The organism is Gluconobacter sp., from assembly GCF_047722525.1.
Classification (GTDB): Bacteria; Pseudomonadota; Alphaproteobacteria; order Acetobacterales; family Acetobacteraceae; genus Gluconobacter.
Window position 1 is genome coordinate 1 of record NZ_JBDNYY010000001.1, and the last position, 56,320, is coordinate 56,320.

Genomic DNA, 56,320 nt, shown 5'->3' on the forward strand with positions numbered 1-56,320 from the left:
TGCCCGAGGCGATCAGATGCTTTGCGATACTGTATCCGATGCCACGATTGGCCCCTGTGACGAGGGCAATGTCCTGTCTGCTCATAACCGGATCCCCTGGCCGAGTGCGGCGATATGTTCCGGAACCTAATTCCGTATCGTTCAATCCATAATATGCGCACAAGATAGCGTCAATAAATTACGGATTGACCGATACGGAAAATGATTGCGGAATTCCGGCGTCTGCCATTTCCGCAGTCCATCAAAGACTTTTGGGGTGTTTCCCTGTTTCCGAAACCATGGCACTGGCATCCCGCAGCGTCAGGAGAGAGGGGATGGCCACATCCATATTTTTCGAGGTCGTCCCATCACGGGCTTCGCAGGTCATGCCATGCAAGAAGGTCGTGAAAATATCGGGCAGCACCTCTATTGCCGCGCAATCCCGCAAGTTCCCCGCTGGCAATGGCGCGTTTCACGCAGGCCCTGAAGCCGGCCCGCATCCGCTACCACTCTTCGGCGAGTTGTTGCTGGTGCCTGCTACGATCACACATTCGCAGGGATGCGTCCGGGCCGACTGCATGCGCACCGACCGCGCAGCGTCTGTTCGATCGCATCGCGCGTCGTCAGACATCCCTTTCCCAGAGGGGCCATGACCTGCCCATAAGCCGCCAGATGCTGCTGCGCGCCTTCACTGAGCAGGGCTTCCCTGAAGCCGAACGCGGCATGGAAACTCGCAGGCGAAATGTTGCCCACGCAGGACTTGAACTGCACCAGGGAAGTCGGTTCATAGCCCTTCGACCAGAAAAGTGCCGTGACAGCGTTGATCACCTGATCCCTGTCAAACACACGAGGATGCCCTGCCTGCGCCATGTTGTCGCTCCTTCCGAAAGACTTCCATATTAATTGATCCAGAACTTATTGCTAAGATTCTAGGGCTCTCATATATATCGGTCGATCCATATATGAGAGCCGCATGACCCTTAATACGACATCAATCGGGCCGAACGACGGGGACGGTCTGCCTGTCGCCGGCCTGCTCGCACTGGCAATGACCGGCTTCATCTGCATCATGACCGAAACCCTCCCGGCCGGTCTGCTACCCCAGATCGGGACCGACTTGCATATTTCCCCTGGATTGGCAGGACAGATGGTCACGGCTTACGCTCTCGGTTCCCTGAGCGCCGCGATCCCGCTGACACTCGCCACGCAGCGATGGCGGCGGAGGCGGGTTCTCCTGCTGGCGATCATCGGCTTTGTGGTCTTCAATTCCGTCACGGCATTTTCGGCGCATTACAGTCTGACCCTTGTGGCCCGTTATGGTGCTGGTGCGGCGGCCGGGCTCGCCTGGGCCTTGCTGGCGGGTTATGCGCGCAGGATGGTGACGCGTTCCCAGCAGGGACGCGCCTTGGCCATCGCCATGGTCGGCACACCGATCGCGCTCTCGCTGGGCGTCCCGGCAGGAACATGGCTCGGCGCTGTTGTGGGATGGAGACTGGCCTTCGGGATCATGTCGGCTGCCACCCTGCTGCTGATCGTCTGGGTTCTGGCGAAAGTGCCCGATTTCCCGGGTCTGGCGCATCATGAGCGTTTGCCGTTCGGGCATGTCCTGCGAACGCCGGGTGTGCGGTCTGTCCTGGCCGTCGTGATGACATGGATGCTCGCGCACAATGTGCTCTACACCTATATCGTGCCGTTCATCACGCCTGCCGGGCTGGCAGGACAGGCCGATCGCATCCTGCTGCTTTTTGGTCTCGCTGCCCTTGCTGGTATCTGGCTGACCAGCCGTATGGTCGATCACGCCCTGCGTCTGTCCGTTCTGGCCAGTCTCGCAATGTTCGCTGCTGTTGCGGGTGTTTTCGCCGTCGGATCTGCGTCGCCTGTCGTGATCATAATCGGTGTTGCGATATGGGGCCTGACCTTCGGCGGAGCTGCGACGTTACTTCAGACAGCACTCGCCGATGCGGCTGGCGACGGCGTGGATGTCGCCTTGTCGATAAATGTCGTCGCCTGGAATAGTGCCATAGCCGGCGGAGGAGTTCTGGGCGGTATGTTGCTTGAGACTTGGGGGGCTGCGTCATTCCCTTGGGCCGTGCTGGGGCTGGCTGCTACCGGCTTTCTGATCGCATGCCACGCCCGGGCCCATGGATTCCGACCTGGTCACCGGCTTGGAGAGGGGCACGGGAGAACTAAGAATTCGTTGTAGATGAGTTGCAGATTTACTGTGCGATGTCGCTAAAAACAAACGCATTTGCCAGAATATTTACCCTTGTCTCCAGAATATTTGGTGGGACCCTATCTGATGTTGAATTATGTTCACCCATAAATGTCCATTCTCAAGAATATGGGGATAGGCACTTTATATCTGACGCAAAAACACAAACAGCAGGCCCGCTTCTGTCCATAACGGACAAACAGAGAGCTTATTTTTATGTTTTATCCAAGTATAAACGGCTTTCCCCGCGTGTGCGCGTCTTCGTGGACTGGCTGGTGGAAATTATCGGCCACAGGCTTCATCCTGGCAAATGAAGCCTGCCATACCTGATAGCGATGAGTTTCAGGCCGGTGTTTCGAAGCTGCCAGGACTGTTCTCCGTTGCTGTCCATTGTGCAGTGCGCTCACGACTGGCCGCGGCTAGCGCCCTGGTTACGCCCGCCGCATCCAGATCCGCGCAATAGACCGGCGTTCCCGGCTGCTGGCGCCAGGATTCCGCCAGCGAACCGGCATCGACAGGATCAAACCCGATCTCGTCCACCAGTCCCATGACGGTTTTCTTCGCGGATACATCATTCCCCGCGACCGGCAATGCGATCCGGTTCGCCGTCCCCTTGGGGGTCCCATCTTCAAGCAGATGCTTTGCGTAGATATTATTGAAGACCTTGATAACCGGACGATCGATCTCTTCCGAGACCCAGACGCTTTCTACTTTACCCGCTTCGATGGCAGCGATACGGCCGTCCCGCTCGCGGGGGTAATAGTTCCCGGTATCGATCACAACCACATCAGCCGGAACATGTTCGAACAGCTTGTGGCCAAGAGTAGGAATGTTCTTCTCGGGAATGGTGACGACGATGAGGTTCACGTCACTGACCGCTTCCGCGACGGTAACGGGCTTTGCGCCGGTTTCCCGCGCCAGTTCGGTCAGAGTCTGCGGGCCGCGTGAATTGGCGACTTTTACCTCATGACCACAGGCCACAAACCTGCGTACCAACGTGCTACCAATCTGGCCTGCTCCGATAATGCCGATCTTCATGCCGTCGCCTCCTGGTTTTTAATGACTCCTTTTGATATGGGACGCCGTCGGACCGGGACCAGTCCGGCAGGGTTATTTTTGAACGTTACCTCCTCCGAGCCGGGAGGAATTCAGAGGGGCAGGCGGCTTCAGCCACGTTCGAAAAAACGCCGACATTGTGACACGGTATCGACCAATAAAGCACGATCAGCGCTTCTGCCGAACAATGGCTCATACATTGGGGGATTAGAGGCTGTTGTTCCGTGCACCAGGCCTACGCATTTTATTCCAAGTAAGCACCAGGCTCAGGCCTCATAGCCAGAACATGACGGTTGCTGCGAGGCAGATGACCGAGAAGAAGACGGTCGGTGAAGGAGGACAGGTGTCAGTATGGAAGAACTGGGAAGTAGGATTGTCCAGGACGTTATGGGATCTCTCGGGACATAAAACGGTAGTTTTCTCTGCGCGAGGTACCGTTCCTCTTTTTCAGTGTCCTCGGAAGTGGGTCTGTCTCCGCTACTCTCATCCTGGCAGCAGAGACAATATCCATCAGGCCGATCAAGTCAGACGGGAAGCACGTCACGCAAAAGTTACGATTAAGAACACTGAACATAATGGGATGATTTACCATGTTTTCACCGTCGAACTCTTCACACGCTGAGATTCGAGATGCATTTCCCCCGTTGTCCAGTGTGGGAACCAGTTCATTGGATGAAGATGCTGACATGTGTGGTGACACGCTGGACGAGGCAATTCAGGACGGACCAAGAGAGCGTAGCCTACAGTTTAAACTTGAGACGATCCATAAGCTACAACGCCTTTTGAATTCTTCCGACAAAGAGATTGATCGGATCACGCAGACATGGGTTCTGCTTTCAATTGATCCGATGGCGGATGTCGAGGAGCCACCAAATTGGGGCAGATATTCGACTGATAGAGCTTTCTGGGAGGCGGTTCTGCGCGCCTTCGAGACCGACTCAGAAGTGCAAAAGCACGTGCATGTCTGACGTTGGCCGCCATGATGAATGGCGGTTATCAGGCCCCCTGAATTCCTAATCCGGACAGACCGCTGTTGGGGGTAGGTGGTCGGTCTACTATGGAGGTACTTGAGAATGAAAGCAGATATTGGAGATCATATAGAATTCATTTCGAATGAAAATGGAGGAATGAAGGTTTCGAAAAAGCCTCTGGTTTTTGGTCCTTCTATGTGATTCCATTCCTCATGTAGTGAGTAGCAGGATGGCTCATGAAGCAGTCCGGTTTCTTTGATGTTGACGAGCGGCTTGCCTTCCGCATCGTGAGGATGGGGGCAAGGCGTCTTTCATAAGTCCATGTCTTTCCCATCACGGAAAGTTTGCCCGAAATGGTTTTGTTCAGCGTGCCGGTCACAAGCGATGAGCTTTCGGCGGCATGTGACGTGAGAGGAAACAGGGTTGTTGCAATGAGGTATAGCCTCAGCAGGGAATTCTATCTTCCAGGTTCAGAACGACGCAGCATGAGATCTGGCTCCGTTGGGGACGATGGTGCTGAAATATTCCGTATAGGCTTTCGGGCTTTCGGGCTTTGGGGGGCAGAGCAACTGACACCCCAGCGGAATAACAGATGATCGTTATGCCTGCGCCAGATTTCCGCAATGACTATTGCGCCATCCTGGAGTTTCAAGATTTCCAGTGCGCCATCCGGCAACAGGCGCCCCCGGAGATGATCAAAGCGCTGACTCCCCGTGAAGGGATACGAGCAGTTATCGAGGGGAATATCGAACCGGAAATGGGAGGGGGGAGCATCTGGGTTGCTTCGGTTCACGGAGTGATAAAACAGATTTCCGTTCTCGATACGGAGTGAGACGCACAGGTCCATGCTTTCATGAGGGAATAGACCGTTGCTCCAACTAGAAAGCTGCCTTTCGATGATCCAGGTACCGTTGATGGTCGGCTTCGTGGAGAGAGTCATGCAGTTTGGGCCTGTCTTTTGACGGGAGGGAGAGGGCAGGTCTGGCCTTTTTGGAGGGCCTGGGCTGTGATCCCGGCCCATCGATTAAGATCGGGAGTGGTGGCCAGGAGATCATTGCGAATTTCGACGATGATGGCGGCGAGGCCACGTCTGTTTCCGTGGAAAGGGATCGTATGGTTCGAGTGCTGCCACAGGTCATAGGGCTGGTTGCGGCCGACGAGCGCGCCGCTCTGTTTTTCCATGGCTTGTGCTACGGTTTTGCCGTGCAAATGGGAGGCTCGATACAGGATGCCCGCCGGCCCATGGACGAGAAACACCAGCATAGACCGGGGTGAAGGAATGAATACCCACCAGAAAGGTTTCACTCCCGCGCGAGGTACGTTCTTCCAGAAGGGTCCTCAGGCCCTGATGAAAAGGGCGATGCCATCGTGAGAGTCGGTTTTCGCGTTCCTGCAATGTGAGGGAGAGGTTCCCCGGTACGAATGTTGTTTCGCTTCTGGCTGGAATTCTTTCACGACAGGTTTCAGGGCGGTTCAGCTCCGCTACGAGGCGGGAAACGGGAACGCTTACGAGCGGAGAAACAAGCATTCCGGCCACTATGGTCGCCATGTCCATGGCATGGATATCCCAACCGATATGCTCTTTGACCGTCTGGGGAGGCAGTCCGAGGCCTTTATATTCGTCGGGTATAAGGGATGAGGCATGGTCGCAGACGATCACATATAGACTGCGGGACCCGATGTTGTGAAAGGTGATGGCCTCAGAGTAAGCGGGAGATGTATGCTCAGAGCTCACTGTGATGCTCCGGTGTTTCAAGAAGGGGTCTGTCAGGCCGAAGCCAGAAAAAGCCGACCGCTCCGGCGCAGGCTGCCACCGAAGGCAAAAACAGTACATCTTCCCATGAACCGGTTCGTGTCACGATCCACCCCACTGCAAGCGGAATGAGGCTGGCGGACAGGCTGCCCCAGAACGCTGTGCAACCAGTGACAAATCCGGTGTAGGCGCCACTGATATCCTGAACACTGGACCACAGTGAAACCTGCACGAAGCCGATCGCGCCAAGGCAGCCTGTCATGAGACTCAGTGCTAGAATGGTGCCCTGAGCATGGCTTGCGATGGCCAGTAGAACTGCGCTCAGAACAAGCCCGAATATCGGGGGAACTGTTCTGATATGACGCAGGCTGAAACTCCGTGAAGCCAGATGATCGGCTATGATACCTGCAAGCAGTACTGAGACATAAAGGGCCACCCATGGCGCTGACGAGATCCATCCCAGATCCTTGAGGCGGACATGATGAACCTCATGTAGCCAGGTTGGAAACCAGCTTGCGTAAAATCCCTGTACACAGATGGTGCAGAAATAGAGAAACCCGATGAGCCAGAAGCGGGGGGTCCGTAAGAGTCTACTGCGATCGAGATCAGGCGACGGGACTGATAGGGACAAATCGGGTTTCAACGAAATGCTGTCGGGCTGATCCCTGTAGAACGCCAGCCAATACAGGCTTATGGCGATTCCAAATGCGCCAAAAATTGCGAAAGCCAGCTTCCAGGAATAGGTCAGCATCAACCAGGACGTCAGCGGTCCACTGAGAATGGACCCGAGATAGATGAATCCCAGCAGCAGCGCGTTGGCGCGACTTCGGGTGACGGTGGAAAAATGTCTCCTGAGAACAAGCATGCTGCTGGCCCAGTCTGGCGCCTGCGCCGCTCCCATACCAAAGCGTGCCATAAGGAAAGGTGCAAATCCGAGGCAGAGTGGACTGACAAGTGTTGCAAGCGACCACAGAAAAGCAGCTCCGAACAGCACGCGTCGCGGGCCAAGCTTCTCTGCAAGCCAACCGGAAAGCGGTTGCAGGAGCGCATATCCCCATGTTGCGCAGGAGAGAATGAACGAAGCCTCCGATATGCTGAACCCCAGATCCTTGCGGATGACGGGCATGGCTATGGAAATGGCGTGCCTGTCCAGCGACATGAGGAAATTGATCGGTGCCAGCAAAAAAATCAGGACGATCCAGCTTTTCTCCCGCATGACGCTCCCTCAGCCTACCAGAGGCAGGGGAAGGCGCCGGTGATTACCCAGCGGGATGGACTGGCGGATACGTTGTGTCAGTGCGTGATCCAGATATCCCGTTACGGAGGTTTCTCCGTCAGATGCCATAGCTACGATATGGCCCCAAGGGTCACAGATCAGGGAATGACCGAATGTTGTGCGGATCTCTCCTTTGTCGTTGCGATGTGAGCCGTACATGCCGGTTGCCACGATCCAGACCTGATTTTCGATGGCACGGGCCCGAAGCAGAACTTCCCAGTGATCTTTGCCCGTCTGAAGGGTAAAGGCAGCAGGGAGGAAAATGACTTCTGCCCCCTCGTCGCGCAAGGCGCGGAAAAGCTCGGGGAAACGCAGGTCGTAGCAGATCGTGAATCCCGCCTTGATGCCATCTATATCGCAGATGCTCAGGGCTTTCCCATGATTGAAGTCCCGACTTTCATTATACACCGTTCCATCTGGTCCCGTAACGTCGAACAGATGTAATTTACGGTAGCGCGCGATTTCCTGTCCTTCCGGATTGAACACCAGGGTCGTGTTGCATAGACGCTCACCATCAAGTTCAGCAATCGATCCACCGTGGACATAGGCACCATATTCGCGCGCGAGGTTTGCCATGGTCTGGTAGACCTCGCCTCCGGTTGCGCCGCTGTCTGGCGCCGGGAGTATTTCAGCAACCTGGAAACGCGTAGGACGGTCTGCATTACGGCAAGGCCACATTTCCGGCAGACTGATCACACGGGATTTTTGGCGGGAAAATGCGTCAGCAACCAGCCGGCGAACTGTTGCAATATTTTCGTCCTTTTTATTGCCGGCGTTGAACTGGATCAGGGTAACAAGCATGACTGAACATCCTCGGACGTTTTTTAGAAACCTGTTGATATCGAAACGAGAGCGGCGAATCCGGCGCCGACATCGTAGGTAGGTGTAGAAGCTGCAATGGTCTTTCCATTGGCTCCTTTCTGAGCCTTGGCGTTGGCAACAGGAGCGACGACACCCGACAGATATTTGGTGTTGGCAGCGTTGATGATGTTGAGCTGGATCTGGGGTTTCCGGAAGAAGCCGACGTCGCTCATCCGGTACCCTGCGTTGATGTCCAGTGTTTTGCGTTCCGGGATCCCCTGATCGTTCATGAAGGAGGAATACATTGCATCCACCCAGTTGAACTGCAGGCCGCCAAAGAAATGGGAGTCATCATAATTGATGCCGACCGCTGCAGTGGCTTTCGGGCTCATGGGAGCCGTTCGACCCTTCGTGGGAAGGTAGGTCCCGCCAGTATGGAAATTATCGTCGATGGTCGCATGCAGATACGAAATTGACGCATAGGGGGAAATATGATGCCAACGCTTCAGCCCGATCTCGGCTTCCGCGCCGCGTGTCGTCTGTCCACCGACATTCAGATACTGCGTGGTCAGGACACCATTTAGCGGAGCGCTCGCGGAAAGCTGGCGGTTTTTGAAGTTATAATTGAATACCCCAATAGAAGCGTTGAAGAGCCCGGTGTAGCGATACCCCAGTTCCTCGGAGATGGAGTATTCAGGCTTGACCGAAGAACTACCATGAGATGTGATCTTGCCGGTTGAGACACTGATCGAATCATAGAATGGCGTATCGCCGACCGGTGTCCGGAACGCTGTATTGACGTTGAAGAAGACCTGATGCTCGGCATTGAACCTGTAATGAATGCTCATGCGGGGCAGGGGAATGGCATAGCTGGCCCCAGCATAATATCGCGCACCAGGAAGCATGTTGGTTCCACGCAAATCCACCATGGCTTCCTTGAAACCCGCGGAGATTTTCAGCCTGTCATGGAGCAGAGACACTGTGTCCTGAACGTAAAGCGCCGTCGTCTGCTGAATCTCGTGCAAATTGGTGCTATACAGGATTGATCCATTGGCCATCGTGATGGCGTGGCCGCCATAAAGATTGGCGGCCTGTCCATTTGCGCCAACGGCGGCATAGGACGTTATGGCCCTGCGATCGACGTTATTATACCACGCCCCCACTTCAAGAAGGTTGATCCCCTTGCGATAGGCCAGTCCTGTCGTAATGCCGCTGGAGAATGTATAACCGGCAGCCATCGCCGCGACGACACCACGCCCACTGCTCAGGTCTTCCAGCCCGAGATCGCCTGCTGGCTGCGTGCCGGAATAGCTCCCGGTATTGCTGAGCGTCGTACCATTGGGAACGCTGCCGCTCATCCAGAAATAATAAGGTGTGGCTGTCAGGGAGAGGCCGTGGCCGAGATTGAAATGTGATGGCAAAGAAATCATCACGCGCGATCGGCGATTGATCCAGAGTTTATAGTAATTCGCCTGTCCGTTCTTGAAAGATGTGGCCAGATTATAGTGCGTTCCGTATTGCTGCCACTGACTTAATGTCAGGTAGTTCTGCCAGGCGTTCTGCAGGCGATTATAGGTTACAACCGCAGCGAGACGGTTACCGTTCCCCCATTCTTTCACGAACTTGCTGTCTATATGATAGCGCGTGTTGTTGCCCGGACCACGCCAGTTGTCGTTAGTTGTGTAAGAGAAGGACGTGAAATTACGGATGCCGGTATGGCCGATTTCTCCAGAGTCGAGCCGAAGAAATTCCCGGAACGCATTGTTGGTACCAAAACTGGTGCCCAGGTACCCACTGCGATGAAGGGATGGATCACGCAGTGAGGAACTGACGAGGGCGCCTACGGCATTCAGTACGGGGGCCGTTATATTGGGGGAGCCCTGACGGATCTCGAAACGACCGATATTTTCTGAATCGGACCATTCTGAGGAATCTGCGACATGATTGATCTGGTCATCAGCGGGCATCCCCTCGAATTCCCAGCCAATTTCGTTCTGTTGCATTCCACGGATCATCACATTGGAACGGTCGCTGACACCAAGAGGATCAGTCTTGGCCACTGTTACTCCGGGGGCCATCTGCATCAGGCTGAACAGGTTACTCGTCGGCGCTTGTTTGGCGATGAAATCACGGTTGGCGCCACTGACCATTGCCGCGTCATCACGGAGTGGTAGTAGGCCGCCGCCAGGTGTCTGGTTCGTGACACCTGTCGGGCTACGAAGACCCGTAGCAAACACGCGTAACTCTTCTGCGTTACCATGCACCTGAATTCCATCAGCAATAGGCTTCTGGGATGTCACAGGAGCATGACGTTCGCGGCCATTTGCTGCTGATGGGCTTTTCGCCCGAGCATCACTTATGCTGCTGGATAGTGCAGTCATGGACATCAGCACGTATAGACTCTTGTTCCGCACGCCCTTTTCCCTTTTCGCAGAAGGCGGACCCCGGGGAGCTTCAGGATCACATGTTTCATATCCATACCGGAACAGTATTGATGATTCTGGTTGGAGCTCACAAATGTTATGTTGTTATTGAACATTTAATTCTGGTCTGTAATTATTAACCAGCAGAACAGGGCAGTCTCCGGACATCTGCTGCGGAAGTGGTGCTCTCTTCTGATGACAATTTTCCATTCCATAACGTGCATATCAAGTGGTATGTTGTTATTGAACATTTAAAATGTGAAATTATCCGTGGATAATATAAATAACGTATCTTCAGAGTGGTTATCTGGCCATCTGTCCGACCGGACATCTGCTGGCATCAGTCGCCGGACGCGCTTTCTCATTCAGTCCGGTCTGCTGCCTCTTGGCAGTCGTCTGCCCTCTCTTCGAGATCTGGCTTTCTGCATGCAGATCAGTCCAGCAACCCTATGTCTTGCCTGGGCAGAGCTTCGGGAAGACGGCCTCATTGAGGGGAGAGGGCGGCTGGGCAGTTGGGTCTGTCGATCGTCTTCGTCTCCGCGGCCCAAGCGGCGAGGTGTTCAGAAACATGCAGGGCAAGACATCATCAACCTCTCTGCCGCCATCCCTGACCGATCCCTGCTGCCACCTCTGAACGAGGCTCTGGCGCACGTGGCTCAGGCTCCAGACATTAATTCCTACGCAAAGATCCGTATTACGGCCGCTCTTGAGAGAGTGTGCAGGAGAACTTGGCCTTATGAGAGCGAAGGTTTCCTTGCGACTAACGGCGGCTTCTGCGCTCTTAATGAAACTTTTTCGGTGCTCCTGTCCCGCGGGAGTGTTGTCGCGGTCGAGACACCAACAGCAACTGCGACTCTCGATATACTTGAGCGTCTGGGCGTAAAAATCATTCCAGTCGTCTGTGACGCTGACGGACCGTGTCTTCATTCTCTGAGGGCAGCTTTAACACATGAACCAGCTGCGTTTGTCTTTCAGCCACGCGTCAATGGTATCACGGGGCAAAGCGTCCACCCGGATCGGTTAAGGGCCATAGCAGAAACTTTCAGTGTAAAGCCGCTCTGGATCATCGAGTGGGACGCTCTGGACGCCCTCTCCCTCGTTCCCCCTTGTAGCTTGGGCAAGTGGCATCCGTATTACACGGTTCATATTCGTTCCTATTCCAAAAGCATGTCTCCCGATCTGAGGCTTGCCGTTGTGTCCGCATCTTCTGAAGTCATAGGAAAAATTCAGGAATTTCGGGCTTTCGGGGCCGGTTGGACAAGCCGCATTCTTCAGGAAGCTACGGCTTATCTGCTTGCAGACAAAACTGCTCAAGAATGCATACAGAATGCACGTTCTGTATATCTAAATAGAAGGAGATGCCTTTCTGAGGTATTAAATGGATATAATTTATTAGTTGATAGAAAAGGGAGTGGATTTTCCCTTTGGATTGGAGTGGATGATGAAAAAAAGGCTATAGATTTTCTAAAGGAAAACAGAGTTCTTGTTTCATCTGGTTCGAAGCACTCTCTGACAAAATCATCCTATATCCGTATTTCTTATTCGAACCTCGAGAAAGATTACGAATTAATTGGAAATCTTATCGTGAAATCTGCGCGTTGCGCATAAGGCAATAGCGCTAAACCTTCCGCACGCCATAGACACCGAAATGCTCCGAGAAAACCCGCAGAATTTTCGGTTTCGACTTCGGCTTTCTTGATCAATTCGTTCAACGTATGCGCCGAACACCCATTCTTGCCAGCAATCGATACCATATCCGCAGGCGAGGGCACCTCTTAAACGATACCCCCATTGATACCCCTATTCGCATTTCTGTTCATGGTTTGTCCTCTCCATTAATGGACACAAACCAGATGGAGGAAAAGGGCAGATATGGCTGCCCTTGGTCAATAACGGTCACTAATGGTGGGGGATCGCTGGCGGAGAGAGTGGGATTCGAACCCACGGTACGCTATTAACGTACACACGCTTTCCAAGCGTGCGCCTTAAGCCGCTCGGCCATCTCTCCTGTCGAGCGAGGCGGTACTTACGGGAGCTTGAGCGTCAGATCAAGTCCCTTTCGGGCATTACGGACAAATTTTTCAATAAGTTCAGCAGATTTGCCGCCAGGAACTGACTCTACCCCGGAAGAAACGTCGACTGCGGATGCCTGACTTTCCTGAATTGCCCGTTGGACATTGAGCGGGTTCAGGCCACCTGCGAGCATCCAGAACGACGGAGCAGTCCAGTTCCGGGTCAGGGACCAGTCAAAAGTCCGACCGAGGCCGCCTGGGCGGCGATCCTGATCCTGTTTTGGGGCCTCGATGACATATCCTGCCATATGGGGATCTGTCGGCAGATCTGAAGGGCAGGCAATGCCTCTTGCCTGCCAGACGGGGCGACCGAACCGGGACTGGATTTCGGTGGCCCGCTCCGACGTGTCGTAAATCTGAAGAATATCCAGCGGGACTGTCTGAAGAACCTGTTCAATGAACCGGTTCTCGGATTTCACGAAAAGACCGACCCGGAGGGGGCCCCCTGCCTGAGGGGGCGGCGCGCTCTCATGCAGGCGCAAGGCGTCAGAAGCGGTCACGAAACGGGGGGAAGCTTCACAAAATACGAACCCGACCCACTCAACCTTCAGCCGAGCACATAGTGCCATCGTCTGAACGTTACGGATCCCGCAGATCTTGACGCCCGTCATGCGCTGGCCAGTTCTTCCATGATTGCCCTGGCTGCCTGAACCGGATCCGCAGCTTTCGTGATGGGTCTTCCCACGACGATCCAGTCTGCTCCCGAACGGGCTGCCTGTGCGGGTGTCATGATGCGCTTTTGGTCATCGGCTGCACTGCCAGCGGGGCGGATGCCTGGAACGACCAGAACAGGCGCGTCACCCAGAATGTTTCGCAGGGGTTCAAGCTCATGGGCGGAACAGATGAGACCATCAGCGCCGGCCTTGATTGCCAGCTTCCCAAGTCTGAGCACCTGTTCCTCAGGTGTGACATTGACGCCAATCTCCAGAAGCCCAGCAGCGTTCATACTGGTCAGAACTGTGACCGCCAGCAGTTTCGGGCGTTCCGATCCGTTGGGAAAGGCGCGTTCGAGAGCTTCCCGGGAGCGGGCAATCATTTCTGTGCCGCCACTGGCATGAATTGTGGTGAGGGCCGGTCTGAGGGGAGCGAGGGCAGACAGGCCCGAAGCGACGGTATGGGGAATGTCGTGGAGTTTCAGGTCCAGAAACAGGTTGTGCCCTTTGGATACCGTCTTTACCGCATCCAGCCCGCAGGCATAGGTGAACTCGAGCCCCAGTTTGATGGCATCGACATCATTTTTCAGACTATCCGCCCAATGCTGTGCTTGGGAGAGGGATGCGGTATCGAGCGCGGCGATCAGTCGCGTGCGGTGGGACATGCTGATGTTCAGACTTTCTGTTCAGGCGAAACAGGCGCCGTGCCGGGAAGGGGAGTACCGACAGGGTTCTGGAGACGGTCAAGGCGCTGGTGAAGCTCGACGAGCTGGCTTTCCAGTGTTCGAACATGCTGTTCCGCCCGGCGGGCACGCGATCGCTGCTGCATGTCCCCGATCAGGCCAATCAGGAAACCGAACAGGAGAGCGATCACGCCGACCCCCAGGACGAGTGTGCCAATGGACAGATGCCAGCCGAAGGAAACCAGCCAGATAGGTTCCAGATCAGTATTGCTCAGGGCAAAAACGATCAGGACCGCAAGAAGAATGACGAGGATGAGCAGTCTGAGCATGAACATGGTCCTATCGTGCTACCTGCGGCGCAACAAGACGTGCGGGCAGGAAGATTGATTCCCTGTCAGCAATCATGATGTCCTGTACGGGCGGCATCATGCGCCGGTGCTGACATTGCGCAGGATGGCGATATCATTCCCAACGTATCACCGAAAGGGATTGCAGTGTCTGAAATCATTCCGTTACGGCCGGCTCTTCCAAAAAGTGATACATTCTGGGCCATTCTCGCGTCGCAGGGTAAACGTACGATCATCGCGAACATCTACGCGACCCGGCAGGAAGCGGAAGCCGACAGGCAGTGGCGGATCGGTCAGGTCCGCGCTTACATCCTGTTTCTTCAGTCCGAAAAGCAGAATATTCCCGTCTACAGGGTCGAGAAAATAAGACGATCCGATCTTCCCCGGAACTGGACGCCGCTTCCGGCGCTGGGGATGCTGCGGGGCAGGAGCATCTGAAATCGTCCCGCTGGTCAAAACGGAAACATCGTGACAGAGTGCGCGGCACCACATTTCCTTGCATTTCAGTGCAATACGAAATGTATGATTTGATGATCGCATGAGGATGCAAGCCAATGGATCAAACATATACCGATACACTGCCAGGTGCTTCTGCCAGCCTGGATGTGTCGGATTCCCTGCCTTCTTCCTCGTCTCTTATTGTTGGATCGCAGTACCTGCGGACGTTGTCCATTGATGTGCAGAATACGCCGGACGTTTACAGGGAGTTGCCGCCGCAGCCCCATATCGGAATGATGGTCGATGTCACGGGGCGCCAGCTTGGAGATCAGCCGACATTCGAGGTCAGTCTGGTTATCCGGGCACAGGGACTGGAGAGCGCTCCTACACAGGAAGCCCCCAATCCGAAAGTGCTGTATGAAATCAGTCTGGCCTATGCAGGTCTGTTCGGTCTGACGGGACGTATCCCGCAGGACGCGGTTGAGCCTCTTCTGCTGGTTGAAGCCCCTCGTTTCCTGTTTCCTCCGGCACGCAGCGCAATGCTCAATACGGTCCGTGAGGCAGGATTTCCGTCGCCCAATATCCAGCCCATAGATTTTCATGCACTCTGGCAGAGCCGACGCTCCCAGCAGCGGTAAACATGTGACGACGGCATTCCCGTTCAGCAGGCGGCTCCAGAGGATGCGGCATCGATGAAAGATCATATTCTTGCATCTCCGGCTTTTGCGGGGGATCGCCCCCCTCTGTGGGCGGCGTTTGACGCGGAATGGTATCGCACCCGCTATGGACTGCGACTGCGGGAGGAAGCCAAAGAGAGCGGAGAGGCGGCAGAGCTTGACCTGAGCGACGAGGGGCTGGAGAACCACTGGAAACAGAAGGGGGCCAAAGCCGGACTGTCTCCCAATCGCTTTTTTGATGAAGAATGGTATCTCCGCCAGAACCCGGATGTCCGCGAAGGCATCAGTCTGGGGATCTTCGACTGTGGTTTTCTGCATTACTGCGAAAGCGGCTTTCGGAGCCGGTCCCCTCACTGGCTTTTTTCTGAAGAAAACTATTTCAGTTGTAATCCTGATCTGAGTCCTCATGTTCTGGCGTCACAGGGTTTCTGTAACGGCTATGATCATTATCTTGCGATAGGCGATCAGGAACATCGCAAGTCTCATGCCTTCTTTGATCCGGCAGTTTTCCGTTCCGCCAGCATGGCCGAGCGGCAGCATTACGATTTCGGAATTGGCGACTTCGTTCAGTTCATCCGCTTTTCGGCTGCCGGGCGTCGTCGCAGTTCCTGGTATTTCGATCCGGAATGGTATCTTGAACGTTATCCGGACGTGGCTCAGGCCTTGGAGAACAACAGATATCAGAGCCCGCTTCACCATTACCTGACCAACGGCAATCCAACGGCTTACGACCCCAACCCCTGGTTCAGCGAAGCCTTTTATGCCGAGCGATATCCTGATGTTGCCAATATCGTGGCTCATGGCGGTTTTCGGAACGGATATGAACATTTCGTCCGTTTCGGTGTGGCAGAAAAACGTATGCCTCAGGCAGGCGTCGATCTGGCGGATTTCCTGAAACAGAGCGGTGTACAGCGCCGGTTGCGTCGACCGAATATTCCGGACATTTTTACCCTCTGGGTCCAGTCCCAGGCGAACCCCGTGGAAGATGTCGTTGCGGAACCATCCGAACAGCAGTGCCAGTTGCTGGATCTCCAGCGGGCACAGACGCTTATTCCCTCACTGGTTCGCGCGCCACTGGATTTTCGCCCAGTCACGGTGCCGGATATAACGGTCATCCTGCCTATCTCGAACCAGTTTCAGGAAACCCTTTCCACGCTGGCCGCGCTTCATGCGAACTGCGATCGCAGCCTTCAGATCGTTCTGGTCGATGCGGGATCCACGGATGAAACGGCTCAGATCGAAAGGTTTGTCCGTGGGATCCATATTGTCCGTCCTCCTTACCGCACGAGCCACACGGAGCAGGTCGGACTGGGCCTTGAACTTGCAAAGGCAGAGATTGTTCTTCTGCTTTCTGCCGGAATCCAGCCTTTTCCCGGAAGTCTGAATACCGCGCTTGAAGCGTTCACAAACCCGGAAGTCTGGGCGGTAGGAGGACAGTCCCTGGGTGTGGACGGCAGAGTCCGAGAAGCCGGGAGTGTGGTCTGGAGAAATGCGGCTTTCACACCGTTTGGAAAGGGATTGCGGGCAAATGAACCTGAAATCGCCTTCCGGCGATGGGTGGATGCCATTACCGGAGGACTGCTGTTCTGTCGCCGGCTTCCACTCCACGAGCACAACCGTCTGAATCCGGGCTGTATCGGTTCGGAAGCCGAAATGCTGGCGATCTGCTTTTCCCTGCGGCAGGCCGGGGGAAAAGTCCTCTATGATCCGGATGTGATCGACAGATCGGCTTCGCAGCCGGATGTGCCTGCGGAACTGCGCGTTCGTAATGCAGGCTGGCTGAAACGTCGTTTCGCGGGACTGCTGTCAAGGCAGCCGCTTCCGGGAACCAATATCATGCGGGCACGCTCCGCTTGTGGTGCGCCTGGTATTCTGTTCCTGTGTGAACGGCTGCCCCATCCCGTACTGGGAACCTCCCATCTGCGTCATCGCGACATGATGATCGGTCTCAGCCAGTTGGGATATCAGGTGACTGTCTTTCCTCTCGACGGCAGCCTCCATGACTGTGTCGCCACGGCGCTGGATTTCCCGGCAGAGATCGAGTTGATGGATGACAGTGATCTGTCAGAGCTTCCGGATTTCCTGCAGGAGCGGGCAGGATGCTTTGACTATGTCTGGGTTGGCGGAACGAAAACGCTCCAGCGTGCGGCTCCGGTCCTGCAGCAGTATCCGCAGTCCTTGCCCAGACTTGGAATAGTTGTGGATGTGCATGGGAGTCATTCCCTGGAGTCCCATCTCCGCAGGCAGGTAGGGGCCGTTAATGACCGTGAACTGCTTCTGGACGATCTGGAACTGGATCTGGATCAGGTCTGGATGACACAGTCGGTAGTTGCGGGAACAGCCGCAGAGAAAGCGGATCTGGAAGTTCTTGGTCTGACGAACGTGCGTGTTCTTGGAGCCCCGCCGATTTCGCTCGCCCTGTCCCCGCCCTTTGGCGAGCGCAGGGGTATTCTTCTGGTTCTTCCTGTCCATACCAATGGCGATGCCGTTCATGATGGCCTTCACTGGTTTGTTCATGAAGTCCTCTCGAAACTGGATCATGGACTGCCGCCGGAAGCAACCGTTCTTCTGGCGGGCTACAGGGCCGAACAGGTCGATCTTTCCGCCTTTACAAGATATCGGCGCCTGGAAGCCTTCCCGGAAGAAATCGATCTGCCAGCCCTCTACAGATCCCGCCGAATTCTTGTGGAGCCGGCTCGCGTGCTGGCGGCAGCGCCGCGTGAAGTCCTGGATGCGGCGGCCGCCGGGTTGCCTGCCGTTCTTTCCGAAACCGTCTGTCAGACGCTGGGCGCGGAGGATGGAAAAACCTGTCTGTCGGGAGGATTCAATGATCCGGAGCGCTTCGCACAGGCCGTGATACGGCTGTATACGGACATGGATCTCTGGAATACGATAAGCCGTGGCGCACAGGACCGGATACGCGAAGATGCCGCTCATTCGGATTTCCACAATGGTCTCAGGGAGGTTCTCTCCGTTGCGGCGGGAACGACGCCTCTCGTGGCCTCGACCGCGGAACTCCGTGCGCACAAACCGTCCGAAACGGGCTCACATTTCGCCCCGGCTCCTATCCGGCTCCAGCCACGTCGGTTCGCTGCTGGCGGCGACTGAAAAACAGACGAAGGCCATCAGGCAGGACGCGGGCAGGACAGCCAGTCTATCAGCACCCGCATTCTGTTTTTTTTGGCATCAGGTAACCTGAATATGGAAAACAAGATGACTGCCACTTCCGAGAAACTTGATGCCGTTCTCCAGAATGTCGATACCCATCTGGACGAGTCAGTCTCACGTCTTTTCGAGATTCTCCGTATCCCGAGCATTTCCACTCAGCCTGCACATGCTGCCGATTGCCGGAAGGCTGCCACATGGATGCAGCAGGAACTCGAGCAACTGGGAATGAAGGCAGATATCCGTGACGTGCATTGGGCGGCCCCCGGTCATCCCATGGTCGTTGCTCATGAGGATGAGGGCTCAAATGACGACGGCCGTCCGCATGTGCTGTTCTATGGTCATTACGATGTCCAGCCGACAGATCCGGAAACGCTGTGGAATGCGCCTCCTTTTGAGCCGCGCCTGGTCGAAGAGGCTTCGGGTCGCAAGGTGATCGTTGCCCGGGGGGCAAGCGATGACAAGGGACAGGTAATGACCTTCCTTGAGGCCTGCCGGGCATGGAGGCAGGTAACAGGATCACTGCCCGTCAGGGTCAGTGTTCTTCTGGAAGGTGAAGAGGAATGCGGTGGCGCGAACCTGCTCCCGTTCCTCAAGGAAAACGCGGCTGAACTCAAGGCAGATGTGGCGCTGGTCTGTGACACGTCCATGGCGGATCGCGAGACGCCGGGTATCACGACATCCCTGCGTGGCATGATGGCCGAGGAAGTGGTCATCCAGTGCGCCAGTCATGATCTGCATTCCGGTCTGTATGGCAACGCGGCAGCCAATCCGATTGCCGTTCTCTGTCAGGCTCTGGCCTCGCTCCGGAATGAAGAGGGTGGCGTCACGCTGCCGGGTTTTTACGACGGCATCAAGGACCCGTCCCCCGCAACTCGGGCACAGTGGAGCAGGCTTTTCCCGGATGACCGCTCCCTCCTGGAAGAAGCGGGGCTTTCGGTCGCGGCGGGTGAAAAGACCTATAGCGCGATCGAGCAGACATGGTGTCGCCCGAGCTGTGAAATCAACGGGATTTCCGGTGGTTATGAAGGCGAGGGCTTCAAGACCGTCCTTCCCGCCCGAGCCATGGCCAAAGTCTCGTTCCGTCTGGTTCCCGGGCAGGATCCGGACCGCATCCGTGAAACGTTTCGGGCCCATATCCGCGCGGCACTCCCTTCCGACGCCCATGTGACCTTTACTGCTCATGGCGGATCTCCGGGCTTCGAGGTCTCCCGTGACAGCCGTTTTCTGGCACCGGCCCTGAAAGCCCTGACAGATGAGTGGGGCGTGCCTGCCGCTACGGTCGGTTCCGGTGGCTCCATTCCCGTGGCGGGAGAAGTGCGGGATGCGCTGGGGCTGGACGCTCTTATGATCGGTTTTGCCCAGAATGATGACCGGATTCATTCTCCCAACGAGCAGTATGGACTGGACTCCTTTCACAAGGGCATCCGCTCATGGGTACGGGTGATTGCAGCCCTGGCCGACGCGGGCTGACGATGGGAGCTGCGCTACCGCTTGCACTGACGCTGGGGGATCCGGCGGGGATCGGGCCCCAGCTTGCCGTAGAGGCGTGGCGGAGGCTTCGACAGCCTGGGGAAGGCACATTCTTCTGGGTGGGCGATCCGCGTCTGGTGGAAGATGCCGTGCCGGTAACCCGTATCCGAGAGCCGGAGGAGGCTGGTGGTGTTTTCGCCAGCAGCCTTCCCGTTCTGCCGGTGTTCTGCGAGGCGGAGGTCATCCCGGGGCAGCCGGATTCCCGAAATGCCGCAGCGACCATCACCAGCATCCGTCTGGCTGTCGGCTACGCCCTTGCCGGTCGGGTCGGTGGGGTCGTGACGAACCCGATTGCCAAGCACATTCTGGCCGCGGCGGGCTTCCCGTATCCGGGGCATACGGAGTTTCTGGCAGCCCTGTGCGACAGGCCGGGGGAAGAGATCATGATGCTCGTCTCACCGCAGCTCAGAGTCGTGCCGGTCACGGTTCACGTTGCGCTTCGACGGGCCCTGGACACGCTGACGACTGATCGCATCGTGAGCGTGGCGGAGACTGCCAATGCAGCGCTGAAGCGGGATTTCGGAATTGCGGCTCCGCGTCTGGCGATTGCGGGGCTGAACCCCCATGCGGGCGAGCATGGCATGATGGGCAGGGAAGAAGGCACGATCATCCAGCCTGCGATCGACAGACTTCGGGCGCAGGGGATCGACTGTCAGGGCCCGCTGCCACCGGATACGATGTTCAGTGTCAACGCCCGGCCAAATTACGACGTTGCGATCTGCATGTATCATGATCAGGCCCTCATTCCACTCAAGACGCTCGATATGGCGGAAGGCGTGAATGTGACGCTGGGTCTGCCGATCATCCGCACGTCCCCCGATCATGGGACGGCCTTTGATATCGCGGGGCCTGTGACCGACACCTGCCGGGCGGATGTTTCCAGTCTTCTGGCCGCGATCCGTCTGGCCAGCGAAATGAGCGCTTATCGGGAAGGAAAAGGATGATGATCCGTCTTGGAGTGAACATCGATCACGTCGCCACGCTGCGCAACGCAAGAGGGGGCATCTTTCCCGACCCTGTTGCGGCAGCCGAGGTGGCCCTTGCTTCGGGGGCTGACGGGATTACGGCACATCTGCGGGAAGATCGTCGTCATATCCGCGATGCCGACATGCCGCGTCTCAGGGCGCTTTCCGCCCCCCTGAACTTCGAGATGGCCGCAACGGACGAGATGGTCCGGATTGCCTGTGACCTCCGTCCGCATGCCTGTTGTCTGGTTCCGGAAAAACGGCAGGAGGTCACGACGGAAGGTGGACTGGATGTAACAGGACAGCGCGACGCCCTTGCGCCCCGGATTGCCCGGCTGAGAGAGGCTGGGATCCGGGTCTCGCTTTTCATTGATCCCGATGCCAAACAGATTGAGACGGCAGCGGCTCTGGGCGCGCCCGTTGTGGAACTCCATACCGGCGCCTATGCGCTGGGTGGCGCACATGAACTGGAGCGTCTGCAGACGGCTGCGCAGACCGTTGCGGAATGTGGGCTGGAACTCCATGCCGGGCATGGGCTGACTTATGACAATGTCGGAGCCGTTGCGGCCCTGCCTGGTCTGGCCGAATTGAATATCGGACATTTCCTGATTGGGCAGGCCATTTTTGACGGGCTGGGACCAGCCGTCCGGAAGATGAAAAGCCTCATCAATTCCTAACAGAAAAAGGCCGGAACGGTGTCCGTCCCGGCCTTTTTGGCGGCTTACTTGACCGGCTGGATGACCGGCTGCGTGTCGTCCCCGGTGAACTTGGGAACATATTTTCCGGACATGTCGGAATAGGTGGCCGTGCCACTCTGCGCCGGTGTGCGGGGGGGATGGAAGGCGGAGACGGGACCGAAGGGGCCACCATTCACACGGCGCATCGTGGATTCACGCTGACGGGCACAGCCGCGGGTGATGATTGAGCAGATACCGTCCGTTCCGATATATTCGTCGTCATTGCCGGTATAATGGACTTCCGAAACGCGGTCGTGATCCAGACGGACCAGCATCCGGCAGGCTGTCCCGCCGCCGCCAAAGGCGGACTGATAGATGCTGATGGCGGACTGCACGGGGATGAAGCCGGAGTCAGCGGGCATGGTCGGGAGCGACTTGCTTCCGTCATACTGCCACAGCTCGGTCGTATCGTTCAGCTTCTTCGTGCCGGCCGGGATGCCGGCGCAGGACTGAAGGTCGTAGCTGGTCATGCCGATCATTTCGTACTGTGCCTTGTGGGCACTGCGGGAATCAAAATAACCACATCCTGACAGGGCCGCAGTAGCCGTCAGGGCAACAATCATGCGTGTAAAAACCGGGCGCATCATGTCTCCTGTGCGCAAAAGGGGGAGCAGACTGCAGACCCGGAACGATTCAGGACGAACAGGTCACAATCACATGTGAAGTGCCCCGTTTCTACAACACCATCCCTGATGGGGATAGAGGATGCGGGTTCCTTTGTTTGGGATGATGGGTTACAGGGCAGTTCCCTTGCAGCACAGGAATGCCACCAATGGCCGATATGACCCCATCCGAGGTGACACGCCTCCAGACCACGCTCCAGCGCCTGCTGGGCTCTCCGAAACTCACCGTCAACAAGCCCAGCCGCAAGGGCATGAGCGTTGAACTGGCCGTGGCAGGAGAAGTCATCGGGACGGTTCACCGTGATGAGGATGAAGGCGAGGTCTCCTACGCCATCCACATCACGATACTGGAAGAAGACCTGCCGGCCGCCTGAGACTTCAGGCGGCGTGTGCCGGGACGGGCATTTCGAATCGCGTGATCTTCCAGCCCCAGTGCTCGAACTTCATGTGCAGGACGAAGGGAGTCTGTCCCGGCTGATCCAGGCTGGCTTCGAATTTCCCGGCGCTCACGAAATGGGCGTGTAAGGAATGCCACGTCCCGAACCAGCCTGAGGTCGATGCCGTATGCGGCATGACCTGCTGGGCCGTCGTCATCAGGGTGGCGGGTGTGAGATGCGTGTCGATGGCATTCGAGACGACCTGTCCGGCAAATGAGCTGCCGAATCCCGGAAGATCGTCATCAGCCGGGGCAGCAGGTGAGAACTGTTCCTTGAGACAGTGGCTCAGCGCCGCCCAGTCCACGTGCGGCGCAAGACGCGAGGGATTGTTCCCGCTCATGGCCCGGTCGATATCCCACAGGGCGAGATAGGGCGAGACGGCATAGGCTGCGAGAACAGCGCCGGCACTGACGCCAAGTCCCTGCCATGCACGGGGCATGACTCTGCGAAAACCGTTTTTCATGATGACTTCTCTGACTCGGGTCCTGCGAGGCACCAGGACAGTGATGGACGATAATGACGCTAACGTCTTTCAAGAGTGAAAGTCAGCAATTATCATCATTTCATGGACATGAATTTTTCCGACCGTGAGCTGGAGCGCTATTCCCGCCACATTCTTCTGCCGCAGGTTGGAGCGACGGGGCAGGCGCGGCTGCGAGAGGCTGCCGTTCTTGTCATCGGTGCGGGTGGGCTGGGCGCACCTCTGCTCCAGCAGCTTGCTGCATCGGGAGTCGGGCATATCGGGCTTGTGGACCATGACCGCGTCGATCTGAGCAATCTTCAGCGGCAGGTTCTCTACGGCATGGACGATATCGGGTGTCTCAAGGTCGAGGCAGCAGCCGCGCGGCTCAGGGCGATCAATCCGCTGGTGGACATCCGTCCGTATGCGTTGCGCGCGACGGATATGACTTTGGATGAGATCGTGCCTCAGTATGATCTGGTCTGTGACGGAACCGACAATTTTGCGACACGGCTGGCGGTCTCCGATGCCTGTGTGCGTCATGGCCGGTCTCTGGTTTCAGGAGCAGTACAGGGCTTTTCCGGGCAGCTCGCAGTTTTCCGTCCACAGAATGGCGGTCCCTGCTATCGCTGCCTGTTTCCTGAAGCCGCACGGACGGCGGCTCCGAACTGTGGGGACGCGGGTGTGCTGGGAGCAGCAACCGGCGTCATGGGGAGCCTGATGGCTGTCGAGGTCATGCGGGAGATTATCGGACTGGAGGGCAGGGACGAGACCCGTGTGTGCATGTGGGACGCTCTTGCAGGAACACTGCAAAGCTTTGTGCTGCACCGGGATCCCGCCTGTACCATTCATCATGAAAAGGGAGTGCTGGCATGAGCCGTCCCATGTTCCTGACCCTGGCTGACGATTCATGGCAGCGGGCCCATTATGCCCTTGTCATCGCAGCCGGGGGACTGTCGCTCGGGCGTGATGTGACGATTTTTGCGGGCGGACGCAGTGTGCTGGCTCTGACGGCAGACTGGTCCGGGCTTGCGGGCTTCATTCCTGATGACACGCTTGCTGACAGGGGGATTGCGGGTTTCGGAGAACTCCGGGAGGCTGTGATGGAGTTGGGGGCGACGGTCATGGCGTGTGAAACCGGACTGAAACTGGCCTCACTGTCCCCACATGATCTCGTGGACGGGGTTTCGGTCCGGGGAATTGTCACCTTTCTCGAACTGGCGGGAGACAATCCTGTCCTTGCGCTGTAAGTTTTCCCCAAACATACGATTTTAAGATGTCTTTCCCGTTTTGATGACTTGCCGAAACCCTCGGCCCTTGGCAGGGATGCGCTCATGAGAATGTCTGTCTTCCCTCTGCGTCCTGTCAAAGGCCATTCCGCTCTTCTTCGCGTGCTTATGGCTGGCACGGTCTTGTTCGCCGCTCCCGGCGCCTGGGCTGCCCATCATCATAAGAAGCATGGGGAAACGACCGCAAAGACTGCGGAAAAGCATCCGCCTGTCAGGAAACACCACAAGGCGGACGCAGCGAAACCTGCGTCATCGACAGCAAAGCACAAGGCTGCGCATCATGCCGCCCTGAAGCATGCGGCCCCGGCCGTCGCAGCGGGAGCGGCCGCTGGAGCGGCGGGCGCAGCAGCAGGGGCCGGGGACCAGCCCGCAACCCCGGCCGTTCCGCCTGCGCCCGAAAATACGGACAAGGGCAGCAATACGGGCCTTCCGCTGCCGCGTTATGCCGCGCTCCGGGCGGATAAAGTCTATATGCGTCGCGGTCCCGGAGACCGATATCCTATCGACTGGGTCTATCATCGCCGGGGCCTGCCCGTGGAGATCGAGCGTGAGTTCGACGTGTGGCGGCTGGTCGAGGATTCCGACGGCCAGAAGGGCTGGGTCCATCAGGCGACGCTGTATGGCAGCCGGACTTTTGTCATTCCGGGCCTTCCGCCCGAAGGTGTGAAAGCCCAGGCCGGTGAGGCAAGCGCTCAGGCAGGCGACCATATCGGCAAGGCCGATGCCCGTATTCTCGCCCGTGTCGCGACACAGGAAGAGGCGCGGGCACATAAAAATGATGTGCTTCTCATGAGCCATCCGGAAGAAGATAGCAGCGTCATCGCGGTGCTGGAGCAGGGAACCGTCGGCAATATCAAGCTGTGTCCCCAGAACTCTCAATGGTGCCGCGTCAGCGTGAAGGGCTACGAAGGCTGGCTGCCACGCCGTCTTTTCTGGGGACTGCTCCCCGGCGAGACGATTCAACCCAACTGATTTTCCCGATCGAGGACGCCGTTTATGACATCGAGTTCCCATCACCGCCGCACGCGGATCGTCGCGACTCTGGGTCCGGCCTCATCCTCGCCCGAGATGATCCTTTCCCTTGCGCAGGCCGGCGTGAACGTTTTCCGGCTCAATTTCTCCCATGGCGCGCATGAGGATCACGGCGAGCGTCATGCTGCCATCCGGGCAGCAGAAGAAAAAGTCGGACATCCGCTGGCGATCCTCGCGGATCTGCAGGGACCGAAGCTGCGCGTCGGTGTGTTTGAAAACGGTCCGGTAATTCTTGAAGAAGGCAAGCCGTTCCGTCTGGATCTGGACCGCACGCCCGGCACAATTGAGCGTGTCTGCCTGCCGCATCCGGAAATCATCTCCGCCGCAAAGCCGGGAAGCCATCTCCTGCTGGATGACGGCAAGCTCAAGCTGCGCGTTACGAATGTCGGCGAAGGTTTCCTTGAAACGGTCGTCGTGGTCGGCGGCAAGCTTTCCGAGCGCAAGGGTGTGAACGTTCCGGATGTCACCCTGCCCATTCCGGCGCTGACCGAGAAAGACCGTCGCGATTTTGACTTCGCGCTGTCGCTCGGCGTGGATTTCGTGGCGCTTTCCTTTGTGCAGCGTCCGGAAGATGTTCAGGAAGCCCGTGAGATCGCGGCAGGTCGCGCGGCGATCGTGACCAAGCTCGAAAAGCCGCAGGCCATGGACGATCTGGCAGCCATCGTGCATCTCTCCGATGCGATCATGGTGGCCCGCGGGGATCTCGGTGTGGAACTGCCGCCCGAGGAAGTTCCGGTGGCACAGAAACGCGCCATTGCCGAAGCCCGCAAGCAGTGCCGCCCCGTCATCGTGGCGACGCAGATGCTGGAGAGCATGATCGAAAGCCCGACACCGACCCGGGCGGAAGTTTCTGACGTGTCGAATGCCGTTTATGATGGTGCTGACGCGGTCATGCTGTCGGCGGAAAGTGCGGCTGGCAAGTACCCGCTTGAGGCCGTCTCAATGATGGCGCGGATTGCTGCCCGGGTCGAGCAGGATACCGAATGGCGCATCCGCATGGACCGTCTGCGTCCGGCGCCTGATGAAACCGTCCAGAGCGCGATCGTTCAGGCCGCATGGCAGGTCAGCCGCGCGCTTCATGCCGGTGCCATCGCATGTAGGACCCGGAGCGGGGCGGGAGCCATGCGTCTGTCCCGTGAGCGGCCGCATTGTCCGGTCATCGCCCTGACTCCCGAACTATGGGTCGCACGTCGGATGTGCGTTGTATGGGGCGTCTTCCCGCATCTGATCAACAGCGAGCAGAGTTCTCAGGGTATCGAACCTCTGGCCGGTCCCGTGACCGAACTCGCACGCGATATGGGTTTCTGCAAAACCGGGGACCGGATTCTGATTCTGGCCGGTCTGCCTTCCGGCCATTCCGGCAGCACGAATACCCTGCGGGTCATCACGGCCTGAAGATGAAGCCTGCTGCCGGGATCTGGTCCGGCAGCAGGTCACGTCTGGCTGGACCCGGTTAACTCAGGTAAGGGGGTCAGGCCTGACGGTTTTCGATCAGGGTGCGACGGATGGCGCGTCCACGCTCGATTTTGCTTGTGATGGCTGTTTCGTCACCATTGCGGATCGCGTCGGCCATCGCCTGTGTGTCAGCCACGAACCTGTCGAGCGTTCCCAGCAGAGCTTCCCTGTTGGCCAGGAAAATATCCCGCCACATGACCGGGTCTGACGCTGCGATACGCGTGAAATCACGAAAACCTGACGCCGCGTAATCCAGGACGGCGGCCCGGATTTCATCTGACAGGTTGTCGGCGGTGTCGCAGATCGTGAACGCCAGAAGATGCGGGAGGTGACTGACCATGGCGCAGATCCGGTCATGCTTTTCGTCACACAGGATTTTCGTGCGAGCCCCGCACAGGCTCCAGAGCTGCTCGATCTTGGCAACAGCCTTCGGGTCAGCACCTTCAGGAGGGACCAGCAGCGCCCATCGGTCTTCGAACAGCGTCGCGAAACCCGCATCCGGTCCTGAATGTTCAGTTCCGGCCATGGGGTGGCCAGGGACATATGCGACGCCTGGGGGCAGGATCGCCTGAAGAGTCGGACCGAGCTGTCCCCGTACGGAGGCAACATCCGTCAGAATACTCCCGGGCTTCATATGTGGGAGAACCTGCCGAGCCACCTGTTCCACCGCTCCGACAGGGACACAGATCATGACACAGTCCGCCTGCGCCGCCTCGACCAGATCGGTGGTCGTGAGATCAGCGATGCCCAGTTCGCGGACACGCTCGAGAACGCTGGAACTTGAATCGGCAGCAATCAGGGTTTCGGCAATCGTGCCTGTCTCCCTGGCGCGGCGAAGAACGGACGATCCGATGAGGCCCGGACCGATGACCGAGAGAGACCTGAAAAGGGGTGTCATAGAACTCTTGGAGCCGCTGCGAAGGAACTGTCCTCGGATTTCTTGCCGTCGCGGGACGTGGCTTCTTTCTTGATGTTGCCCGCGAGAGCGGTCACGGCTGGCGCAATAACCTTCTTGCGAACAGGCGCAGGACTCGGCTCGCTCTTCTTTGGAGGGCCGTTGCGTTCGTGACGAAGGCGGCGCATTTCGATAACCTGCCAGATCAGAAGGACCGGAATACCGATCAGGATGTCGCGTCCGCGACGCAGCAGGGAAAGACTCAGGGAAATCTCGGCATCAATGCCAAAGATCATGCCCAATGCGACATAGGCGGCTTCCTGCACGCCCAGGGCACCCGGTACGAGAAATCCCGCCGACATGATGCCGCAGACTACGCCTTCGATGGCGACGGATGAGAAAAACCCGACATGGGCGCCGAGAAGCTGGAGCGCCAGCCACGTCATGGCTGCACTGCCCATCCAGCATACCAGATGACACAGTGCACCTAGGGAAATCCTGTCCGGACGGCTCCAGAGACTTTCGAGTCGTGACTGGAAGACCTCCGTATTGCCGATAAGGGCATCACGCCATTCCGAGGCGATGTGACGGCCAAGAAAGGCTGCGGCCCTGCGCACCATCGCGCCGCCACGGTGCTGGGTCCAGATGAAGCCCGCAATTCCCAGGCTCAGCAGCAGCATCCCGCCGATCAGCGGCCAGATGAATTTTGCTGCACCCTGATGACCAACCAGGCAGAGGAGGGCGATCAGGACGAAGGCAATCTGACCCAGCACCTCTGTCGTGATGTCCACCAGATTGGCGGCGACACCTTCCGGCCAGTGCAGTTCTTCCCCTTTTGTGGTGCGCGGATCGACACCGGCAAGCGTGGCGCGGACGCCAATGACCATGCCGCCGAGCTGGGAGAAGGGGAGGCACGCCCCAGCACTGTCACGAACCAGTCGTGCGCCGATCAGCCGTCGCACGCCCAGCATCGGTACGGCCACGTGCCACGCAATTCCAAGCCCCATGTCGATCAGGAGCTGGCAGGCCGCGAGAAGCAGGAAGCCGCCGACCCCGACTTTTGAAAGTGCTTCCATGACGGGATGGATACCCGCCTTGGCCGCAATGAAGGTGAACAGGGCCACCCCAAGGAGGGAAAGGAGAACTGGGAGAGTTTTTTTCAACGTCTTCGTCACATGCCGTTTGCACACGCTCTATCGCACACAGGGTGAATATTCCACCCTTGCAGACGCTTTCCCCGAAAAGCCGGGGGGATTATGCTGTCATAAATTGCAACCATCTGCTGATGCCCAAGGAGACACTGCCACCATGAACGATGTCACACTCGTTACGGGGGCTACCGGGTTTGTCGGCTCTGCCGTCGCCCGCGTCCTTGAAGAACGCGGACACCGTCTGAGGCTTCTCGTCCGACCGACATCCGACCGTTCAAATATAGCGGAGCTTGGCGCAGAGATTGTCGTTGGAGACCTCTCGGAACCGGACACGCTTGCTCCCGCCCTGAAGAACGTCAAAATCCTCTTTCATGTCGCGGCCGACTACCGACTCTGGGTTCCCGATCCGGAAACCATGATGAAGGCCAATGTGGAAGGCACACGCAACCTGATGCTGGCCGCTCTTGAAGCTGGCGTGGAAAAAATCATTTACTGTTCGTCGGTTGCGGCGCTGGGGCTGCGAAGTGACGGCGTACCGGCGGATGAAACCACGCCGGTTTCCGAAAGCCAGGTCATCGGGATCTACAAGCTTTCGAAATATCGGGCGGAACAGGAAGTGCTCCGTCTTGTCCGTGAGAAGAACCTTCCGGCCATCATTGTGAATCCCTCCACGCCGGTGGGGCCGCGGGATATCAAGCCGACACCAACAGGCCAGATGATCCTCGACTGCGCCAGCGGAAATATGCCGGCCTATGTCGAGACCGGGCTGAACATCGTTCACGTCGATGATGTGGCGGAAGGTCATGCCCTGGCGCTTGAGAGGGGAAAGATCGGCGAGAAATACATTCTCGGCGGTGAGAACATCATGCTGGGAGACCTCTTCCGGATGGTCAGCCAGATTGCGGGCGTGAAGCCGCCCGGGGTGAAGCTCAAGCAGTCTTGGCTCTATCCCGTGGCCCTCGTCTCCGAATGGCTGGCGCGTGGTTTCGGAATTGAGCCGCGGGTGACGCGGGAGACACTGGCCATGTCCAAGAAGCTCATGTTCTTCTCCTCCGACAAGGCGAAAAAAGAACTCGGTTATTCCCCACGCCCGGCCCGCGATGCCGTGACAGACGCCATTGTCTGGTTCCGTCAGAATGGACGGATGAAATAATGTTGTTCGGAACCGCACTGACCAGCCTGGGAGCCTGGATCTATCTTTCGCTGTTTCATGGGAAGTTCTGGCAGAAAGGTCCCATTCTCGCCCAGAAACCCACACCGAGTTCCGCTCCGGATGTTGCAGTCGTCATTCCTGCGAGAGACGAGGCGGAGTCTATCCGGGCCTGCCTGACGTCACTGCTGGAACAGGATTATGACGGCCGGCTGTCCGTCATTCTGGTTGATGACGAGAGTGCGGACGGGACAGGGGATATCGCCCGTTCTCTGCCCGATCCGCATCAGCGTCTGACCGTGATCACCGGCAGGAAACGTCCTGCGGGATGGAGTGGCAAGCTGTGGGCCGTCCATCAGGGCGAACAGGAGGCGCTGAAACGGATTGGCCCGTATGGTTACATCCTGCTGACGGATGCCGATATCATGCATGCCCCGGGTCATCTTGCCTCTCTGGTCGCCAAGGCGCGGGAGGATGATCTGGATCTTGTCTCGGAAATGGTGGCGCTGAACTGTGAGAGCGGCGCGGAGCGTTTTCTGGTTCCGGCATTCGTCTATTTCTTCGCGATGCTCTACCCGTTTTCGCGGATCGCAAATGAGCGTTCCCGGATTGCCGGCGCGGCAGGGGGCACTATTCTGCTGCGACGTCGCGCTCTGGAGCGGATTGGCGGAATCAGTGCTGTGCGGGGCGCGCTGATCGATGACTGTACGCTGGCTGCTCATGTGAAGCGGTCGGGCGGACGGCTCTATCTGGGCCATAGCGCGCTTGCATGGTCCGTGAGGCCCTATCGCGGCATGAAAGACGTGTGGCACATGATCGCCCGGACGGCTTATGTGCAGCTCCGCTATTCACCCCTCCTTCTTGTCGCGACGATCCTCGGCATGGCCATGATCTGGCTTCTGCCGGTCGGGCTGGCCCTGTTTGGCAAGGGGCGGGAACGTCGGGTCGGGCTTCTGACCTATCTGCTTTCCTGTCTGACCTTCGTGCCGACACTACGCCGTTTTGGTCTGCCGTTATGGCGTGCCATTCCCCTGCCGCTTGTTGCGGCGTTCTATATGGCGGCAACCATCGGCTCGGCCATTGACCATCACCGTGGCGTTGGCGTGCGGTGGAAAAATCGTTCCTATACGGATGAAACATCGTGACTGACAGTATCTGGGGGACGAAAGACGTCACCTCTGCCAAAGGCAAGGCTGACGAGAACTTTCCCGTTGGCTCCTTCCTCATCGCTCCGCGACTTCGGCCCTATGTCCATACCTACTACAACTTCGCGCGTGTTGCGGACGATATGGTGGATACGACCGAACTGACCCCGGCCGAGAAAATCGCCCGCCTCAAGGGGATGGCAGGTGTTATCCGGGGTGAAATGACCGCTCCCCAGCGAGCAGACGCGCAAACAGCGGTAAAGCTCCGCGAGGTGCTGCTTCAGACTGGCGTTCCGCTGGAAACAGCGACCGATCTTCTTGAAGCCTTCTGCATGGATGCGGAAAAAACTCGCTATGACAGTTGGGACGAACTGATCCATTACTGTCAGTATTCCGCCAATCCTGTCGGCCGTTTCCTGCTTCTGCTGCACGGCGAAGCCGAGGAAACGCTCGCGCCTTCCGATGCGCTGTGTTCCGCCCTTCAGATCGTCAATCATCTTCAGGATGCTGCGGGGGATCTGAAGGTTCTTGACCGCTGCTATGTCCCGCGGCCCTGGCTGGAAGAGGAGGGCGTCTGCGTGGATGATCTGCGTCTCGTACGCAGCAAGCCTGGGGTACGGCGGGTATTCGACCGGATGCTGGACGGTGTGGATGCGCTCAACAGGAAGGCGAGGATCCTGCCGCTTCTCGTCCGTGATCGCCGGATGAGGCTGGAAGCCGCCGTCATTGTAGAGCTGTGCCACATACTGACAGCACGTCTCCGTCGGCAGGATCCGCTGCTGGAGCGCGTGGCCCTGACGAAGGCAGACGGGGCGAAGGCCCTGTTCCGGGCCCTGCGCTATTTCCCTGCCGCTGGCTGACGCCGGGACGGCAGGGATATTGGGCCGGATCAGGCGATGATCTGGTCCAGCGCCGTACAGAAGGTCTTCATTTCATCCATGGAGCCAACGGTGATCCGCGACGCGTTTGGCCAGATGGGCCAGGAACGCCCAATCACAACATTCTGCTTCAGGAAGGCGTCCTTGATGGGGGCTGCCGGTTTCTTCCAGTCGATGACAAACATGTTTGCATCTGACGGGATGAAGTGGACACCGCGCTTGCGCAGATGGTGGAATGTCATGTTCCGGGCGGCAATCATCTCCTGACGGCGCGCGTCAATGGCGGATTTCATGGTGAGGCTCATCGTGCCACAGGCCATGGCCGGCACCGGAAGCATCGCGGTCGCGCTCTTGCCGTCATAGCGCATCATGCTCTCATGCAGATCGGGCTTGGCGAATGTCAGGCCAAGCCGCATGCCCGCCATGGCGAACATCTTGGAGAATGTCCTCAGGACGACCACGTCCTTGTTTTTATTGACCAGTTCGACGGCACTCGGGGCATTCGAGAAATGGATATAAGCCTCATCCACGAGAACGACCGAGCCCTCCGGCTTGTGCTCAACCAACCAGGCAATGTCGCGCAGCGGCGTGACCGTACCCGTCGGGTTGTTAGGAGAGCAGATGTAATAGACGCCTGCATTGGGATCGGCGGCCAGCATGGCCCGCACGTCCGTGCGATAACCGTTCTTTGCCGAGAGCGGGACGCGGGCCAGCGGAATTTTCAGCCACTCGGAAGCCACCCAGCCGGCTTCATAGCTTGGATCTGCCGTCACAAGGCCACGGGTGGGAGAGCAGAACGTGACAATCGCACGGGCCAGGGGATCGGAAGAGCCACACCATGTCATGACATGGGTCTGGGGAATGCCCTCGACATCCGAGGCAGCCTTGAGGAGGTCATCGCGCATATGACCGGTCGGGTCATAGCGGTTGCTCTGGAAAACGGAAGCCGCGCCGGCCTGGGCGGCTTCCGGAAACGGACCTGTCCAGCATTCATTGCTGCCAAGGCGGGTCATGCCGGCAAAATTGATGCCTGACGGGAGAATGGCGGCCTGAGCGGTCTTTGTCAGGGCCTGAGCGGTCGCGCCCGCTGCCAGAAGGGTGGCAATCCGTCCGAAGCTGCGCCGGGAATAGCCCCGGGCAAGAAGGTCGCTGCGGGCGGCGGGGGAGAGGGAACTGGTCATTATGGGCCGTACTCCAGACTAGGGCCGGAACATGTTAATTCCGAAACGTTTTCCCTGTCAAAACAGCCCATCAGGATATTTTCAGTATTCTTTCTGCTGGCCGGGGAGAGGCACGGATGTCGGCTTTCCCGGTGATCCCGCATAGGTCAGCAGCAGGACCGTCTGGCCATCACCGGTCACGCCACGATGGACATCATTGACCGACTCCGCGAAGGCTTCGCCCTGATGAAAAGTACGCTTCCTGCCGCTCTGCCGATCCTCGATCGTAAGCGTACCCTCCAGCACATAGCCCGCATTCGGATAGGGATGGACATGCCAGGGAAGGGCTGAATGGGCAGGAATGGTCAGCCGGATCATGCTGAGCATCGGGCGTGTCGTCGGGTAATGGTCGTAGGGCGTGCCATTCCATGAGTGATCGTCCGCAAGAAGATGATCGGCATGACCACTGGCGGTTGGAGGAGACGATGTCTGTGCACAGGCGAGGGGTGCTGAAAGGGTTTCTCCCACGAGCACTCCGGCCACGAGCGCTCCAATGAAAAGGGCTGACGCCGTCAGAGAGGGAAAACGCATGGCGAAAGACTCCATATTTCAGGTGTTGCCTTTTGGCATCACCATAACGCATGGCACTCCTTTCCGTTCAGGTCATCTTTGTCTCGGGGGGATTTGGGGCTAGAACCCTGATCTTCTGAAACGAGACAGGGGACAGACATGGTTTTCAGCAGGATGCGCGCTTCTTCCGGTCTTCCCTGCGCGCAGGCCGATCTGGACCATGTCGAGAGGATCGTCACCGCTTCGGGGACATCCTTCGCCCGCGGGATGAGTATTCTTCCGGCGGACCGGCGTCAGGCGATGTTCGCGGTCTACGCGTTCTGCCGGCAGGTGGACGACATTGCGGATGGCGACGCCGGCGTCGCGGACCCGATGAAGGCCCTGCAGGAGTGGCACCGCCGGATTGACCGGCTTTACGAGGGTGTGGCGACGGATGCGCTCGACCGTATCCTGATCGTTGCCATTCATCGCTATCAGCTTCAGGCCAGGGATTTTCATGACGTCATCGACGGCATGGCCATGGACTGCGGCGCGCCGATCGTGGCTCCCGACGAGGCAACGCTTGATCTATACTGCGACCGTGTGGCCTCGGCAGTGGGGCGGCTTTCGGTTTGTGTATTCGGGGACTCTTCAGACAATGCGCGCCGTGTGGCCTACCATCTGGGGCGTGCGCTTCAGCTCACCAACATTCTGCGCGATATTGCGGAGGATGCGGGCCGGGGCAGGCTGTATCTGCCCTCCGAACTGCTGACACGGTTTGACGTGCCGAAAGATCCGCAGGAAGCACTTTACGCGCATGGTCTGGATCATGTGGCGCGCATCCTTGCAGATCGGGCGAAGGACCATTTCCGCGCCGCCAGGAAGGCCATGCAGATGTGCGACGGCACGGCCATGCGTCCGGCGCGCATGATGGCGGCATCCTATGCGCCCATCCTGTCGGCGCTGGAAAAACGCGGCTGGAAAACGCCTGACATTGCCCCGAAGGTCTGCAAACCCTGGAGACAGCTGCGCGCGCTCGCGGCTTATGTGAAGTAAGATCCAATGAGCCATGTCCACATCATCGGCGGTGGTCTGGCAGGCCTTTCCGCTGCAATCGAGCTGGCGGCACAGGCCCGGGTCACGGTTTATGAAGCAGGACCGGCCTGTGGGGGGCGTGCCCGCTCCTTTCATGACCGTTCCCTCGATGCCCGGATCGACAACGGCAATCATCTGATCCTGTCGTCGAACGATCTGACGTTCCGTTATCTGGATATCATTGGCGCGCGCCATACCCTGACCGGTCCGGGACTGCCGATCTTCCCGTATTATGATCTGGAGGACAGCCTCGCCTGGACGCTCCGCCTGTCGAAGGGCAAGCTTCCCTTCTGGGCCCTTCCGGGGGGACGGCGTGTGCCGGGCATGAAATTGTCCGAGCTTGCCTCGCTGGGACGTTTTCTGCGTGCCGGTGACGACACTACAGTGGAGACCTGCCTGAGTTCCGGGCAGCTCAGCCGCAGACTGCTGGTGCCTTTCGCGATTTCCGTTCTCAATACGGATATCCATACGGGGAGCGCGAAACTGCTCGGCAACGTGATCCGCAAGTCTCTCGCCAAAGGCGGCATGGCCTGCTGTCCGTGGTTCCCGGCGGTTGGACTGTCCGAAACGCTGATCGACCCTGCCGTGTCGTATCTGAAGCGGTTTCATGGCGAAGTCCGTACAGGCGTTCGCGTGAGTGCCATCGCGCAGCAGAACGGCCGTGCGACGGCGCTCGAAACCGCCGATGGCCGGATCGAACTGGGTTCTGAAGATCAGGTCATCATGGCCGTGCCAGGACCCGTTGCGCAGTTTCTGCTTCCGGGTGTGAAGGCGCCAGATGCTTTCGAAAGTATTGCAAACGCGCATTTCCGCCTCCCGGCAACGGTTCAGGCCCGGGGAGTTGTGGCGCAGGCCGGGTTCGTCGGCCTGGTGGGCGGCATTGCGGAATGGATCTTCCTGAAGGGAGATATCCTGTCTGTCACTGTCAGTGCAGCTAATCGCTACGCCGACCGCAAGAACAGCGAGTTGCTGGCCACGATCTGGTCCGAGATCAGGCGGGCGCTTGATCCCGTTCTCTCGCAGCCGCTTCCGGTTGCGATGCCGCCGGCGCGTCTGGTCTGGGAAAAGCGCGCGACTTTTGCGGCGACGCCTGAGCAGAACCGTCTGCGCTCCGGCGCGAGGACCGATCTCGTCAATCTGGCTCTGGCCGGGGACTGGACCGACACCGGTCTGCCTTCCACGATCGAGGGATCCATCCAGTCCGGCCTTCAGGCAGTCTCGGCGCTGGGTTTCCGGTCTGCCGTTGAGTACACGGGATCGTGATGAGCGATCCTTCAGTCATGATTGTAACACAGCTCCCGCCTTTCAGGACTGTCTGTGTCGGGAGAGCCGAGCAATGCTGATCTATTCTGATATTCTGGAAAAGGAGAACCGCGTGAGCGAGACCTTGTCCCGCCAATCCGTTGAACCCGATGAAATCAATCGTGCCATCGAGGGGGCACAGGCTGCGCTGGGCGGGAAGCAGAAATCGGATGGGCACTGGGTTTATGAACTCGAAGCGGATGCGACGATCCCCGCCGAGTATGTGCTGCTCGAGCATTATCTCGACCGGATCGATCCGGAAAAGCAGGCCAAGATCGGTGTCTATCTGCGCCGGATCCAGGGCGATCACGGAGGATGGCCTCTTTATCACGATGGCGGCTTCGATCTGTCAGCGACGGTAAAGGCCTATTTCGCGCTCAAGGCGATCGGCGATGATATTGATGCGCCTCATATGCGGATTGCCCGCGAAGCCATTCTCGATCATGGGGGTGCCGCGCGGACAAACGTATTCACACGGATCCAGCTTGCGCTCTTCGGAGAAGTTCCGTGGGACGCTGCGCCCGTGATGCCGGTCGAGCTCATGCTCCTGCCACGCAAGGCGTTTTTCTCGGTCTGGAACATGTCCTACTGGTCGCGGGCCGTGATTGCTCCGCTGCTGGTTCTCAATGCCCTTCGCCCCAAAGCCATCAATCCGCGCGGCATCCATGTGCAGGAACTGTTCGTCAAGCCGCCTTCCGAGGTCACGGACTGGATCCGGGGGCCATACCGCTCCGTATGGGGACGTTTTTTCAAGCATCTTGATTCCGCATTGCGTCCAGTTGTGCCGCTTCTTCCGCGGAGCCTGCACAACAAGGCACTCAAGGCCGCGAGCGATTTCATCGAACCCCGTCTGAGTCGTGGCGGCCTTGGCGCCATCTATCCGGCAATGGCGAACGTCGTGATGATGTATCGCGCGCAGGGCGTTCCGGATAGCGATCCGCGCGCGCAGACTGCGTGGGAGGCGATTCAGGATCTTCTGGTCGACCATGGTGACGAGATCTACTGCCAGCCCTGCGTCTCCCCGGTCTGGGACACGGGCCTGTCCGGTCTCGCGATGATCGAAGCAGCGTCCGGACCGGCCGGAACCAGACGCGAAGAAACCATCGCGTCCCTGAAGAAAAGCGCCGAGTGGCTTCGCGATCATCAGATCCTGAACGTCAAGGGAGACTGGGCCATCAACGCGCCGGACCTGCGTCCGGGGGGCTGGGCGTTCCAGTACGAAAACGATTATTATCCGGATGTTGATGATACGGCCGTCGTGGCCATGCTGCTGCATCGTATCGATCCGGAAGGAAATCAGGAAGCGATCTCCCGGGCGCGGGAATGGATCATCGGGATGCAGAGCACCAATGGTGGATGGGGCGCGTTCGATATCGACAATGATCTTGAACTGCTCAATCACATTCCCTTTTCCGACCATGGAGCGCTTCTGGATCCGCCGACCGCAGATGTCTCGGCACGCTGCATTTCCTTTCTGGCGCAACTGGGAGATCCTGACGACAGACCTGTTATCCTCAAGGCGATCAGCTATCTGCGGTCCGAGCAGGAGGCCGAGGGCTGCTGGTTCGGACGGTGGGGAACGAATTACATCTATGGGACATGGTCCGTCCTGTGCGCCCTGAACATCGCGGGTGTGCCGCATGATGATCCGATGGTTCTGCGGGCCGTGAACTGGCTTGAAAGCGTCCAGCGCGCGGATGGCGGATGGGGCGAGGACTGCGCCACTTACGAGGGCGGCACTCCTGGCGTCTACAAGAAGAGCCTGCCTTCCCAGACGGCCTGGGCGGTTCTGGCCCTCATGGCCGTGGGACGGCGTGAAAGCGAGGCCGTCAGGCGCGGTGTGGCCTATCTGGTCTCCCAGCAGGACGACAAGGGGGAGTGGCAGGAAGAAGCCTATAATGCCGTCGGTTTTCCGAAGGTCTTCTATCTGCGCTACCATGGTTACAAGCAGTTCTTCCCGCTGACTGCGCTGGCGCGCTACCGTAATCTCGGTGCAAGCAACAGTGGCAAAGTGGAGTACGGTTTCTGATGCTGGGCATTCTCGCAGGACTGAAACAGGAAGCACGTCTGATCCGCCGGTTTCTGCCGGACGCTCCGGTGGCATTGAGCAATGCCACGCCGGAAGGTGCGCGCAGGGGGGTGGAACGTCTGCGCAAGGCAGGCGCGACCGAACTCCTGTCCTTCGGATGTGCGGGAAGCCTTTCTCCGGATGCACCGCCAGGCACGGTCATCGTCGCGGATCATGTCCGTTATGAGGACAGGGATATTCCCTGCGATCCTGATCTGAGCCAGAGGTTCGGCTCGGCTTATGCCCGTCGTGGGGGCGTTCTGCACAGTGACGTTCTGGTCGAACTGGGGCTGGAAAAGGCATGGTATTTCTCGGAAACGAAATGCCTTGCCGTGGACATGGAAAGCGGTGTCGTTGCAGATTCCGGCGTCCCGTTCGCTGTGCTGCGGGTTGTGTGTGACGATGCAACGCGGGATCTGCCGCCCGCAGTCAAGACCAGCATCAGGGATGGTGCAGTCTATGTGCCGGGACTGGTGGGTTCGCTGCTGCGTCACCCGCTACAGATTGGCGGACTGATCCGACTGGGAAAAGAAGCCGCTGTCGCCCAACGCGCAATGGCATCATTTCTCGAGGCCAATCCGCCGCAGGCCTGAATACGCGCCGGCACCCGCAAAGGTCGCCCCCACGCCGATGGGAACGAGCCAGGGGAAGGCGAGAGCATGTCCTTCGATCCTGACGAAAGACATCAGGGCCAGTACGGCAACAGCCGAGACGAAACCTGTGATTGCCGCCCGCTCATCCCGGGAATGGCCGATCATGGCCAGCAGGAATACACCGAGCGTTGCGCCATAGCTGTAAGACGCGATGGAGAGGCCAAACACCACGGCCGATCCGTCTGGACGGGAAAACAGCAATGCCATCAGAACCAGAAGAGCGGCCCAGAGGGCTGTCAGGCTTCTCAGTGAAAAGCTGCTGCGGGGCAGGAAGTCCGCCCGCGTGGCAGCAGCCATGGCATTCATGGCACTCGACAGGGACCCCATTGTGGCGGCGAGAATGCCTGCGACCAGAAGACCGCTCAACACGGGAGGCAGGGTCAGGATGAAGTGTGGAAACAGAGCGTCCGGCCGTGCCCCCTGATCTGGTGCAAGATCACGCAATGCCACTCCAATGGCGGACAGAAGGGCAAAAAGCAGCGCCACGATGAAGACACTGCCGATCATCGCCGCGCGGGCGCCATTGAGTGTTCTCGCAGCCAGGCAGCGCTGTAGCATCAACTGGTCCGTCCCATGGGACGCCAGAGCCAGAATTGCTCCTCCGATAACAGCGCCGGTAATGGAAAACGGATCCGTAAATGGCGGCATGCCGTGACTGAAAACGGGCGCCCAGTGAAAGGAAGCACTTCCGGCACGCCACCAGATCACGGCGAGGCAGGAGAGGCTTCCCCCAAGATAAAGCCCCAGTTGAAGGGTGTCTGACCAGACCACGGCCTTCAGGCCGCCCACAATTGTATAAGCCAGGGTCAGAAGAACGATCAGAACCAGAAGAGTCAGGTCGGATACGGCATAACCCATGCTGGCAAACAGCATTGAGACAGGAAGCATCCCGGCGTAGAGACGCACGCCCTCGGCAACGAGACGGGTAGCCAGGAAGGTCCCGGAAAGCAGCTTCTGCAGGGTAGAGCCAAATCTCTGGCCAATATAGCGATAAACGGATTTTGCGCCGCGTTCATGCAAAGGCAGGAACCAGATGGCCACGGCCGTCCGGCCGACAAGGTACCCGGCGGCCAGGCCGACGAAAACATAGCCTTTGAGGTAGGCTACTCCCGGTACGCTGACAATGGTCAGCGTGGAGGTCTCGGTGGCCACCAGCGAAAAACAGATCGCCCAGGGCGGAAGGTCCTTGCGTGGCTGCCGGGCCAGCGCAATGGAAAGAACAGGCAGGCAGCAGAGGTACAGAAGAATAACAAGCAGACTGGCTGTCATTGAAACGGGTTATTCTTCCGGAATTGTCTGCTGGGGAGGGACAGTTTCCCTGTCAGGCGGTCTCACGGCTTTCAGCCAGACGCTCCGGACGAAAGCCGGTTGCCACGACATACAGCTCGCTGGATTCCTTGCGGGAGGCCGGGGGCTTCACGTGTCTGACGCTGGAGAACGCCGTCTTCATCAGGGCCAGCATGTCTTTTTCCGATCCCCCCTGAAAGACCTTGGCGATAAAGCTTCCACCTTCAGCCAGAACCTGGAATGCAAAATCAAGCGCACCTTCTGCAAGCCCCATGATGCGCATGTGGTCCGTCGCGGCATGACCTGTGGTGTTCGGTGCCATGTCGGACATGACCAGATCGGCAGGGCCGCCCAGCATGTCTTTCAACCGGTCTGGCATCTCGGGATCCGTAAAGTCTCCCTCGACGATTTCCGCGCCCGCGACAGGATCAACCGGTAGCAGATCGAGGCCCACGACATGCTTCGCGCCCCGCTTCACTGCCACCTGTGTCCAACCACCGGGTGCGGCGCCCAGATCAATGATCCGGGTGCCTTCTTCGATCAGTTTGAAACGGTCATCGATTTCAATCAGCTTGAACGCCGCGCGCGAACGCCAGCCCTGTTTGCGGGCCGCAGCGACATAGGGATCATTCAACTGACGGTTGAGCCAGCGCTGCTGGGCCGTGGTGCGACCGCGGGCTGTCCGGAGCGAAACGGTCTTGTTCCGCGCTGTGCGGGACGTCGCGGAATCAAGTGTTGCGTCGTTGGCACCCGGGTTGGAGGCGCTTTTCAGCGCCTTGCCCGGAATACGCTTCGTTCCCGTGTCCTTGCTGCTGGAACCGGAGCGGGATCTTGGCGGCTTCATATTGTGGCATATGTCCCGAATGGGCCCCGTGACCGGGGCGTGGCATGGCGGCTGGTCGTACTGCGTCCCTTGCCGGAACGCTGACCGTGATCGCGGGCCATACGCAGCAACATCCCGTCGCGCAACCCCCGGTCTGCAATCGTTACGTCCTCAACAGGCCACAGACGGTGAATTGCTTCGAAGATTGCACAGCCCGGCAATACGAATTTCATGCGTTCCGCACCCACACAGGGGTGATCGGCCAATTCCTCATGGCTCAGGTCGCGCAGACTTCCTATGGCATCCACCATGCTGGGACCAGGCAGCGTCAGGCCGTCAATGGCTGCACGATTGTAACGGGGCAGGGACAGTGCCACCCCGGCCAGCGTCGTCACGGTTCCAGAGGTGCCGATGAGCCGCGTCTTGCCAAGCGTGACCTCTCGCCGGATACGATGAACATTCTCGAAGCCCTTCAGATACTCCTGAACATGGCTGACCATCGTCTCATAAGAGGGGCCATGGCCTTCACCGAACATTTCCTGAAGGGTAATCACACCGACGGGAACGCTGGTCGTACCGATCAGAGTCTGGGTCTGGCGTTCGGGATCGATGCGGACCCAGGCGATTTCGGTGGACCCTCCTCCGATATCGAAAAGGACACCACGATCAGCCCGGACAGGTTTGTGCTCCGGCTGGCGGAAAAGAGGCGAGCAGCTTTCAAGCGCAAGTTCTGCTTCTTCCCGGGCCGTGATGATGTCGATGGTCAGACCTGTTTCATGCTGGACACGCGCCAGAAACTCGCGGCCATTGGCGGCCTGACGACAGGCTTCCGTCGCCACGGCGCGCACATGGACAAGAGGCCACTGCTTCATGCGCTCTGCACAGATCCGCAGGGCATCAAGCGCGCGCTTCATGGACTCTTCGGCAAGACGACCGCTGGCACGCAGACCCTCGCCCAGACGGACAGAGCGGTTGAAGCTGTCCACGACACGGAAACCGTTGGGCGTGCCAGCCGCAATCATGAGACGGCAGTTGTTGGTGCCAAGATCAATGGCACCAAAGAACGGACCCGTACGTCGCGCAGACGCATGAACAGGCACTGGGCCTGACAGGTTGTGATCCGTTCCATACCTCATCATGTGTTTCGGCTCCCGCTTGCCCGTGATCTGGGACCTTGGAAAAGCAGCATGGGGCTCCCGGCCCCCCAGTCGCAAGAAAAATATCAGTTTTTTCCAAAAAAATGTCTGTACCCCTCTTGCGCCGCCAGGGGGCGATTGATAAACACCCTCTCACCGCTTGGGAGATAGTTTAGCGGTAGAACTACCGGCTCTGACCCGGTCAGCCCTGGTTCGAATCCAGGTCTCCCAGCCAAGAAATCCTCAGAAAATACCGCAAAAAAGAGACTTCCCCTCAGGGGGCAAAGTGCTCTATGAGGACCCGCCAACGGCCGGACGGCCTCTTGGCCTCCGGTTTACACACATCGCGTCGTCACGACGCATGACGTAACGGGGGCAAGCGGGCATGACATCATCTTCCGGCACAACAAATCTCAATGAGCGTATCCGCGAGGCACTGGCTTTTGACGACGTTCTCGTCGAACCGGCTGAATCGTCGGTTCTGCCAGCCCAGACCTCCACACGGACCCGCCTGACGCGCTCCATCGAGTTGAACATCCCCCTGATGTCCTCCGCCATGGACACCGTGACCGAAGACGGCATGGCCATCGCAATGGCGCAGCAGGGTGGCATGGGCGTCATCCACAAAAACCTGTCCATCGAGGAGCAGGCCGAGCAGGTCCGTCGCGTCAAACGCTTCGAATCAGGCATGGTCGTCAATCCCGTCACGGTCGGCCCTGACCAGACACTGGCCGAGGTTCAGGCCATCATGGGACGACACGGCGTATCCGGTCTTCCCGTCGTGGAAGAGGGCAGCGGCGTTCTGGTCGGTATCCTGACCAACCGTGACATGCGCTTCACGACCGATCCGAATACACGCGTCCGCGACCTGATGACCCGCGAAAATCTGGTGACGGTCCTGAACGGTGCGGCGCCGGATGAAGCCCGCACACTTCTGCATCGTCACCGGATCGAAAAACTTCTGGTGGTCGATGAAGGGCAGCGCTGCATCGGTCTGATCACCGTCAAGGACATGGACAAGGCCATCGCGCATCCGCTGGCCATCAAGGACTCTCAGGGACGCCTTCGCTGCGCTGCGGCCGTAGGTGTCGGAGAAGACGGCTTCCGTCGAGCGGCGGCTCTTGCAGAAGCCGGGGTGGACGTCATTGTCGTGGACACGGCTCATGGACACTCACAGGGCGTGCTGACGGCGGTGGAAACTCTCAAGAGCCGTCATGGTACGCTTCAGGTGATTGCGGGCAATGTCGCAACGCCTCAGGCCGCACGTGCTCTTATTGCTGCCGGTGCGGACTGCGTGAAGATCGGGATTGGTCCTGGGTCCATCTGCACGACGCGCGTTGTGGCTGGCGTCGGGGTGCCTCAGTTCTCCGCCGTCATGGAGACGGCGGCTGCCTGTCATGAACTGGATATCCCGGCCATTGCGGATGGTGGCGTCCGGACATCAGGCGATATCGTCAAGGCGATTGGCGCCGGCGCTGACGTGGTGATGGTCGGCTCGCTGCTGGCTGGCACGGACGAAAGCCCGGGCGAAACGTTCCTGTATCAGGGTCGGTCCTACAAGGCCTATCGGGGCATGGGCTCACTGGGAGCAATGGCACGCGGTTCCGCGGACCGTTATTTCCAGGCAGAAGTCCGCGACACGCTGAAGCTGGTTCCAGAAGGTATTGAAGGTCAGGTTCCCTACAAGGGTGGCATGGCTCCTGTCATTCACCAGCTTGTGGGTGGTCTCAAGGCTGGTATGGGCTACACGGGGTCGGCCACCATCGCCGATCTTCAGGTCCGCACCATGTTCCGCCGCATCACCAATGCAGGCCTGCGTGAGAGCCATGTTCACGACGTGACCATCACCCGGGAAGCCCCGAACTACCGCCGGGACTAAGTCTCCCTGCATCAAAGCCTCTCGCATTGAGAGGCCAAACGGGCTACGGGGGCGCTATGACCCCCGCAGCCCGTCTTTCAGGCGCCATCGATCTGCTCTGTGCGATCCAGAATGCGCCCCGCCGTCCAGCCGACGCCACAGCCAACGCCTTTTTCCGCGAGCGCCGCTATATCGGCGGCGGCGACCGTCGGGCCATTTCCACGATTGTCTGGGATGTCCTGCGTGGCTGGAGACGTCTGCAATGGCATCTCAAGGATATTTCCGGCGATATCTCCCCACGCCTTGTGTGCTCAGCATCTCTTCTTCTCGGTGGGGAGACGATGGATAATGTCCGCCGCCTGTTCACAGGAGAGCGTTACGCGCAGAAGCCTTTGACGTCGCGTGAGGATATGGCGCTTAAGGATCTGGAAGGAAAAGAACTTTCCAGCCAGAAGCAACCCATTTCCGTGCGGCTTGAATACCCGGATTGGCTGGATAGCGCGCTTCGGGAAACGTTTGGAAACCGGCTTCCGGACGAGATGGAAGCAATGCTCGGAACGCCGACGCTCGATCTGCGGGTCAATCTCCTCAAGGGAACCCGCGAACAGGCCGTCCGGGAACTTCGTCGCGAATCGCTGCAGGCAGAAATGACGAAGCTCTCGCCTTGGGGCCTGCGGCTTGACGGGCGTCAGCCGGTGACGGCGACGCAGGCATTCAAGGAGGGCCTGGTCGAGATCCAGGACGAGGGCAGCCAGCTGGTGGTCGCGGCAGCGGATGCGCGGGGCGAGCATCGGGTTCTGGATTATTGCGCGGGTGCAGGCGGTAAAACACTGGCGCTGGCCATGACCATGGAAAACCGCGGGCATATTGTGGCCTGCGACGTGCATGAGAAGCGTCTGGACGGAGCCGTCAAACGGCTGCGCAGGGCAGGTGTTCACAACGTGGAACGCCACCTTCTGGTGTCGGGCGACAAGTGGGCTAAGCGTCGGGCTGGCAGTTTCGATCGGGTGCTGGTCGATGCGCCGTGCTCGGGAACCGGAACCTGGCGCCGAAATCCGGATGCACGCCTGCGTCTGACACCCGAAGACATTCAGGAGCTTGTCATCAAACAGGCGCAGATCCTTGATCGTGCAGCATCTTTGGTGAAACCGGGGGGACGTATGATCTATGCGACCTGTTCGCTTCTGGCCTGTGAGAACGGACAGCAGATCGATGCGTTCCTCAAGCGCCGGACTGATTTCGTCCGGCTGCCGAAAGAGCAGATGTCCGAGCTTCTGCCCGCTGAACTGCGGAACAAGGCGCAGTTTTCTCTGACGCCGCTGCGCGACGGGACGGACGGCTTTTTTGCCTGCGTGCTGGAACGCAAGGTGCCGGAGACCGGTGCCGAAGTAGCTCCGGAAGAAACGGTCCAGCCTGCGGAAGCTGCTGCTACGACGCCGGTGGCAGAAGGTCCTTCCACATAACCAGCGCATCCACATAACCTTGGGAGGGGTGATCAAAGGCGCCGGGGAGCGTACCGATCACCCGGAAGCCCAGGGATTTCCAGAGGGCTATGGCGCGCAGGTTGGTGCTGATGACGAAATTGAACTGCATGGCGCGGAAGCCGAGATTCGTGGCTTCCGACAGGGCGTGTTCAGCCATGAACCGCCCGGCGCCGTAGCCGGGTCTGGCGATAAACCCGGCATTTGCGATATGGCTTCCTCCGCCTTTCTGGTTGGCCTGAAGGAAGAATGTTCCGACGATTTCGTGGTCACGGGTCTGGGCGACATAGACGCGGTGCTCGACGTCCATCCAGTAGGACAGAGCCTGCCGGCGGCCCCAGTGTCGGGGCAGGGCATAGGTCTCGGCTTTTCTCAGGACAGGAGACAGGAGACGCCAGATTCCTTCGCGGTCAAGCGACTGGGCGGGACGGATCAGGAGGTCTGTGGCGGGTCGGGCTGGCGAGATCGTCATGATGGGGTGTTCTCCCACATTTTAGGTGCGTGGTGTGATGTGAGATATGATACCGCTTCGTATCCATAACGCGGAGCCTGCCCCGAACATCCATGCAATATGACATTCTCATCGGCATTGCCTCGACTTTCGGAGCCGGGATGCTGGCCCAGTGGGTCGCCTGGCGTTTCCGGCTCCCCGCGATTGTTCTCCTGTTTTCACTTGGTCTGATCTTCGGGCCGGGACTTGGTATTCTCCATCCGTCAGAGACGATGGGATGGATGTTCCGGCCGCTGGTCTCGCTGCTTGTGGCGCTCGTGGTCTTCGAGGGAGGCATGGCTCTCGATTTCCGCCAGCTTCGCGAGGCCGGAGAGGGTGTGGCGCGTCTGACGATGCTCGCGCTTCCGATCAACTGGGTTCTGGGATCGCTGGCCGCGCATTATGTGGCGCATCTCGAATGGGGCACCTCCATGCTGTTCGGGGCGATCGTGGTCGTGACTGGCCCGACAGTGGTTCTGCCGCTCCTGCGGAGTGCGAAGCTGCAGCCCCGGGTGGCAGCCTTCCTGCGATGGGAAGCCATCGTCAACGATCCTTTGGGTGCCATTCTGGCAGCGGTCGTGCTGCAGTTGATGCAACTGCATGTGGATCTTCATGCGGATGTGTTTTTCATCCATACGCTGCCGGATCTGCTGGGGGCGATTGCCGTCTCGCTGTCCGCCGGGATCCTGCCGGCCTATCTGATCCGGTATCTGTTCACGCGCGATCTGATGCCCGAAATCCTCAAGACGCCGATGCTGATTTCGATGGCGCTGGTGATCTTCTCACTGTGCAGTCTGGAAATGGGCGGCGCCGGGCTGATGGCGGTGACGATCTTTGGCATGGCTCTTGCGAACCTGCAGATCCCGGGAGTGACAGAACTGCGGCGGATGAAGGAATCCCTGGTGGTTCTGGTCGTCTCGGTGCTGTTCATCATGCTGACGGCGGATCTTCAGCGCAATGTTCTGGAGCGGCTTTCGATCCCGATTCTTGCGCTGACGCTCGTGGTTCTGTTCGTCGTGCGGCCTCTGGGTATTTTCCTGTCCACGCTGGGGACGAGCATGCCCTGGAAGGAAAAGCTGTTCGTCGGCTGGATCGCACCGCGCGGTATCGTGGCAGCGGCCGTGGCCGGTGAGGCGGGGATCAGCCTCAAGGAAGCGGGGTATCAGTCCGCCGACCTCATCATGCCGGCCGTGTTCGCGGTGATTGCGGTTACGATGATCCTGCATGGATTTTCACTTGGGCCGATCGCCCGGCTGCTGAAGCTCACGCTCTCCAATGATCCGGCAATCGCGATTCTGGGGGCGAGCGGCTGGTCCATCAATTTTGCATCGTGTCTGCGTAGGGCCGGTGTGCCGGTGCTGCTGGTGGACAACCGCTCCAGTGCGCTCATGCCCGCGACGCGGCAGGATATTCCCGTCCTGCGGGCAGAGCTTCTGTCGCAGCACGGGCAGGAATCGCTGGAGGAGCGGCCTGCCGACTACCTGATCGCAACGACGGGTGACGGAATCTATAACGGAATGGTGTGTGGACACCTGGCCCCGACCATGGGGCGGCAGCGCGTCTATCAGATCAGCCCCGGTGTGGCGCGGCTGGATTTCTATCACGGACTGTCACGCGATGCGCGTGGCAAGGTTCTGGGCGAGCCCGCCTGGAATTATACGCTGTTCGATACCCTCTTCGATCAGGGATGGCGCTTTGTGGCGATGGAAGCCACGGAAGAGACCGCGCCGTCTTTCGGGACCGATGAAAACAGGCTCGACATTCTCGTCGTGCGGCGGGACGGAGGCATTCTGATCCGCTCGGCGGAGGACAATGACAGGGCGGTGCCGCAGCCGGGAGATCACATGATTTCCATGGTACCTCCACCGGCCACTTAGTCAGCAGAGTGTCTAGGCCGGTTTTTCTACGGTGATGTGGGACAGGCCGGCCTGCAGGAACGCACGAAGGTCTTTTTCTCCCAGGGCGATGCAGCCTTCCGTGTAGCCGCTGGCGGGAGGGAGGTGGAGGAAAATCGCCGAGCCGCGTCCCGACTCGGCTGGTGTATCGTTCCATCCCATCACAATGCAGAGATCGTAAACATGGTCTTCCCGCCACAGGGTTTCGCAGGACGCGGGATGGGGAAGGGTGACGGCATGGTTGTAATCGGGATGGGTCGGATCATCGCACCAGCCGTCATCCGGAGCGATGGGCTCGATCGGCAATCCAGCGCCGGAAACCGGGCGGGATGTACGATCGGCGCGATAGAGGATGCGCCTGAGTGGCAACTCTCCGATCGGGGTGCAGAGATCTCCCTCGGTCTTGTCAAGGGAGAGGCCGCGCCGACCAGTCAAAACCGGAACGGTTTTGCCCTGGAAGTGAAGAAAAGCGCGGTCTCCAGCGGTTTTCAAAATAGCTTTAGCCATAATCCTGTTTCCTTTTCCCGCTGTACTTGCCATAGTCTGCCCCGCAAGCATTCTGCTCTTTCCTTACCCGCCGGAACGGAAAGTCTGGATGTGTAAGTTACGAACGCCGATCTCTGCGGATGTGACTTTTTTCCGTCGTGATAGAACGAGACAGGTTATTATGGCAGGTCCCCGCCCCATCCTGGTTGTAGACGATGACGATACGCTGCGTCGTCTGCTGGCCGAGCAGCTCCAGCACGGTGGCGAACTGGAGGCTGTCGAGGCGACCTCCGTCGCCATGGCACGGGAGCTTCTTGCCAAACCGGGCGCCCGATATGACGCCATGCTGCTGGACATTACCCTTCCTGACGGTGACGGACGTGATTTCTGCGCCGAGCTGCGCCGTGAAGGCGTCCGGATGCCGATCATCATCCTGACGGGCTCCGATGACGAGCATGATGTCGTGCGCGGGCTCGATGCCGGCGCCAATGACTATGTCGCCAAGCCGTTCCGGATCGGTGAGCTGCTGGCCCGTCTGCGCGCCCAGCTCCGCATTTTCGAGAACAGCGAAGACGCCGTGTTCGAGATCGGTCCATATGCGTTCCGCCCGTCGGCCAAACTGCTGATCGAGACCGCCCGCAACCGTCGGATCCGCCTGACGGAGAAGGAAGCGGCGATCCTGAAATATCTTTACCGCGCAGGTCAGCGTCCGGTGGCACGTCAGGTTCTCCTGAACGAGGTGTGGGGCTACAACGCCGCCGTCACCACCCATACGCTTGAGACGCACATCTATCGGCTGCGGCAGAAGATCGAGCCCGATCCGGCACGCACGTCGCTGCTGATCACGGAAGGGGGCGGTTATCGTCTTGATCCGGAAGGACGCGGGGTCATCGGGTCCGATAGCCTGTCAGCCTGAGAAGGCTGACAGGGCGGGTGACGGGTCAGGCTGGATCGAAATCCAGTATGACCGGAACGTGATCGGAGGGGCTGGTCCAGTCTCGCACGTCCTGCAGAACCCGGACATTACGCAGGCCCGGCATGAGGTCGGGCGTCATCCAGACATGATCCAGCCGCCGTCCACGGTTGGACTTCTTCCAGTCCCTGTTGCGGTATGACCACCATGTGTAGAGCTTTTCCGGCTCTGGTGTGATCGTGCGCATGGCGTCCTGAAATCCCGTCGCCATCCAGGCCTTGAGACGTTCGATCTCGGGTGGGGTATGGCTGACGATCTTCAGGAGCTGTTTGTGGCTCCAGACGTCATGTTCCAGAGGCGCGATGTTGAGATCGCCGACCAGAATGCTGCGGGCAGGGGGTGTGCTGGTGAACCAAGTGGTTGCTTCATCCACGAAGGCCAGCTTGTGAGCAAATTTTTCATTCTCTTCGGGGTCCGGGATGTCCCCGCCCGCGGGCACATAGAAATCGTGCAGCAGGATCGGGCCGGCCGGGGTCGCAATGCTGGCGGCGACATGCCGACAATCGGAGCGGGTACACCAGTCGGGCGTGCCGTCCACGCCTTGCAGCGGATGCCGCGACAGGATCGCCACACCGTTATAGCCCTTCATGCCTTTATAGACCTGATGAGAGAGCCCCATCTCGGCCAGGGCCTGGGCGGGGAAGAGGGGATCCGGGACTTTCGTTTCCTGTAGACAGACGATATCCGGGTTTTCCTGTTCGACGATCTGCTTCAGCAGAGGCAGTCTGAGTCGAAGGGAATTGATGTTCCAGGTGATGAGACGCATGGGGACTGGATCGACCGGATCGGGCGTTTTGACAAGCACCCTCTTGCGCGCGAGCCCTTCCCGTCCGATCTAGAACGAACCATGACTGATCTGCACGATACGCTCCTGACGCTTGATTCCCATATCGATATTCCCTGGCCTGACCGGGAGGATGCCTGGGCTGAAGAAACGCCCCGGCAGGTGAATGTCCCCAAGACGCGCAAGGGCGGTCTGCGGGCCGTATGTCTTGCCGCGTATATTCCGCAGGGCCCGCGTGACGATGCGGGACATGCCGACGGATGGGAGCGGGTTCAGGGAATGCTGGATGTGATTTCCGGTCTCGATGGTGGACAGGGCGTTCGTGTCTGCCGAACTGCGGCAGATGTACGGGCCGCTTACAAAGCGGATGATCTGGCCGTCATCCCGGCGATTGAGAACGGACATGCTCTGGGTGGACGCCCGGAACGTATTGCGGAACTCGCCCGCCGGTATGGCGTGCGATACATGACGCTGACCCATAACGGGCATAATGCGCTCGCGGATGCGGCTATCCCGCGCAGGGATCTTGCGGATGCCGAGACGCTTCATGGCGGCCTGTCAGATCTGGGGCGCGAGGCGATCGCGCAAATGAACCGTTCTGGCGTTCTCACTGATGTGTCGCATGCGGCGAAATCCACCATGATGCAGGCCAGCGAGGTTTCGAGCACGCCGGTTTTCGCCAGCCATTCCTGCGCGCGGGCCCTGTGCGACCACCCGCGCAATCTGGATGACGAGCAGCTTGATCGCCTGCAAGAGACAGGTGGCCTGATCCAGGTGACCGCCATGGGGTCATTCCTGAAGAAGGGCGGAGGCGGAACGGTCGAGGATCTGGTACGGCATGTCGCGTATATCGCGGACCGGATCGGGGTGGAGCATGTGGGCATCTCCTCCGACTTCGATGGCGGTGGTGGGATTCCGGGCTGGAAGGATGCAACCGAGACCGCCAACGTGACGCGGGCGCTTCAGGCGGCCGGGTTCAGCGATGCGGACATTGCTGCCATCTGGGGTGGTAACATGCTGCGCCTTCTGGAGACCGCGGAAGAGGCCGCAGTTCAATCCTGAAAACCGGAATCCGGGGGTGCTCCTGCCGTCCCGGAAAGAACAGAACATGATCATGAGGGATGAAAGAGGAGCCGGTTCGTCCACCATGATCTTCCGAAGTGTTCGCAGGCTGCTTAACGAACCTTTCCGTCTTTCAGATCGGATCTGACAGGAAGGACATCAAAGCAGGAAGCAAGTCTTTTCAATAACTTGCAAAACATGATTAAAAATTGGGCAATCTGATGGCAGGTCTGGCAAACCGGGGCTTTCATGATTCTGTCACTTAGCAGCCCACAGACTTTTCCACAGGTTCAGTGGATGACTGAAGAAGCCGAATGACCGATCTTCCTCCGCACCGTTCCGACCTTTCCGCTACTCATGGCGAACCCCTTGTTCCTGCGGGAGAAAAGCAGGGAGTGGAGGCCATCCGTGAAGCCCTGAAGACCATTCCCTACAGCCCTGGCGTGTATCGCATGCTGAGCGCCAAGGGAGAGGTCCTGTATGTGGGCAAGGCGCTGAGCCTGAAAAAGCGCGTGTCGTCCTATACCCGCATCAACCAGTTGCCGGAGCGGTTGCGGCGCATGGTGTCGATGACGGTGTCTATGGAGATCGTCATCACACGGACGGAAGCTGACGCGCTGCTTCTCGAAGCCAACTACATCAAGCGGATGAAACCGCGCTTCAACATCCTGCTGCGCGACGACAAGAGTTATCCGTGGCTGATGCTGACGGAGAGCCACGATTTCCCGCAGATCACCAAGCAGCGTGGCAAGCCGGTCAAGGGAGCAACATACTGGGGACCGTTTGCAAATGCCTGGGCCGTCAATCAGACACTGAATCTGGTCCAGCGCAGTTTTCTGCTGCGGTCATGCTCTGACGCGGTTCTGAACAGCAGGACGCGACCATGCCTGCTGTATCAGATCAAACGGTGTTCGGCCCCATGTGTGGATCGGATCTCCAAGCCTGATTATGCCGAACTGGTCAGTGAGGCACGACAGTTCCTCTCCGGGCACAGCACGGAATTGCAGCAGCGTCTGGCAGCCGAGATGGAGCAGGCGTCACAGGAGATGAACTACGAGCGGGCCGCGTCGATCCGGGACAGGATCCGGGGATTTGCAAGCATTCAGGGCTCGAGCACGATCAATCCGACGTCGATCAATGATGCGGATATCATGACCATCTGGCAGGAGGCCGGTCAGAGCTGCATCCAGGTCTTCTTCATTCGTGGCAGCCGGAATAATGGCAACCGGGCTTTTTATCCTGCGCATGCGGAAGAAGAGACGGCCGCGGATGTGCTGTCGGCCTTCATGATCCAGTTCTACGACAACAAGCCTCCACCGCCGACAATCCTGGTAAACTGCGAGCTTCCGGAACTGAAGCTTGTGGAGGAAGCGCTCAGCATCCGGCGGGGCCAGAAAGTCGAGATCCTCAGGCCGCAGCGGGGCGAGAAGAAAAGCGTGGTCGATCATGCAGCGCTGAATGCCCGTGAAGCGCTGGAGCGGAAGCTGGCGGAAAATACCGGACAGCGCAAACTGCTCGAAGGTGTGGCTGAAGTCTTTGGCCTGCCGGAAACGCCCCAACGTATCGAGACCTATGACAACTCCCACATCATGGGGCAGGCCCCCTATGGCGTGATGGTTGTGGGCGGACCGGAAGGCTTCAACAAGCGTGCCTATCGCAAATACGGGATCAAGGGTCCGGTCACGCCCGGAGATGATTTCGGCATGATGCGCGAGGTCATGGAACGCCGTTTCGGACGCCGTCCGGAAAATGGAGAACGCCCGGAAGACTGGCCGGATCTATTGCTGATCGACGGCGGACTCGGGCAGTTCAACGCCGTGCGGAAGGTTCTTGCGGATATGGGCGTGTCCGGCATCCCGATCGTCGCCATCGCCAAGGGACCGGATCGGGATGCGGGACGGGAGTGGTTCTTCACGGAGACGAAGCCGCCGTTCCAGCTGCCGCCGCGTGATCCTGTTCTTTATTACCTGCAGCGACTGCGTGACGAAGCCCACAGATTCGCAATCACGACACACAGGGCAGGGCGATCCAAGGGACTGCGGAGTTCCGAACTGGATAATGTGCCGGGAATCGGAGCCGCGCGGAAAAAGGCCCTGCTCAATCACTTCGGCTCGGCAAAATCCGTCAGACAGGCGAGCCTTGAGGAACTGGAGAACGCACCAGGTATCAGTTCAGGGACTGCAACCGCCATATACGGACATTTTCATCCGGAATGGGTGCAGAAGGCAGCTTCTGCTGATCGCAGTCCTTAAAGCGTGTTATGGAATATACACGAAAAATACATCTTTTGCGGACACATTGGCGCATACCGGAGAGACGGAAACTGTTCTAGACTGGCTGCGATGCTGACAGATCTGCCAAACATCCTGACACTGCTGCGTATCGCGTCCATTCCCGTACTGGTCGTGCTGCTCTCCCTGCATTCGCCGACCGCGAACGTGATTGCCTGCGTGGTCTACACGGCTGCGTGCATCACGGACTATCTGGACGGGGCACTGGCACGCCGATGGCATCAGCTCTCGGAGCTGGGGCGGATGATGGACCCCATCGCCGATAAGCTGCTGGTAGGCGCGCTTCTGCTGGCGCTGGCAGGTCTGACGCAGCTTCCAGTGTTCTCGCTTTATGCGGGGATCATCATCATGGTCCGGGAAATCCTGGTCAGCGGTCTGCGGGAATACATGGCGTCCCAGCGGGAGACGCTGCCGTCAACGCGGCTTGCGAAATGGAAGACCGGAATCCAGATGGTAGCCCTCGGGTTTCTGATCGGCGGCGACGGGGCCGCCAGAATGCTGGGCCTTTCCTTTCTTCCTGCAACGCTGATCGGCGGGATCCTGCTCTGGCTTTCGGTGATTCCGACAGTCATCAGCGGGTGGGGTTATCTGACTGCGGGGCTGACCCGCATCATGGCGGGGCAATCCCGTAAATCGTCCAAGATCAGTTTCTGATGTCGTTCTCTGGTAGAATTGTGGATGTCTTTGACTGTCTTCATCTGGCGCTCCGTTACAGGGACCGCTAAAGGTCATCTATTGACCTTGTGGGAGTAAGAAATGCGGAAGGCCGCTCTGCTGGCACTACCTCTCGCTCTGAGCGGCTGTTCAGGCATGGGCAAGTATATCCGGGACACGATGGTGTGGAATGCACTCGATAACCCCAATGGTCCCCACGGTGACAGTGAGAACATACACCGCGCGCGTGGTGAGAAGTTCGCCGAAACTCCGATTTTCCCTGAAACCGGCAATATCTGGCCCGGCGCTCCCCAGCCGCTTCCGACCCTCAAGGACGTCGAGAATCCCAACAGCACCTTCAGTCATGCTCTGGGTGATCCCGCAACCTATTTCGGCGGAGCCGCGCTGGATGAGAACTTCATGGGTGGCATTGGCAGCAAAGGGGCTCTGGGGGCATCCGGCCAGCAGCTCATGCAGGGACAGAGCATGTCAGTCGGAGAAAGTGCCGATACGCATCAGGGCGTAAGTCGGGACCGCAGCCATATCATACCGACCCTTCCATCCTCCGTTCCCGATAGCGCCGACCGTTTCCTGAACAAAAGTCCGAGCAAGACCATCGTCATTCCGAATGGCGATGGTACGAGTACGCTGATTGCTCCGGACGGGAGCGTAAAGGTTGTTCGGGGGACTCCAGCGGCTCCGAGATAATCCGGCTGCCGGACGATCTTCCTGCTGGCGGCCCTCAAGGCCGCCAGAATTGCTCCGCCAGTGTCGGTTTTTCAGTACTGGCGGAAAAGCGCGACCAGTCGTCCCTGGATATGAACGCGTTCCGCCGGGAAAATGCGGGTTTCGTATTCCCGGTTGGCGGCTTCAAGCGCAATCATCGAGCCACGACGGCGCAGTTTCTTGAGCGTCACTTCCTGTTCGTCGATCAGGGCGACGATGATCTGCCCGTTTTCGGCCGTCTCGCGTCGGCGGATGATGGCGATATCACCATCCAGAATCCCTGCCTCAATCATTGAATCGCCAGCAACAGTTAGCGCGTAATGTTCCCCGGTGCCCAGAAGGGAAATGGGAACCTCAATCCGGTCGCTGTCATCCTGCATGGCCTCGATCGGCAGGCCGGCTGCGATGCGACCGTAAAGGGGAATGCTGACGGTCTGACGGTCATTGGCGATACCCGCTTCGGAGAAGGCCCCTTCAAGCTCGGTTTGCCCCTGGCTGATGACAGCAGGGACAAAAGCCGTTCCTGCGGGGGCAGCAGGGGCCTCGGTTCCCATATGAGGCAGACGCAGCACTTCGAGCGCGCGGGCACGGTGATGGTGACGGCGCAGGAAACCACGCTCTTCCAGAGCGGAAATCAGACGATGGATGCCCGACTTCGAACGCAGTTCGAGAGCATCCTTCATTTCATCGAAAGAAGGAGAATATCCCGTCCGGCGAAGGTGGTCGTCAATATATAGCAAAAGCTGGTGCTGCTTGCGGGTCAGCATACAGGCGCTCCCATGCGCCTCGGCGGAGGCAGGTCGAAAATGAGGTGCAGAATGAAGATGCACCCCGCATTTGTTCCTTATAGGTTCCTGTCTGTTGCCTCACAAGCAAAAGAGAGGGGAGCACACAGACCTCTGATGAGATTTCTTCAGGACGAAGCTATTGAAACCAGAGGAAAACTGCGAAATCGTACGCGAAGCCCTTGACCTTTGGGGCACAAATCAGCATGGTGCGCCCAATCTAGAGATCAACATGCTGCATCGACACCTTCGAGCGGCATCAGTATGGCGAAAGCCCGAGGGTATCATGGGAAAGAGCAACGTTATTCAGATCCGGCTCGTTTCGTCAGCCGAAACCGGCTACTTCTACGTGACGAAGAAGAATGCCCGTTCCGCTACGGGGAAGATGGAAGTGCGCAAGTACGACCCGGTCGCACGCAAGCACGTCGTGTTCCGCGAAGCCAAGATCAAGTAAGACCGTTTCGACAGTCTTCATGAAAAAAGCGGCCTTCGGGCCGCTTTTTTTG

General features: G+C 58.6%; 52 protein-coding genes, 2 tRNA genes and 3 pseudogenes. 32 read left to right on the plus strand and 25 right to left on the minus strand.

What is annotated here, in order from left to right; translation table 11 throughout:
• Both ABF859_RS00005 and ABF859_RS00010 read right to left on the minus strand, forming a co-directional pair.
• Positions 1-85 (minus strand): annotated as a pseudogene (locus ABF859_RS00005) (3-oxoacyl-ACP reductase); the annotation flags it as partial.
• Between the two features lie 156 nt (positions 86-241).
• Positions 242-849 (minus strand): annotated as a pseudogene (locus tag ABF859_RS00010) (TetR/AcrR family transcriptional regulator).
• A 103-nt stretch (positions 850-952) separates the two neighbouring features.
• On the opposite strand from ABF859_RS00010, the gene ABF859_RS00015 reads away from it, so the two are divergent.
• Entirely contained in the window at positions 953-2,182 is a 1,230-nt protein-coding gene (locus tag ABF859_RS00015; RefSeq protein ID WP_415524956.1) for an MFS transporter, read from the plus strand.
• Between the two features lie 351 nt (positions 2,183-2,533).
• Here the strand turns inward: ABF859_RS00015 and ABF859_RS00020 are convergent, their stop codons facing one another.
• On the minus strand, positions 2,534-3,229 hold the full coding sequence (locus ABF859_RS00020; protein WP_415524958.1) for an NADPH-dependent F420 reductase: 696 nt from the start codon (positions 3,227-3,229) through the stop codon (positions 2,534-2,536).
• A gap of 686 nt (positions 3,230-3,915) precedes the next feature.
• Between ABF859_RS00020 and ABF859_RS00025 the strand changes: the two genes are divergently transcribed.
• Together ABF859_RS00025 and ABF859_RS00030 are read left to right on the plus strand one after the other, a co-directional pair.
• A complete protein-coding gene (locus ABF859_RS00025) occupies positions 3,916-4,215 on the plus strand; it encodes a hypothetical protein (RefSeq protein ID WP_415524960.1) in 300 nt (99 codons plus the stop codon).
• Positions 4,216-4,810: 595 nt separating this feature from the next.
• Positions 4,811-5,050 (plus strand): hypothetical protein, encoded by a 240-nt coding sequence (locus tag ABF859_RS00030; protein ID WP_415524962.1) that lies wholly within the window; start codon positions 4,811-4,813, stop codon positions 5,048-5,050.
• 104 nt (positions 5,051-5,154) lie between these two features.
• On the opposite strand, the gene ABF859_RS00035 is transcribed toward ABF859_RS00030, so the two are convergent.
• The 5 genes and pseudogenes from ABF859_RS00035 to ABF859_RS00055 form a co-directional block, all read right to left on the minus strand.
• Positions 5,155-5,481: a hypothetical protein gene (locus tag ABF859_RS00035; RefSeq protein ID WP_415525684.1), complete on the minus strand. Its 327-nt coding sequence runs from the start codon at positions 5,479-5,481 to the stop codon at positions 5,155-5,157.
• A 49-nt stretch (positions 5,482-5,530) separates the two neighbouring features.
• A pseudogene (locus ABF859_RS00040) lies at positions 5,531-6,052 on the minus strand (N-formylglutamate amidohydrolase); the annotation flags it as partial.
• On the minus strand, positions 5,943-7,187 hold the full coding sequence (locus ABF859_RS00045) for an MFS transporter (RefSeq protein ID WP_415524964.1): 1,245 nt from the start codon (positions 7,185-7,187) through the stop codon (positions 5,943-5,945). The pseudogene ABF859_RS00040 and the gene ABF859_RS00045, both read right to left, overlap by 110 nt.
• A gap of 9 nt (positions 7,188-7,196) precedes the next feature.
• On the minus strand, positions 7,197-8,048 hold the full coding sequence (locus ABF859_RS00050) for a carbon-nitrogen hydrolase family protein (protein WP_415524966.1): 852 nt from the start codon (positions 8,046-8,048) through the stop codon (positions 7,197-7,199).
• Positions 8,049-8,071: 23 nt separating this feature from the next.
• Positions 8,072-10,285: a TonB-dependent receptor gene (locus tag ABF859_RS00055; protein ID WP_415524968.1), complete on the minus strand. Its 2,214-nt coding sequence runs from the start codon at positions 10,283-10,285 to the stop codon at positions 8,072-8,074.
• Positions 10,286-11,122: 837 nt separating this feature from the next.
• Here ABF859_RS00055 and ABF859_RS00060 point away from each other — a divergent pair.
• Complete coding sequence (locus tag ABF859_RS00060) at positions 11,123-12,079, plus strand: hypothetical protein (RefSeq protein WP_415524970.1); 957 nt, start codon at positions 11,123-11,125, stop codon at positions 12,077-12,079.
• A 309-nt stretch (positions 12,080-12,388) separates the two neighbouring features.
• Here the strand turns inward: ABF859_RS00060 and ABF859_RS00065 are convergent.
• From ABF859_RS00065 to ABF859_RS00080, 4 genes are all read right to left on the minus strand, one after another.
• Positions 12,389-12,479, minus strand: a tRNA-Ser gene (locus ABF859_RS00065).
• Positions 12,480-12,497: 18 nt separating this feature from the next.
• Positions 12,498-13,154: a phosphoribosylanthranilate isomerase gene (locus ABF859_RS00070; protein WP_415524972.1), complete on the minus strand. Its 657-nt coding sequence runs from the start codon at positions 13,152-13,154 to the stop codon at positions 12,498-12,500.
• Complete coding sequence (pyrF, locus tag ABF859_RS00075) at positions 13,151-13,861, minus strand: orotidine-5'-phosphate decarboxylase (protein ID WP_415524974.1); 711 nt, start codon at positions 13,859-13,861, stop codon at positions 13,151-13,153. The genes ABF859_RS00070 and pyrF overlap by 4 nt, the downstream gene beginning before the upstream one ends.
• Positions 13,862-13,869: 8 nt before the next feature.
• Positions 13,870-14,208 carry a LapA family protein gene (locus ABF859_RS00080; RefSeq protein ID WP_415524976.1) on the minus strand — a complete coding sequence of 113 codons (339 nt, stop codon included), beginning with the start codon at positions 14,206-14,208 and terminating at the stop codon, positions 13,870-13,872.
• A gap of 165 nt (positions 14,209-14,373) precedes the next feature.
• Here ABF859_RS00080 and ABF859_RS00085 point away from each other — a divergent pair, with 165 nt between their 5' ends.
• The 6 genes from ABF859_RS00085 (at position 14,374) to ABF859_RS00110 (ending at position 21,681) form a co-directional block, all read left to right on the plus strand.
• Entirely contained in the window at positions 14,374-14,664 is a 291-nt protein-coding gene (locus ABF859_RS00085; protein WP_415524978.1) for a hypothetical protein, read from the plus strand.
• A 116-nt stretch (positions 14,665-14,780) separates the two neighbouring features.
• On the plus strand, positions 14,781-15,302 hold the full coding sequence (locus tag ABF859_RS00090; RefSeq protein ID WP_415524980.1) for a protein-export chaperone SecB: 522 nt from the start codon (positions 14,781-14,783) through the stop codon (positions 15,300-15,302).
• A gap of 54 nt (positions 15,303-15,356) precedes the next feature.
• Positions 15,357-18,449: a glycosyltransferase gene (locus ABF859_RS00095; protein ID WP_415524982.1), complete on the plus strand. Its 3,093-nt coding sequence runs from the start codon at positions 15,357-15,359 to the stop codon at positions 18,447-18,449.
• Positions 18,450-18,554: 105 nt separating this feature from the next.
• Positions 18,555-19,979, plus strand: coding sequence for a M20/M25/M40 family metallo-hydrolase (locus tag ABF859_RS00100; protein WP_415524984.1), 1,425 nt, complete (start codon positions 18,555-18,557; stop codon positions 19,977-19,979).
• The gene (pdxA, locus tag ABF859_RS00105) at positions 19,940-20,983 is read left to right on the plus strand and encodes a 4-hydroxythreonine-4-phosphate dehydrogenase PdxA (protein ID WP_415524986.1); all 1,044 of its coding nucleotides are present in this window, start codon (positions 19,940-19,942) and stop codon (positions 20,981-20,983) included. The genes ABF859_RS00100 and pdxA overlap by 40 nt, the downstream gene beginning before the upstream one ends.
• Positions 20,983-21,681, plus strand: a complete 699-nt coding sequence (locus ABF859_RS00110; RefSeq protein WP_415525627.1) for a pyridoxine 5'-phosphate synthase — start codon at positions 20,983-20,985, stop codon at positions 21,679-21,681. The genes pdxA and ABF859_RS00110 overlap by 1 nt, the downstream gene beginning before the upstream one ends.
• Positions 21,682-21,725: 44 nt before the next feature.
• On the opposite strand, the gene ABF859_RS00115 is transcribed toward ABF859_RS00110, so the two are convergent.
• Positions 21,726-22,325: a hypothetical protein gene (locus ABF859_RS00115; protein ID WP_415525629.1), complete on the minus strand. Its 600-nt coding sequence runs from the start codon at positions 22,323-22,325 to the stop codon at positions 21,726-21,728.
• 188 nt (positions 22,326-22,513) lie between these two features.
• Here ABF859_RS00115 and ABF859_RS00120 point away from each other — a divergent pair, with 188 nt between their 5' ends.
• Positions 22,514-22,738 carry a DUF3126 family protein gene (locus ABF859_RS00120; RefSeq protein ID WP_415524988.1) on the plus strand — a complete coding sequence of 75 codons (225 nt, stop codon included), beginning with the start codon at positions 22,514-22,516 and terminating at the stop codon, positions 22,736-22,738.
• A 4-nt stretch (positions 22,739-22,742) separates the two neighbouring features.
• Here the strand turns inward: ABF859_RS00120 and ABF859_RS00125 are convergent, their stop codons facing one another.
• Positions 22,743-23,264: a DUF2939 domain-containing protein gene (locus ABF859_RS00125; RefSeq protein WP_415524990.1), complete on the minus strand. Its 522-nt coding sequence runs from the start codon at positions 23,262-23,264 to the stop codon at positions 22,743-22,745.
• Between the two features lie 102 nt (positions 23,265-23,366).
• On the opposite strand from ABF859_RS00125, the gene ABF859_RS00130 reads away from it, so the two are divergent.
• From ABF859_RS00130 to pyk, 4 genes are all read left to right on the plus strand, one after another.
• Positions 23,367-24,137 (plus strand): HesA/MoeB/ThiF family protein, encoded by a 771-nt coding sequence (locus ABF859_RS00130; RefSeq protein ID WP_415524992.1) that lies wholly within the window; start codon positions 23,367-23,369, stop codon positions 24,135-24,137.
• A complete protein-coding gene (locus tag ABF859_RS00135; RefSeq protein WP_415524994.1) occupies positions 24,134-24,511 on the plus strand; it encodes a hypothetical protein in 378 nt (125 codons plus the stop codon). Before ABF859_RS00130 ends, ABF859_RS00135 begins: the two co-directional genes overlap by 4 nt.
• An 84-nt stretch (positions 24,512-24,595) precedes the next feature.
• Positions 24,596-25,522 (plus strand): SH3 domain-containing protein, encoded by a 927-nt coding sequence (locus ABF859_RS00140; RefSeq protein ID WP_415524996.1) that lies wholly within the window; start codon positions 24,596-24,598, stop codon positions 25,520-25,522.
• A 24-nt stretch (positions 25,523-25,546) separates the two neighbouring features.
• Complete coding sequence (gene pyk, locus ABF859_RS00145) at positions 25,547-26,977, plus strand: pyruvate kinase (protein WP_415524998.1); 1,431 nt, start codon at positions 25,547-25,549, stop codon at positions 26,975-26,977.
• Between the two features lie 76 nt (positions 26,978-27,053).
• Here pyk and ABF859_RS00150 read toward each other — a convergent pair whose 3' ends face one another.
• On the minus strand, positions 27,054-27,935 hold the full coding sequence (locus ABF859_RS00150) for a prephenate dehydrogenase/arogenate dehydrogenase family protein (RefSeq protein WP_415525000.1): 882 nt from the start codon (positions 27,933-27,935) through the stop codon (positions 27,054-27,056).
• Positions 27,932-29,107 carry an HpnL family protein gene (locus ABF859_RS00155; RefSeq protein ID WP_415525002.1) on the minus strand — a complete coding sequence of 392 codons (1,176 nt, stop codon included), beginning with the start codon at positions 29,105-29,107 and terminating at the stop codon, positions 27,932-27,934. The genes ABF859_RS00150 and ABF859_RS00155 overlap by 4 nt, the downstream gene beginning before the upstream one ends.
• Positions 29,108-29,240: 133 nt before the next feature.
• Here ABF859_RS00155 and hpnA point away from each other — a divergent pair, with 133 nt between their 5' ends.
• The 3 genes from hpnA to hpnC are packed head-to-tail and all read left to right on the plus strand — an operon-like array spanning position 29,241 to position 32,238.
• Positions 29,241-30,236 carry a hopanoid-associated sugar epimerase gene (gene hpnA, locus ABF859_RS00160; protein WP_415525004.1) on the plus strand — a complete coding sequence of 332 codons (996 nt, stop codon included), beginning with the start codon at positions 29,241-29,243 and terminating at the stop codon, positions 30,234-30,236.
• Positions 30,236-31,378: a glycosyltransferase gene (locus ABF859_RS00165; RefSeq protein WP_415525006.1), complete on the plus strand. Its 1,143-nt coding sequence runs from the start codon at positions 30,236-30,238 to the stop codon at positions 31,376-31,378. Before hpnA ends, ABF859_RS00165 begins: the two co-directional genes overlap by 1 nt.
• On the plus strand, positions 31,375-32,238 hold the full coding sequence (gene hpnC / locus ABF859_RS00170; protein ID WP_415525008.1) for a squalene synthase HpnC: 864 nt from the start codon (positions 31,375-31,377) through the stop codon (positions 32,236-32,238). The genes ABF859_RS00165 and hpnC overlap by 4 nt, the downstream gene beginning before the upstream one ends.
• Positions 32,239-32,267: 29 nt before the next feature.
• Here hpnC and ABF859_RS00175 read toward each other — a convergent pair whose 3' ends face one another.
• Positions 32,268-33,437, minus strand: a complete 1,170-nt coding sequence (locus tag ABF859_RS00175; protein ID WP_415525010.1) for a pyridoxal phosphate-dependent aminotransferase — start codon at positions 33,435-33,437, stop codon at positions 32,268-32,270.
• Positions 33,438-33,518: 81 nt separating this feature from the next.
• Positions 33,519-34,007 (minus strand): cupin domain-containing protein, encoded by a 489-nt coding sequence (locus tag ABF859_RS00180; RefSeq protein ID WP_415525012.1) that lies wholly within the window; start codon positions 34,005-34,007, stop codon positions 33,519-33,521.
• A gap of 138 nt (positions 34,008-34,145) precedes the next feature.
• On the opposite strand from ABF859_RS00180, the gene hpnD reads away from it, so the two are divergent.
• The 4 genes from hpnD to ABF859_RS00200 all read left to right on the plus strand — a co-directional run bounded on the left by hpnD (position 34,146) and on the right by ABF859_RS00200 (position 39,023).
• The gene (gene hpnD / locus ABF859_RS00185) at positions 34,146-35,021 is read left to right on the plus strand and encodes a presqualene diphosphate synthase HpnD (protein WP_415525014.1); all 876 of its coding nucleotides are present in this window, start codon (positions 34,146-34,148) and stop codon (positions 35,019-35,021) included.
• 6 nt (positions 35,022-35,027) lie between these two features.
• Positions 35,028-36,323 (plus strand): hydroxysqualene dehydroxylase HpnE, encoded by a 1,296-nt coding sequence (hpnE, locus tag ABF859_RS00190; protein WP_415525016.1) that lies wholly within the window; start codon positions 35,028-35,030, stop codon positions 36,321-36,323.
• A gap of 73 nt (positions 36,324-36,396) precedes the next feature.
• Positions 36,397-38,391: a squalene--hopene cyclase gene (gene shc / locus ABF859_RS00195; protein ID WP_415525018.1), complete on the plus strand. Its 1,995-nt coding sequence runs from the start codon at positions 36,397-36,399 to the stop codon at positions 38,389-38,391.
• Entirely contained in the window at positions 38,391-39,023 is a 633-nt protein-coding gene (locus ABF859_RS00200) for a hypothetical protein (protein ID WP_415525020.1), read from the plus strand. The genes shc and ABF859_RS00200 overlap by 1 nt, the downstream gene beginning before the upstream one ends.
• Here the strand turns inward: ABF859_RS00200 and ABF859_RS00205 are convergent.
• From ABF859_RS00205 to ABF859_RS00215, 3 genes are read right to left on the minus strand one after another with little or no spacing between them, the layout of a single operon-like run.
• Complete coding sequence (locus ABF859_RS00205; protein WP_415525022.1) at positions 38,991-40,352, minus strand: sodium:solute symporter family transporter; 1,362 nt, start codon at positions 40,350-40,352, stop codon at positions 38,991-38,993. The two genes, ABF859_RS00200 and ABF859_RS00205, sit on opposite strands and share 33 nt — an antisense overlap.
• 52 nt (positions 40,353-40,404) lie before the next feature.
• Positions 40,405-41,214 carry an RlmE family RNA methyltransferase gene (locus ABF859_RS00210; protein ID WP_415525024.1) on the minus strand — a complete coding sequence of 270 codons (810 nt, stop codon included), beginning with the start codon at positions 41,212-41,214 and terminating at the stop codon, positions 40,405-40,407.
• On the minus strand, positions 41,211-42,332 hold the full coding sequence (locus ABF859_RS00215; RefSeq protein ID WP_415525026.1) for a Ppx/GppA phosphatase family protein: 1,122 nt from the start codon (positions 42,330-42,332) through the stop codon (positions 41,211-41,213). The genes ABF859_RS00210 and ABF859_RS00215 overlap by 4 nt, the downstream gene beginning before the upstream one ends.
• A 158-nt stretch (positions 42,333-42,490) precedes the next feature.
• On the opposite strand from ABF859_RS00215, the gene ABF859_RS00220 reads away from it, so the two are divergent.
• The 3 genes from ABF859_RS00220 (at position 42,491) to ABF859_RS00230 (ending at position 45,650) form a co-directional block, all read left to right on the plus strand.
• A tRNA-Gln gene (locus ABF859_RS00220) sits at positions 42,491-42,564 on the plus strand.
• 150 nt (positions 42,565-42,714) lie between these two features.
• Positions 42,715-44,208: an IMP dehydrogenase gene (guaB, locus tag ABF859_RS00225; RefSeq protein ID WP_415525028.1), complete on the plus strand. Its 1,494-nt coding sequence runs from the start codon at positions 42,715-42,717 to the stop codon at positions 44,206-44,208.
• 56 nt (positions 44,209-44,264) lie between these two features.
• Positions 44,265-45,650 carry an RsmB/NOP family class I SAM-dependent RNA methyltransferase gene (locus ABF859_RS00230; RefSeq protein ID WP_415525030.1) on the plus strand — a complete coding sequence of 462 codons (1,386 nt, stop codon included), beginning with the start codon at positions 44,265-44,267 and terminating at the stop codon, positions 45,648-45,650.
• On the opposite strand, the gene ABF859_RS00235 is transcribed toward ABF859_RS00230, so the two are convergent.
• The gene (locus ABF859_RS00235; RefSeq protein ID WP_415525032.1) at positions 45,616-46,140 is read right to left on the minus strand and encodes a GNAT family N-acetyltransferase; all 525 of its coding nucleotides are present in this window, start codon (positions 46,138-46,140) and stop codon (positions 45,616-45,618) included. The two genes, ABF859_RS00230 and ABF859_RS00235, sit on opposite strands and share 35 nt — an antisense overlap.
• 92 nt (positions 46,141-46,232) lie before the next feature.
• Between ABF859_RS00235 and ABF859_RS00240 the strand changes: the two genes are divergently transcribed.
• Entirely contained in the window at positions 46,233-48,035 is a 1,803-nt protein-coding gene (locus tag ABF859_RS00240; protein ID WP_415525034.1) for a cation:proton antiporter, read from the plus strand.
• A 12-nt stretch (positions 48,036-48,047) separates the two neighbouring features.
• Here ABF859_RS00240 and ABF859_RS00245 read toward each other — a convergent pair whose 3' ends face one another.
• The gene (locus ABF859_RS00245) at positions 48,048-48,560 is read right to left on the minus strand and encodes a L,D-transpeptidase family protein (RefSeq protein WP_415525036.1); all 513 of its coding nucleotides are present in this window, start codon (positions 48,558-48,560) and stop codon (positions 48,048-48,050) included.
• Positions 48,561-48,720: 160 nt separating this feature from the next.
• Here ABF859_RS00245 and ABF859_RS00250 point away from each other — a divergent pair, with 160 nt between their 5' ends.
• Positions 48,721-49,455, plus strand: coding sequence for a response regulator transcription factor (locus ABF859_RS00250; RefSeq protein ID WP_415525038.1), 735 nt, complete (start codon positions 48,721-48,723; stop codon positions 49,453-49,455).
• 25 nt (positions 49,456-49,480) lie between these two features.
• Here the strand turns inward: ABF859_RS00250 and ABF859_RS00255 are convergent, their stop codons facing one another.
• Positions 49,481-50,278, minus strand: a complete 798-nt coding sequence (locus tag ABF859_RS00255; protein ID WP_415525631.1) for an exodeoxyribonuclease III — start codon at positions 50,276-50,278, stop codon at positions 49,481-49,483.
• Between the two features lie 81 nt (positions 50,279-50,359).
• Here ABF859_RS00255 and ABF859_RS00260 point away from each other — a divergent pair, with 81 nt between their 5' ends.
• The 4 genes from ABF859_RS00260 to ABF859_RS00275 all read left to right on the plus strand — a co-directional run bounded on the left by ABF859_RS00260 (position 50,360) and on the right by ABF859_RS00275 (position 55,011).
• Positions 50,360-51,358 carry a dipeptidase gene (locus ABF859_RS00260; RefSeq protein WP_415525040.1) on the plus strand — a complete coding sequence of 333 codons (999 nt, stop codon included), beginning with the start codon at positions 50,360-50,362 and terminating at the stop codon, positions 51,356-51,358.
• Between the two features lie 314 nt (positions 51,359-51,672).
• Positions 51,673-53,610, plus strand: coding sequence for an excinuclease ABC subunit UvrC (gene uvrC / locus ABF859_RS00265; RefSeq protein WP_415525042.1), 1,938 nt, complete (start codon positions 51,673-51,675; stop codon positions 53,608-53,610).
• Between the two features lie 90 nt (positions 53,611-53,700).
• Entirely contained in the window at positions 53,701-54,303 is a 603-nt protein-coding gene (gene pgsA / locus ABF859_RS00270) for a CDP-diacylglycerol--glycerol-3-phosphate 3-phosphatidyltransferase (protein ID WP_415525044.1), read from the plus strand.
• 102 nt (positions 54,304-54,405) lie between these two features.
• On the plus strand, positions 54,406-55,011 hold the full coding sequence (locus ABF859_RS00275) for a hypothetical protein (RefSeq protein ID WP_415525046.1): 606 nt from the start codon (positions 54,406-54,408) through the stop codon (positions 55,009-55,011).
• Between the two features lie 71 nt (positions 55,012-55,082).
• On the opposite strand, the gene lexA is transcribed toward ABF859_RS00275, so the two are convergent.
• Positions 55,083-55,796, minus strand: a complete 714-nt coding sequence (gene lexA / locus ABF859_RS00280; protein ID WP_415525048.1) for a transcriptional repressor LexA — start codon at positions 55,794-55,796, stop codon at positions 55,083-55,085.
• A gap of 304 nt (positions 55,797-56,100) precedes the next feature.
• Here lexA and rpmG point away from each other — a divergent pair, with 304 nt between their 5' ends.
• The gene (gene rpmG / locus ABF859_RS00285) at positions 56,101-56,268 is read left to right on the plus strand and encodes a 50S ribosomal protein L33 (RefSeq protein ID WP_011253780.1); all 168 of its coding nucleotides are present in this window, start codon (positions 56,101-56,103) and stop codon (positions 56,266-56,268) included.
• The last annotated feature ends 52 nt before the right edge of the window (positions 56,269-56,320 follow it).

Excerpts from the sequence above, each read along its gene's own strand:
- uvrC (WP_415525042.1), top strand. The coding sequence starts at position 51,673 with ATGACCGATCTTCCTCCGCACCGTTCCGACCTTTCCGCTACTCATGGC.
- ABF859_RS00230 (WP_415525030.1), top strand. The coding sequence starts at position 44,265 with ATGACCCCCGCAGCCCGTCTTTCAGGCGCCATCGATCTGCTCTGTGCG.
- ABF859_RS00205 (WP_415525022.1), bottom strand. The coding sequence starts at position 40,352 with ATGACAGCCAGTCTGCTTGTTATTCTTCTGTACCTCTGCTGCCTGCCT.
- ABF859_RS00030 (WP_415524962.1), top strand. The coding sequence starts at position 4,811 with ATGATCGTTATGCCTGCGCCAGATTTCCGCAATGACTATTGCGCCATC.
- ABF859_RS00050 (WP_415524966.1), bottom strand. The coding sequence starts at position 8,048 with ATGCTTGTTACCCTGATCCAGTTCAACGCCGGCAATAAAAAGGACGAA.
- ABF859_RS00250 (WP_415525038.1), top strand. The coding sequence starts at position 48,721 with ATGGCAGGTCCCCGCCCCATCCTGGTTGTAGACGATGACGATACGCTG.
- ABF859_RS00045 (WP_415524964.1), bottom strand. The coding sequence starts at position 7,187 with ATGCGGGAGAAAAGCTGGATCGTCCTGATTTTTTTGCTGGCACCGATC.
- ABF859_RS00240 (WP_415525034.1), top strand. The coding sequence starts at position 46,233 with ATGCAATATGACATTCTCATCGGCATTGCCTCGACTTTCGGAGCCGGG.
- ABF859_RS00150 (WP_415525000.1), bottom strand. The coding sequence starts at position 27,935 with ATGACACCCCTTTTCAGGTCTCTCTCGGTCATCGGTCCGGGCCTCATC.
- ABF859_RS00245 (WP_415525036.1), bottom strand. The coding sequence starts at position 48,560 with ATGGCTAAAGCTATTTTGAAAACCGCTGGAGACCGCGCTTTTCTTCAC.
- ABF859_RS00235 (WP_415525032.1), bottom strand. The coding sequence starts at position 46,140 with ATGACGATCTCGCCAGCCCGACCCGCCACAGACCTCCTGATCCGTCCC.
- ABF859_RS00135 (WP_415524994.1), top strand. The coding sequence starts at position 24,134 with ATGAGCCGTCCCATGTTCCTGACCCTGGCTGACGATTCATGGCAGCGG.
- ABF859_RS00035 (WP_415525684.1), bottom strand. The coding sequence starts at position 5,481 with ATGCTGGTGTTTCTCGTCCATGGGCCGGCGGGCATCCTGTATCGAGCC.
- guaB (WP_415525028.1), top strand. The coding sequence starts at position 42,715 with ATGACATCATCTTCCGGCACAACAAATCTCAATGAGCGTATCCGCGAG.
- ABF859_RS00015 (WP_415524956.1), top strand. The coding sequence starts at position 953 with ATGACCCTTAATACGACATCAATCGGGCCGAACGACGGGGACGGTCTG.
- ABF859_RS00140 (WP_415524996.1), top strand. The coding sequence starts at position 24,596 with ATGAGAATGTCTGTCTTCCCTCTGCGTCCTGTCAAAGGCCATTCCGCT.
- ABF859_RS00115 (WP_415525629.1), bottom strand. The coding sequence starts at position 22,325 with ATGCGCCCGGTTTTTACACGCATGATTGTTGCCCTGACGGCTACTGCG.
- hpnD (WP_415525014.1), top strand. The coding sequence starts at position 34,146 with ATGGTTTTCAGCAGGATGCGCGCTTCTTCCGGTCTTCCCTGCGCGCAG.
- ABF859_RS00080 (WP_415524976.1), bottom strand. The coding sequence starts at position 14,208 with ATGCTCAGACTGCTCATCCTCGTCATTCTTCTTGCGGTCCTGATCGTT.
- pyk (WP_415524998.1), top strand. The coding sequence starts at position 25,547 with ATGACATCGAGTTCCCATCACCGCCGCACGCGGATCGTCGCGACTCTG.
- ABF859_RS00020 (WP_415524958.1), bottom strand. The coding sequence starts at position 3,229 with ATGAAGATCGGCATTATCGGAGCAGGCCAGATTGGTAGCACGTTGGTA.
- hpnA (WP_415525004.1), top strand. The coding sequence starts at position 29,241 with ATGAACGATGTCACACTCGTTACGGGGGCTACCGGGTTTGTCGGCTCT.
- ABF859_RS00110 (WP_415525627.1), top strand. The coding sequence starts at position 20,983 with ATGATCCGTCTTGGAGTGAACATCGATCACGTCGCCACGCTGCGCAAC.
- pgsA (WP_415525044.1), top strand. The coding sequence starts at position 53,701 with ATGCTGACAGATCTGCCAAACATCCTGACACTGCTGCGTATCGCGTCC.
- ABF859_RS00175 (WP_415525010.1), bottom strand. The coding sequence starts at position 33,437 with ATGACCAGTTCCCTCTCCCCCGCCGCCCGCAGCGACCTTCTTGCCCGG.
- pyrF (WP_415524974.1), bottom strand. The coding sequence starts at position 13,861 with ATGTCCCACCGCACGCGACTGATCGCCGCGCTCGATACCGCATCCCTC.
- hpnE (WP_415525016.1), top strand. The coding sequence starts at position 35,028 with ATGAGCCATGTCCACATCATCGGCGGTGGTCTGGCAGGCCTTTCCGCT.
- ABF859_RS00210 (WP_415525024.1), bottom strand. The coding sequence starts at position 41,214 with ATGAAGCCGCCAAGATCCCGCTCCGGTTCCAGCAGCAAGGACACGGGA.
- ABF859_RS00125 (WP_415524990.1), bottom strand. The coding sequence starts at position 23,264 with ATGAAAAACGGTTTTCGCAGAGTCATGCCCCGTGCATGGCAGGGACTT.
- pdxA (WP_415524986.1), top strand. The coding sequence starts at position 19,940 with ATGGGTACGGGTGATTGCAGCCCTGGCCGACGCGGGCTGACGATGGGA.
- ABF859_RS00090 (WP_415524980.1), top strand. The coding sequence starts at position 14,781 with ATGGATCAAACATATACCGATACACTGCCAGGTGCTTCTGCCAGCCTG.
- shc (WP_415525018.1), top strand. The coding sequence starts at position 36,397 with ATGCTGATCTATTCTGATATTCTGGAAAAGGAGAACCGCGTGAGCGAG.
- ABF859_RS00260 (WP_415525040.1), top strand. The coding sequence starts at position 50,360 with ATGACTGATCTGCACGATACGCTCCTGACGCTTGATTCCCATATCGAT.
- ABF859_RS00200 (WP_415525020.1), top strand. The coding sequence starts at position 38,391 with ATGCTGGGCATTCTCGCAGGACTGAAACAGGAAGCACGTCTGATCCGC.
- ABF859_RS00070 (WP_415524972.1), bottom strand. The coding sequence starts at position 13,154 with ATGACGGGCGTCAAGATCTGCGGGATCCGTAACGTTCAGACGATGGCA.
- ABF859_RS00165 (WP_415525006.1), top strand. The coding sequence starts at position 30,236 with ATGTTGTTCGGAACCGCACTGACCAGCCTGGGAGCCTGGATCTATCTT.
- ABF859_RS00215 (WP_415525026.1), bottom strand. The coding sequence starts at position 42,332 with ATGATGAGGTATGGAACGGATCACAACCTGTCAGGCCCAGTGCCTGTT.
- ABF859_RS00275 (WP_415525046.1), top strand. The coding sequence starts at position 54,406 with ATGCGGAAGGCCGCTCTGCTGGCACTACCTCTCGCTCTGAGCGGCTGT.
- ABF859_RS00180 (WP_415525012.1), bottom strand. The coding sequence starts at position 34,007 with ATGCGTTTTCCCTCTCTGACGGCGTCAGCCCTTTTCATTGGAGCGCTC.
- lexA (WP_415525048.1), bottom strand. The coding sequence starts at position 55,796 with ATGCTGACCCGCAAGCAGCACCAGCTTTTGCTATATATTGACGACCAC.
- ABF859_RS00255 (WP_415525631.1), bottom strand. The coding sequence starts at position 50,278 with ATGCGTCTCATCACCTGGAACATCAATTCCCTTCGACTCAGACTGCCT.
- ABF859_RS00095 (WP_415524982.1), top strand. The coding sequence starts at position 15,357 with ATGAAAGATCATATTCTTGCATCTCCGGCTTTTGCGGGGGATCGCCCC.
- ABF859_RS00120 (WP_415524988.1), top strand. The coding sequence starts at position 22,514 with ATGGCCGATATGACCCCATCCGAGGTGACACGCCTCCAGACCACGCTC.
- ABF859_RS00100 (WP_415524984.1), top strand. The coding sequence starts at position 18,555 with ATGACTGCCACTTCCGAGAAACTTGATGCCGTTCTCCAGAATGTCGAT.
- ABF859_RS00130 (WP_415524992.1), top strand. The coding sequence starts at position 23,367 with ATGGACATGAATTTTTCCGACCGTGAGCTGGAGCGCTATTCCCGCCAC.
- rpmG (WP_011253780.1), top strand. The coding sequence starts at position 56,101 with ATGGGAAAGAGCAACGTTATTCAGATCCGGCTCGTTTCGTCAGCCGAA.